The sequence below is a fragment of the Nocardia sp. NPDC046763 genome, from assembly GCF_040645495.1.
GTDB lineage: Bacteria > Actinomycetota > Actinomycetes > Mycobacteriales > Mycobacteriaceae > Nocardia.
This window is the reverse complement of sequence record NZ_JBEYYI010000032.1, coordinates 1-56554: the sequence shown is the minus strand read 5'-3', so window position 1 is coordinate 56554 and position 56554 is coordinate 1. Positions and strand designations below refer to the sequence as shown.

The 56554-nt window shown below is 67.1% G+C and carries 61 protein-coding genes (1 of these 61 cut by a window edge); 40 read left to right on the top strand and 21 right to left on the bottom strand.

Annotated elements, in window-relative coordinates; genetic code table 11:
* Both ABZ909_RS36585 and ABZ909_RS36580 read right to left on the bottom strand, forming a co-directional pair.
* A protein-coding gene (locus ABZ909_RS36585; RefSeq protein WP_357009527.1) for a response regulator transcription factor crosses the window boundary here: on the bottom strand, positions 1-455 show its 5' portion. The gene continues 262 nt to the left of window position 1, outside the view; only the first 455 of its 717 coding nucleotides appear in the window; it begins with the start codon at positions 453-455; its stop codon lies beyond the left edge, outside the window.
* A 74-nt stretch (positions 456-529) separates the two neighbouring features.
* Complete coding sequence (locus ABZ909_RS36580) at positions 530-2155, bottom strand: HAMP domain-containing sensor histidine kinase (RefSeq protein ID WP_357009380.1); 1626 nt, start codon at positions 2153-2155, stop codon at positions 530-532.
* A gap of 404 nt (positions 2156-2559) precedes the next feature.
* Between ABZ909_RS36580 and ABZ909_RS36575 the strand changes: the two genes are divergently transcribed.
* A complete protein-coding gene (locus ABZ909_RS36575; RefSeq protein WP_357009377.1) occupies positions 2560-4665 on the top strand; it encodes a glycosyltransferase family 39 protein in 2106 nt (701 codons plus the stop codon).
* A complete protein-coding gene (locus ABZ909_RS36570; protein ID WP_357009375.1) occupies positions 4662-5291 on the top strand; it encodes a hypothetical protein in 630 nt (209 codons plus the stop codon). The genes ABZ909_RS36575 and ABZ909_RS36570 overlap by 4 nt, the downstream gene beginning before the upstream one ends.
* Before the next feature lie 101 nt (positions 5292-5392).
* Here ABZ909_RS36570 and ABZ909_RS36565 read toward each other — a convergent pair whose 3' ends face one another.
* Complete coding sequence (locus ABZ909_RS36565; RefSeq protein ID WP_357009373.1) at positions 5393-6397, bottom strand: oxygenase MpaB family protein; 1005 nt, start codon at positions 6395-6397, stop codon at positions 5393-5395.
* Between the two features lie 395 nt (positions 6398-6792).
* On the opposite strand from ABZ909_RS36565, the gene ABZ909_RS36560 reads away from it, so the two are divergent.
* From ABZ909_RS36560 to ABZ909_RS36505, 12 genes are read left to right on the top strand one after another with little or no spacing between them, the layout of a single operon-like run.
* The gene (locus tag ABZ909_RS36560; RefSeq protein WP_354845474.1) at positions 6793-7017 is read left to right on the top strand and encodes a hypothetical protein; all 225 of its coding nucleotides are present in this window, start codon (positions 6793-6795) and stop codon (positions 7015-7017) included.
* A complete protein-coding gene (locus ABZ909_RS36555; protein WP_357009370.1) occupies positions 7018-7206 on the top strand; it encodes a hypothetical protein in 189 nt (62 codons plus the stop codon).
* Positions 7206-8075 (top strand): ABC transporter permease, encoded by an 870-nt coding sequence (locus tag ABZ909_RS36550; protein ID WP_357009367.1) that lies wholly within the window; start codon positions 7206-7208, stop codon positions 8073-8075. Before ABZ909_RS36555 ends, ABZ909_RS36550 begins: the two co-directional genes overlap by 1 nt.
* Before the next feature lies 1 nt (position 8076).
* On the top strand, positions 8077-8940 hold the full coding sequence (locus ABZ909_RS36545) for an ABC transporter permease (protein ID WP_357009364.1): 864 nt from the start codon (positions 8077-8079) through the stop codon (positions 8938-8940).
* A gap of 8 nt (positions 8941-8948) precedes the next feature.
* Entirely contained in the window at positions 8949-10352 is a 1404-nt protein-coding gene (locus ABZ909_RS36540; RefSeq protein WP_357009361.1) for an MCE family protein, read from the top strand.
* Positions 10349-11371 carry an MlaD family protein gene (locus tag ABZ909_RS36535; RefSeq protein WP_357009358.1) on the top strand — a complete coding sequence of 341 codons (1023 nt, stop codon included), beginning with the start codon at positions 10349-10351 and terminating at the stop codon, positions 11369-11371. The genes ABZ909_RS36540 and ABZ909_RS36535 overlap by 4 nt, the downstream gene beginning before the upstream one ends.
* The gene (locus ABZ909_RS36530) at positions 11368-12408 is read left to right on the top strand and encodes an MCE family protein (RefSeq protein WP_357009355.1); all 1041 of its coding nucleotides are present in this window, start codon (positions 11368-11370) and stop codon (positions 12406-12408) included. The genes ABZ909_RS36535 and ABZ909_RS36530 overlap by 4 nt, the downstream gene beginning before the upstream one ends.
* On the top strand, positions 12408-13514 hold the full coding sequence (locus ABZ909_RS36525; RefSeq protein ID WP_357009352.1) for an MCE family protein: 1107 nt from the start codon (positions 12408-12410) through the stop codon (positions 13512-13514). Before ABZ909_RS36530 ends, ABZ909_RS36525 begins: the two co-directional genes overlap by 1 nt.
* On the top strand, positions 13511-14641 hold the full coding sequence (locus ABZ909_RS36520; protein WP_357009349.1) for an MCE family protein: 1131 nt from the start codon (positions 13511-13513) through the stop codon (positions 14639-14641). Before ABZ909_RS36525 ends, ABZ909_RS36520 begins: the two co-directional genes overlap by 4 nt.
* Positions 14638-15813, top strand: a complete 1176-nt coding sequence (locus ABZ909_RS36515) for an MlaD family protein (RefSeq protein ID WP_357009346.1) — start codon at positions 14638-14640, stop codon at positions 15811-15813. The genes ABZ909_RS36520 and ABZ909_RS36515 overlap by 4 nt, the downstream gene beginning before the upstream one ends.
* 9 nt (positions 15814-15822) lie before the next feature.
* Positions 15823-16599: a hypothetical protein gene (locus ABZ909_RS36510; RefSeq protein WP_357009343.1), complete on the top strand. Its 777-nt coding sequence runs from the start codon at positions 15823-15825 to the stop codon at positions 16597-16599.
* The gene (locus ABZ909_RS36505; protein ID WP_357009340.1) at positions 16596-17825 is read left to right on the top strand and encodes a helix-turn-helix domain-containing protein; all 1230 of its coding nucleotides are present in this window, start codon (positions 16596-16598) and stop codon (positions 17823-17825) included. The genes ABZ909_RS36510 and ABZ909_RS36505 overlap by 4 nt, the downstream gene beginning before the upstream one ends.
* A 51-nt stretch (positions 17826-17876) precedes the next feature.
* Here the strand turns inward: ABZ909_RS36505 and ABZ909_RS36500 are convergent, their stop codons facing one another.
* Positions 17877-18389 carry a DUF2231 domain-containing protein gene (locus ABZ909_RS36500; protein ID WP_357009338.1) on the bottom strand — a complete coding sequence of 171 codons (513 nt, stop codon included), beginning with the start codon at positions 18387-18389 and terminating at the stop codon, positions 17877-17879.
* 115 nt (positions 18390-18504) lie between these two features.
* A complete protein-coding gene (locus ABZ909_RS36495; RefSeq protein ID WP_357009335.1) occupies positions 18505-19278 on the bottom strand; it encodes a sigma 54 modulation/S30EA ribosomal C-terminal domain-containing protein in 774 nt (257 codons plus the stop codon).
* 252 nt (positions 19279-19530) lie between these two features.
* On the opposite strand from ABZ909_RS36495, the gene ABZ909_RS36490 reads away from it, so the two are divergent.
* Entirely contained in the window at positions 19531-20490 is a 960-nt protein-coding gene (locus ABZ909_RS36490) for an acyl-ACP desaturase (protein ID WP_357009332.1), read from the top strand.
* Between the two features lie 9 nt (positions 20491-20499).
* Here ABZ909_RS36490 and ABZ909_RS36485 read toward each other — a convergent pair whose 3' ends face one another.
* The 4 genes from ABZ909_RS36485 to ABZ909_RS36470 all read right to left on the bottom strand — a co-directional run bounded on the left by ABZ909_RS36485 (position 20500) and on the right by ABZ909_RS36470 (position 22856).
* On the bottom strand, positions 20500-20889 hold the full coding sequence (locus ABZ909_RS36485) for a VOC family protein (protein ID WP_357009330.1): 390 nt from the start codon (positions 20887-20889) through the stop codon (positions 20500-20502).
* A gap of 212 nt (positions 20890-21101) precedes the next feature.
* Positions 21102-22025 carry a universal stress protein gene (locus ABZ909_RS36480; protein ID WP_357009328.1) on the bottom strand — a complete coding sequence of 308 codons (924 nt, stop codon included), beginning with the start codon at positions 22023-22025 and terminating at the stop codon, positions 21102-21104.
* 156 nt (positions 22026-22181) lie between these two features.
* On the bottom strand, positions 22182-22313 hold the full coding sequence (locus tag ABZ909_RS36475) for a hypothetical protein (protein WP_357009325.1): 132 nt from the start codon (positions 22311-22313) through the stop codon (positions 22182-22184).
* Between the two features lie 96 nt (positions 22314-22409).
* Entirely contained in the window at positions 22410-22856 is a 447-nt protein-coding gene (locus ABZ909_RS36470) for a pyridoxamine 5'-phosphate oxidase family protein (RefSeq protein ID WP_357009524.1), read from the bottom strand.
* A 252-nt stretch (positions 22857-23108) separates the two neighbouring features.
* On the opposite strand from ABZ909_RS36470, the gene ABZ909_RS36465 reads away from it, so the two are divergent.
* A complete protein-coding gene (locus ABZ909_RS36465) occupies positions 23109-23987 on the top strand; it encodes a DUF302 domain-containing protein (protein ID WP_357009321.1) in 879 nt (292 codons plus the stop codon).
* Positions 23988-24101: 114 nt separating this feature from the next.
* Positions 24102-25817: a GAF domain-containing protein gene (locus ABZ909_RS36460; protein ID WP_357009318.1), complete on the top strand. Its 1716-nt coding sequence runs from the start codon at positions 24102-24104 to the stop codon at positions 25815-25817.
* A 9-nt stretch (positions 25818-25826) separates the two neighbouring features.
* Here the strand turns inward: ABZ909_RS36460 and ABZ909_RS36455 are convergent, their stop codons facing one another.
* Entirely contained in the window at positions 25827-26291 is a 465-nt protein-coding gene (locus tag ABZ909_RS36455; RefSeq protein WP_357009315.1) for an SLATT domain-containing protein, read from the bottom strand.
* A gap of 344 nt (positions 26292-26635) precedes the next feature.
* Here ABZ909_RS36455 and ABZ909_RS36450 point away from each other — a divergent pair, with 344 nt between their 5' ends.
* Complete coding sequence (locus tag ABZ909_RS36450; protein WP_357009313.1) at positions 26636-27031, top strand: carboxymuconolactone decarboxylase family protein; 396 nt, start codon at positions 26636-26638, stop codon at positions 27029-27031.
* Between the two features lie 270 nt (positions 27032-27301).
* Here ABZ909_RS36450 and ABZ909_RS36445 read toward each other — a convergent pair whose 3' ends face one another.
* On the bottom strand, positions 27302-27514 hold the full coding sequence (locus ABZ909_RS36445) for a nucleoside monophosphate kinase (RefSeq protein ID WP_357009521.1): 213 nt from the start codon (positions 27512-27514) through the stop codon (positions 27302-27304).
* A gap of 177 nt (positions 27515-27691) precedes the next feature.
* Here ABZ909_RS36445 and ABZ909_RS36440 point away from each other — a divergent pair, with 177 nt between their 5' ends.
* On the top strand, positions 27692-28165 hold the full coding sequence (locus tag ABZ909_RS36440; protein ID WP_357009310.1) for a MarR family transcriptional regulator: 474 nt from the start codon (positions 27692-27694) through the stop codon (positions 28163-28165).
* Between the two features lie 39 nt (positions 28166-28204).
* Positions 28205-28867, top strand: coding sequence for an SDR family NAD(P)-dependent oxidoreductase (locus ABZ909_RS36435; protein ID WP_357009307.1), 663 nt, complete (start codon positions 28205-28207; stop codon positions 28865-28867).
* A 108-nt stretch (positions 28868-28975) separates the two neighbouring features.
* Here the strand turns inward: ABZ909_RS36435 and ABZ909_RS36430 are convergent, their stop codons facing one another.
* The gene (locus ABZ909_RS36430; RefSeq protein WP_357009304.1) at positions 28976-29971 is read right to left on the bottom strand and encodes an alpha/beta hydrolase; all 996 of its coding nucleotides are present in this window, start codon (positions 29969-29971) and stop codon (positions 28976-28978) included.
* A 95-nt stretch (positions 29972-30066) separates the two neighbouring features.
* Between ABZ909_RS36430 and ABZ909_RS36425 the strand changes: the two genes are divergently transcribed.
* The 4 genes from ABZ909_RS36425 (at position 30067) to ABZ909_RS36410 (ending at position 33819) form a co-directional block, all read left to right on the top strand.
* Positions 30067-30657, top strand: coding sequence for a TetR family transcriptional regulator (locus ABZ909_RS36425; RefSeq protein WP_357009301.1), 591 nt, complete (start codon positions 30067-30069; stop codon positions 30655-30657).
* 275 nt (positions 30658-30932) lie between these two features.
* Complete coding sequence (locus ABZ909_RS36420) at positions 30933-32285, top strand: cytochrome P450 (RefSeq protein ID WP_357009298.1); 1353 nt, start codon at positions 30933-30935, stop codon at positions 32283-32285.
* A 44-nt stretch (positions 32286-32329) separates the two neighbouring features.
* Positions 32330-33574 carry a cytochrome P450 gene (locus ABZ909_RS36415; protein WP_357009295.1) on the top strand — a complete coding sequence of 415 codons (1245 nt, stop codon included), beginning with the start codon at positions 32330-32332 and terminating at the stop codon, positions 33572-33574.
* Between the two features lie 98 nt (positions 33575-33672).
* Positions 33673-33819, top strand: a complete 147-nt coding sequence (locus ABZ909_RS36410) for a DUF1059 domain-containing protein (protein ID WP_354845559.1) — start codon at positions 33673-33675, stop codon at positions 33817-33819.
* A 118-nt stretch (positions 33820-33937) separates the two neighbouring features.
* Here the strand turns inward: ABZ909_RS36410 and ABZ909_RS36405 are convergent, their stop codons facing one another.
* From ABZ909_RS36405 to ABZ909_RS36395, 3 genes are all read right to left on the bottom strand, one after another.
* Positions 33938-35047 carry a serine hydrolase domain-containing protein gene (locus tag ABZ909_RS36405; RefSeq protein WP_357009292.1) on the bottom strand — a complete coding sequence of 370 codons (1110 nt, stop codon included), beginning with the start codon at positions 35045-35047 and terminating at the stop codon, positions 33938-33940.
* 50 nt (positions 35048-35097) lie between these two features.
* A complete protein-coding gene (locus ABZ909_RS36400; protein WP_357009289.1) occupies positions 35098-35958 on the bottom strand; it encodes an AraC family transcriptional regulator in 861 nt (286 codons plus the stop codon).
* Between the two features lie 91 nt (positions 35959-36049).
* On the bottom strand, positions 36050-37006 hold the full coding sequence (locus ABZ909_RS36395; RefSeq protein WP_357009286.1) for an acyl-CoA thioesterase domain-containing protein: 957 nt from the start codon (positions 37004-37006) through the stop codon (positions 36050-36052).
* Between the two features lie 526 nt (positions 37007-37532).
* Here ABZ909_RS36395 and ABZ909_RS36390 point away from each other — a divergent pair.
* Complete coding sequence (locus ABZ909_RS36390) at positions 37533-38594, top strand: alginate lyase family protein (protein WP_357009284.1); 1062 nt, start codon at positions 37533-37535, stop codon at positions 38592-38594.
* Between the two features lie 432 nt (positions 38595-39026).
* Positions 39027-39386: a hypothetical protein gene (locus ABZ909_RS36385; RefSeq protein WP_357009282.1), complete on the top strand. Its 360-nt coding sequence runs from the start codon at positions 39027-39029 to the stop codon at positions 39384-39386.
* A 304-nt stretch (positions 39387-39690) separates the two neighbouring features.
* Here ABZ909_RS36385 and ABZ909_RS36380 read toward each other — a convergent pair whose 3' ends face one another.
* Both ABZ909_RS36380 and ABZ909_RS36375 read right to left on the bottom strand, forming a co-directional pair.
* Entirely contained in the window at positions 39691-40248 is a 558-nt protein-coding gene (locus ABZ909_RS36380; RefSeq protein WP_357009279.1) for an ester cyclase, read from the bottom strand.
* Positions 40245-41063 carry an SDR family oxidoreductase gene (locus tag ABZ909_RS36375; protein ID WP_357009276.1) on the bottom strand — a complete coding sequence of 273 codons (819 nt, stop codon included), beginning with the start codon at positions 41061-41063 and terminating at the stop codon, positions 40245-40247. Before ABZ909_RS36375 ends, ABZ909_RS36380 begins: the two co-directional genes overlap by 4 nt.
* On the opposite strand from ABZ909_RS36375, the gene ABZ909_RS36370 reads away from it, so the two are divergent.
* The 4 genes from ABZ909_RS36370 to ABZ909_RS36355 all read left to right on the top strand — a co-directional run bounded on the left by ABZ909_RS36370 (position 40981) and on the right by ABZ909_RS36355 (position 44842).
* Positions 40981-41883 (top strand): LysR family transcriptional regulator, encoded by a 903-nt coding sequence (locus ABZ909_RS36370; protein WP_357009273.1) that lies wholly within the window; start codon positions 40981-40983, stop codon positions 41881-41883. The two genes, ABZ909_RS36375 and ABZ909_RS36370, sit on opposite strands and share 83 nt — an antisense overlap.
* 408 nt (positions 41884-42291) lie before the next feature.
* Positions 42292-42663, top strand: a complete 372-nt coding sequence (locus ABZ909_RS36365) for a nuclear transport factor 2 family protein (RefSeq protein WP_357009271.1) — start codon at positions 42292-42294, stop codon at positions 42661-42663.
* 373 nt (positions 42664-43036) lie between these two features.
* Entirely contained in the window at positions 43037-43861 is an 825-nt protein-coding gene (locus tag ABZ909_RS36360; RefSeq protein WP_357009518.1) for a MerR family transcriptional regulator, read from the top strand.
* A gap of 126 nt (positions 43862-43987) precedes the next feature.
* A complete protein-coding gene (locus ABZ909_RS36355; protein WP_357009268.1) occupies positions 43988-44842 on the top strand; it encodes a TIGR03620 family F420-dependent LLM class oxidoreductase in 855 nt (284 codons plus the stop codon).
* A 334-nt stretch (positions 44843-45176) separates the two neighbouring features.
* On the opposite strand, the gene ABZ909_RS36350 is transcribed toward ABZ909_RS36355, so the two are convergent.
* Positions 45177-45827, bottom strand: a complete 651-nt coding sequence (locus ABZ909_RS36350) for a TetR/AcrR family transcriptional regulator (protein WP_357009265.1) — start codon at positions 45825-45827, stop codon at positions 45177-45179.
* Between the two features lie 84 nt (positions 45828-45911).
* Here ABZ909_RS36350 and ABZ909_RS36345 point away from each other — a divergent pair, with 84 nt between their 5' ends.
* On the top strand, positions 45912-46532 hold the full coding sequence (locus ABZ909_RS36345) for a hypothetical protein (RefSeq protein WP_357009263.1): 621 nt from the start codon (positions 45912-45914) through the stop codon (positions 46530-46532).
* A gap of 295 nt (positions 46533-46827) precedes the next feature.
* Here the strand turns inward: ABZ909_RS36345 and ABZ909_RS36340 are convergent, their stop codons facing one another.
* Positions 46828-47418, bottom strand: coding sequence for a TetR/AcrR family transcriptional regulator (locus ABZ909_RS36340; protein WP_357009260.1), 591 nt, complete (start codon positions 47416-47418; stop codon positions 46828-46830).
* 30 nt (positions 47419-47448) lie between these two features.
* Between ABZ909_RS36340 and ABZ909_RS36335 the strand changes: the two genes are divergently transcribed.
* Entirely contained in the window at positions 47449-47910 is a 462-nt protein-coding gene (locus ABZ909_RS36335; protein ID WP_357009257.1) for a nuclear transport factor 2 family protein, read from the top strand.
* 508 nt (positions 47911-48418) lie between these two features.
* Positions 48419-49309: a class I SAM-dependent methyltransferase gene (locus ABZ909_RS36330; RefSeq protein WP_357009254.1), complete on the top strand. Its 891-nt coding sequence runs from the start codon at positions 48419-48421 to the stop codon at positions 49307-49309.
* Positions 49310-49605: 296 nt separating this feature from the next.
* Here the strand turns inward: ABZ909_RS36330 and ABZ909_RS36325 are convergent, their stop codons facing one another.
* A complete protein-coding gene (locus ABZ909_RS36325) occupies positions 49606-50172 on the bottom strand; it encodes a MarR family transcriptional regulator (RefSeq protein ID WP_357009251.1) in 567 nt (188 codons plus the stop codon).
* A gap of 80 nt (positions 50173-50252) precedes the next feature.
* On the opposite strand from ABZ909_RS36325, the gene ABZ909_RS36320 reads away from it, so the two are divergent.
* The 6 genes from ABZ909_RS36320 (at position 50253) to ABZ909_RS36295 (ending at position 54931) form a co-directional block, all read left to right on the top strand.
* Complete coding sequence (locus tag ABZ909_RS36320; RefSeq protein WP_357009250.1) at positions 50253-50690, top strand: carboxymuconolactone decarboxylase family protein; 438 nt, start codon at positions 50253-50255, stop codon at positions 50688-50690.
* 55 nt (positions 50691-50745) lie between these two features.
* Complete coding sequence (locus tag ABZ909_RS36315; RefSeq protein ID WP_357009247.1) at positions 50746-51153, top strand: RidA family protein; 408 nt, start codon at positions 50746-50748, stop codon at positions 51151-51153.
* A gap of 350 nt (positions 51154-51503) precedes the next feature.
* Entirely contained in the window at positions 51504-51980 is a 477-nt protein-coding gene (locus ABZ909_RS36310; protein ID WP_357009244.1) for a transposase, read from the top strand.
* An 861-nt stretch (positions 51981-52841) separates the two neighbouring features.
* On the top strand, positions 52842-53657 hold the full coding sequence (locus tag ABZ909_RS36305) for an alpha/beta hydrolase (protein ID WP_357009242.1): 816 nt from the start codon (positions 52842-52844) through the stop codon (positions 53655-53657).
* Positions 53654-54298, top strand: a complete 645-nt coding sequence (locus tag ABZ909_RS36300) for a TetR/AcrR family transcriptional regulator C-terminal domain-containing protein (protein WP_357009240.1) — start codon at positions 53654-53656, stop codon at positions 54296-54298. Before ABZ909_RS36305 ends, ABZ909_RS36300 begins: the two co-directional genes overlap by 4 nt.
* 210 nt (positions 54299-54508) lie before the next feature.
* Complete coding sequence (locus ABZ909_RS36295; protein WP_357009237.1) at positions 54509-54931, top strand: hypothetical protein; 423 nt, start codon at positions 54509-54511, stop codon at positions 54929-54931.
* A gap of 211 nt (positions 54932-55142) precedes the next feature.
* Here the strand turns inward: ABZ909_RS36295 and ABZ909_RS36290 are convergent, their stop codons facing one another.
* Positions 55143-55367, bottom strand: coding sequence for a hypothetical protein (locus ABZ909_RS36290; RefSeq protein WP_357009234.1), 225 nt, complete (start codon positions 55365-55367; stop codon positions 55143-55145).
* A 399-nt stretch (positions 55368-55766) separates the two neighbouring features.
* On the opposite strand from ABZ909_RS36290, the gene ABZ909_RS36285 reads away from it, so the two are divergent.
* Entirely contained in the window at positions 55767-56465 is a 699-nt protein-coding gene (locus ABZ909_RS36285; protein WP_357009231.1) for an Ig-like domain-containing protein, read from the top strand.
* The last annotated feature ends 89 nt before the right edge of the window (positions 56466-56554 follow it).

Here is a 56554-nt window from a genome sequence, read left to right as displayed (position 1 = left end):
CCGGCGTCGAGTTCCAGATCGGCGAAGCGCAGCCGGCCGGGTCCATCCTCGCCGCCGGACCGGGTCCGGCGCAGGATCGCGTGCAACCGCAGGACCACCTCTTCGAGGCTGAACGGCTTGCTCACATAGTCGTCGCCGCCGGCGCTGAGTCCGGCGATGCGGTCCTCGACCGCGTCGCGGGCGGTCAGGAAGAGCACCGGCACCTCGCTGCCCGCCGCGCGCAGCCGCCGGGCGACGGCGAATCCGTCCAGGTCCGGCAGCATGACGTCGAGCACCATGACATCGGGTCGCCGCCGAGTCGCCGCCTCCAGCGCGCCGCGCCCGGTGTCGGCCGAGTACACCTCGAACCCGCTCAGCCGCAGCGCGGAACAGAGCAGGTCCAGAATGTAGGGCTCATCGTCGACGACCAGCACGGTCGCCGCCCCCGCGGGGGCGCGATCGCTCACGCTCGCCACCCTATGCGCACCCACGTCCCATCCCGATTCATACCGGTCATCCTGGTTGCGGCCACCACCGCTACAGCTCGGCGTCAGCTGGGCGTTTCCTGTGAACCCCGGCCGGTGGCGCCGGGCGTGTCCGATATCGGGAACACGATCCGGAATGTCGTGCCGGAGCCCGCGCCCGTGAGCAGCTGGATCCGGGCGCCGTGCGCGGTCAGCACGGCCGCGACGATCGCCAGGCCGAGGCCGGAACCACCTGCGCGCGAACGGGATTCGTCCACCCGGTAGAAGCGGTCGAACACGTGCTCGGCCTTCTCCAGCGGGATTCCGGGCCCGGTGTCCGACACCTCGGCGATCACGGCCGCAGCGCCCGCGGGCAGTTCCGCCCCGGCCGCCGCGACCACCCGGGCGCCGACCGGCTCGACATCGGCCGGCCCGGTCCGGGGCAACTCCCCGCGGCCGCCCACGGTTTCGGCGGGCACCGCGCCCCACCCGATCCGGACATCGATCTCCGCCGCGGCGGGTGTGTGCACGAGCGCATTGCCGACCAGGTTGGTCAGCACCTGGCGGAGCCGGTGCTCGTCGCCGACGACATGGGCGGGTTCATCCGGAAGATGCAGCCGCACAACCCGTTCCGGCTGCCGAACCCGCGCGTCCCGCACCACCTCGTCGGCGAGGGTGGGCAGGTTCACATCGGTCAGATCCAGGGGGCGCTGTTCGTCGAGCCGGGCGAGCAGCAGCAGATCGTCGACGAGCACGCCCATGCGCGCGGCCTCGTCCTCGATGCGCCGCATCATGGTGGCGACCTGGGCCGGGTCCGCGCCGCCGCCCATCCGGTACAGCTCGGCGTAGCCGCGGATCGAGGTCAGCGGGGTGCGCAGTTCGTGCGAGGCGTCGGCGACGAAGAGCCGCATGCGCGACTCGGATTCCTCGAGCCGCCGCATGGTGGTGGACAGCCGCTCGAGCATCACATTGAACGCGGTCCCCAGGCGCCCGACCTCGGTATGGGTGTCCGCGTGTTCGACTCGGCGATCCAGGTCACCGGCGGCGATGGCCTCGGCCGTGTGCTCGATGCGTGACAGTGGCCGCAAGCCGACGCGCACCAGCCAGGCCGCCACGCCGCCCAGCGCCAGGATGAGTCCCGCACCCGCGATCAGTTCGATGGTCCGCAGTTCACGAGCCGTCGCGTAATAACCGTCCAGTGGCATGACGACCGCCGCCGTCCCGCCGTCCGGCTGGTCTTCGTTGGGCGGTTGCGCGACTGTGCGCACCCGCCACGGTGCCCCGTGCGAGTCGTCGATCTCGAAAATCCTGCTTCCGCGCGCTTCGACCGCGGATCTGTCCATCGCGGGTAGGGCCAGATCGTTCGCACCGACCCCGATCTGCCCGACCGGCTGCCCCGCATTGTCGAAGAACTGGATCTGGAACGTCGACGGCAATCCCTGCACCGCCGAGGTGGACCGCGGCGGTGGCGGGGGCGGATGGCTCTGCGCGGCCATATCCACCGCCACCGAATTCAACTGCCCATCGATCCGCGCGAGTTCCGACCGTCCCAGCGCCGCCACGCTCAGCACCCCGAACGCCGTCAGCCCCGCCACCGCGATCGCCACGACCGCCACCAGCAGCCGCGTCCGCAGGGTCCACCGCCGCAGACCCCGAGCCCGCCGCACCGCATCGCCCCCGACGGCCGCCGCGCCTCCCGGTAGATCGCTCACGCCACCCACCTGAACACAGCCCAGCCCCGCGGACCCCCGCACCGGCGCGCGCCCGCCGGCACCGCGCCCTCCGGCTCCCTGACCACCCCGAACTCCTTCCTCGCCCCGCAACACCGAACCGACCCGACCGTAGCCGCCCAACCTCTGGCCAACTCGAGAACCACCGCTCGGCCCGCGGCCGGGACTTGGCGAATGCCCGGACACCGGGCAGATCGCCGTCGACGAATATCTCGCGCATGGCCACTCACACCGGGTTCGGGGCACAGCGGGTGTGCAGGGTGCTCACGCGGCATTGCCAGCTGGTTCCCAGGTTCGCGCCACATTCCCCCGAGGGCGGTCGATCAGGATCGGCTTCGAGAACCGTGCCGGAGCAACGGCACCGCGGTGAACGAAGGGACGTGGATATGACATCGACGACGCAGCGGCCGGGGGTGGCCGGGGCGGATCGGCTGACCGAGCGCGGCGGTTGGGATCGCGAGACATGGTTCAGGCGAGCGCTTTTCGGGCCGGTGGGACAACCGCGGTGGGCCCGACCCGGCCTGCTCGGGCTGCTGGCGTTGACCGCGGTGCTCTACCTGTGGGATCTCACGAATTCGGGATGGGCCAACGAGTACTACTCGGCGGCCGCGCAGGCGGGGTCGCAGAGTTGGAAGGCGTTGCTGTTCGGGTCGTTCGACGCGGGCAATGCCATCACCGTGGACAAGCCGCCCGCGGCGTTGTGGGTCTTGGGACTGTCCGGCAGGCTGCTCGGATTCGGGCAGTGGGCGGTGCTGGCGCCGCAGGCACTCATGGGAGTCGCCTCGACGGGACTGCTGGTCGCGACCGTGCGCCGACTCAGTGGACCGGGAGCAGGACTACTGGCCGGAGCCATCGCGGCGCTGACTCCGGTCGCCGTGCTGATCTTCCGGTTCAACAACCCGGATGCTCTGCTGGTGCTGGTACTGGTCACGGCGGCCTACTGCACGGTGCGCGCGATTCAGGCCACCGGGGATCGGCTGCTATCCGCGCCCACGCTGTGGCTCGTATTCGCCGGAGCGGCTGTTGGTTTCGGCTTCCTCACCAAGATGATGCAGGCATTCCTGATCCTGCCGGGTCTCGGCCTGGCGTATCTGATCGCGGCCAATTCGTCACTGTGGCACCGCATCCGGGGCCTGATCGCGGCTGCCGTCGCCGTCGTGGTCTCGGCGGGCTGGTACCTTGTGCTGGTCGCACTGTGGCCCGCCGACTCTCGCCCATACATCGGCGGCTCCACCGCCAACAGCCTCTGGCAGCTGGCGGTGGACTACAACGGGCTGGGCCGGATCTTCGGCGGCCACGGCAATCCCGGGTCCGGCAGCGGCGGGGGCGGGGGCGACATGCCCGAGGGCATGCACGGTTTCCCCGGATTCAGTGGGTCGCCCGGCATCACCCGTTTGTTCAATTCCCAGATGGGCGGCGAGATCTCGTGGCTGCTGCCCGCAGCGCTGATCGGGCTGGTCGCCGGGCTCTGGCTGACTCGCCGCGCCCCGCGCACGGACCGGACGCGCACGGCCTTCATGTTGTGGGGCGGTTGGCTGATTGTCACCGGCCTGACCTTCTCCTATATGAGCGGCACCGTGCACCCGTACTACACCGTCGCCTTGGCCCCGGCCATCGGCGCCGTGGTCGCCCTGTCGGTGCGTGAATTGTGGTCCCGTGCAGCGCATCCCGTGGCACGGCTGACGCTCGCGGCCATGGCCGTCGTGACCGGCGGCTGGTCGTTCGTCCTGCTCGACCGGTCTCCCGAGTGGCTGCCGTGGCTGCGCTGGACGATCCTGGTGGGTTCGATCCTGGTCGCCGTCGGGTTGATCGTGGTGTCCAGGCAGTCCCGCCGCTTCGTTGTGGCCCTCGCGACGGCAGGCCTGCTGTTCGGGCTCGGCGGTACGGGAGCCTGGGCCGTCGCCACGGCGGGCCACTCCCACAGCGGCGGCAATCCCAACTCCGGACCCACCAGTCAGATGTTCGGGCCGCCCTCGGGTAACGCGAGCGGCGGTCCCGGATCCGGCGGTGGCATACCGGGCGGTGCGTCAGGCCAGCAGCCCGGTGGCGAGTCTGCGCAGCAGCCTGATAGCACGTCCGGCCAACGGCCCGAAGGCTTTCCGAATGGTGACGGCGGACCGACCTCGCCGGGCGGCAACGGCCCCGGTGGCGACTCGTCGAACAACACCGAACTGGTTACGCTGCTCGAACACACCGACGGCCGCTGGGCCGCCGCGACCGTGGGTTCGGGTTCCGCGGCCACGCTGGCGCTGGAGTCCGGCCGCTCGGTCATGGCGATCGGCGGCTTCACCGGCAGCGACGACTCCCCCACCCTGCAGCAGTTCCAGTCCTATGTGGCCGCAGGTCAGGTCCGCTACTTCCTGGCGGGCTTCTCGATGGGCGGCGAGAACTCCACCGGAACCCAGATCTCCGACTGGGTGAAGTCCCACTTCGCCACGATCACCGTGGGCGGCGCCACCGTCTACGACCTGTCGCAGCCGGTGAGCGCGTGACGCCGGACCTGCGACGCTCGCGGCCGGGCGCGGCGGTCGAGCTCTACTTCGCCTCCGCGGCAAACAATCTCGTCGCCGCGGCCCACACCCTCGAGGAGATCCGCCTCGGCGCGGCCGATCCGCGCGGCGTCCGGGTCCGGCTCTCGGCGTTCGAGCGGGTCAGCCACCAGCTGACCGAACAGCTGGTGCGCCTGCTGGTGGCGGAACGGTTCGAGGTCCCCGACCGCACCGAGCTCTACCGGGTCGGCAGCAAACTCGACTACGCGATCGACCACCTCGAATCGGTGGGCCGAATGATCGAGATCCATGCGCTGGCCACCTTCCCCGACGAGGTCCTGACCCTTATTCGCCTGACCGCCGACGCGGCGTGGAGCACCGCCCAGGGCATCGCCCTGGTCCGCTCACCCCACGTCATGCCCCCGTATTGGCTGGAGCTGCATCGGATTTCCGGCGAGGCGGACCGCACCATTCGCGCCCGATATGCGCACAACGTCGGCCCGGCCTGTCCCACCGAGACCTCCGCACTGCGCGAGGTGAGCACCGAGATCGCCGACCTGATCCGGCTGCTGGCTGCCTCGTCCCACACTATGCAGGGCATGGTCGGCCGCTGGACCCGGCTCACCTGATGACTCGCACCGGGAGGCATGGCGCTGCCTCCCGGTGCGGGTTTACAGAGGGGCCCTTTATTCGGCGCGGAATCCGTTCGGGTGCAACCGAACCGCAGCGGTCAGATCAGTGCCCGGTGCCGGTGTATGCGTCGGCGCACGTCGGCCATCATGGTGCGGGTTCCCATGGTGCGCAGGAACTTCGGGATGAAGCGGTTCACGAAGCCGACGAACAGGAACAGGTGCTCGAAGCGCCGCTGGTCGGCGGCCGTCCACTCCACGCCGAGCTGCTCGCGGAAGTATGGCGGCAGGTAGCCGACGGTCAGGAAGCGCAGCAGTCCGCCGAAGATGACCCGGAGGTACCAGTGGATCATCCGCAGGTGCAGTAGATCCTCGATGAAGCGGCGGATCTTCTCGTCGGCGGCCACCTGCCGGCACGCCTCGACCCAGTATTCGTCGAACTCGGCGCGGGTCCCCGGCCACATCTCCTCGGTGACCTGCAGCGTGGTGCCCAGCGGCGCGGCGGTGGCGTAGAACGCCTCCGCCTGTTCGGGACTCATCCGGCCGTTGAGGAGCTGGTAGGAGTCCTCGAACCCGATGTAGAGGCAGGCCGCGACCCACATCTGCAGATCGCGGTCGAAGGCGTTGTACTTCACCGCGGCACCGGGTTCCGACTTCACCTGGCGGTGCGCCACATTGACCGCTTCCCGGAAGGCGATCTTCTCCTCGGGCGTGCCCAGGATGGCCACCGCCAGATAGGAGGCCGTGGTGCGCAGGCGCTTCCAGGGATGCACCATGAGCGCGCCGGATTCCACCTTGCTGTCGGCCACCCCGTGGCCGACGCCGGGCCGAGCCATCTGCATGGCGACATTCGCGGCGGCCCCCGAGAACTGCCAGAAGTCCATCGCGTCTTCGAGTTTCGGCGGCCGCTTGGTGTCCGGGCGGTGCACGCCGGGGATGCGGATGCGCGTCTGCTCCAGAGTCAGGGTCGTCGCGCCCCCGGCCGCCGGTGCGGACGTCACCGAGATCCGCCGGACCCGGGGTCTGGCCGGATCCGCTGCCCGGTCCGGATTCGCCTGTGTCTCATCATCGTTCCAGCCGGACGGCTGCGCTGCCCCGGTCGTCATGGGTTACCTCTCTCCGTGGTGATCACGGCGTACCCGGCCGCTGCCCGCATCGAGCACCCCTCGCCCTCGTCGAACCTGCGCCGAGCACACCGGCACGGCCGCTATGTTACCGATTATTCTCATCTCGAGACAGCCATCAACTGGAGGAATTGCAGATTACTTACACATCTGGCCTCGCCAGTAACGAGCCGACATCTGAGTTACTACAACGGATATTGGCTAAGAAGGATCATCGGAATCGCTTCCGCTTTTGAGAATCATGAGTAACATACGCTGCTGCGGGCAGCTCTCGTGAAGCGGCCGGGGGGCGCACCAGCATCGGGGATAGCGCGGCACCGGCAATGAGGCACGCATCGCGCCCGAGGCCGGCAGGGAAGTGAAAGGACATACGCGACATGCTGAAACGATTGGATCGACTACTCAGCTACGAGATGAAGGTGTCGGAGTTCCTGGGGACCCTCATCATTCTCGGCATCCCCTACGGGCTGGTCGGGGTGATCTGGACCCTGACTCACACCTCGCATCTGAAGCAGCTGCACGGCATCGATGTGATCATCTCGTTCCTGGGATCCATCGTGTGCTGGCCGGTGCTCACCTTCTCGAATGTGTGCATGACGTAGATGATGGCGCTGGTCTGGCTCATCGACATCCTGGTGATCGGCATCAAGATCCTCGGTGGGCGTATGGAAGTCAATCCCGTGCTGCGCTTCGGGCTCTGGGTGGCCGTGCTGTGCGCCGTGGCCGCGGGCCTCTCGGTGGCCGGGTATCTGCTGGTCCTGTTGCAGCGCTATCTCGAGGACATGGCCTGATGACGACACTCGAAAAGCCCTCCGCCACAGTGGATGCCGAACCCACCGAGCTCGAGAAGATCGGTGAGAGCGTGCGCGGGCTGTGGCGGCGGCATCCGCAGCGCTCGCTGGAAACCCTTGGACGACAGGTCGATCTGGGCCGCGACGCCCTGCGGCAACTGGTCGTGTCGATCCTGCGCCGGCGATTCCCGTATCAGGAGTTCATCAAGCAGTGCGCGTTCATGACGAGCGTGTCGGCCGCGCCGACGGTGCTGGTGGCCATTCCGATCTCGGTGGTGGTGTCGATTCAGCTGGGCGCGCTGGTCGATCAGGTCGGCGCGACCACGTTCATCGGCGCGGTGGCCGGGCTGGGCATCATCCGCCAGGGCGCGCCGCTGGTCACCTCGCTCATGATCGCGGGCGCGGTCGGGTCGGCCATCACCGCCGACCTGGGCTCGCGGACCATTCGCGAGGAGATCGACGCCATGATGGTCATGGGCGTGGACCCGGTCCGGCGGCTGGTCGCGCCGCGCATCGCGGCCGCGGTGCTGGTGAGCATGCTGCTGTGCGGGTTCATCGTCTTCGTCGGCTTCGCCACCGCCTACATGTTCAATGTCTATGCTCAGTCGGGGACGCCGGGTTCGTTCATCGGCTCGTTCGCGTCCTTCGCGGTGGCCGATGACCTTGTCGTCGCGGTGCTGAAGGCGGCCGTCTTCGGCCTGCTGACGGCCGTGATCGCCTGCGATATCGGCCTGCACGCGCACGGCGGTCCGGGCGGGGTGGCCAATGCGGTGAACTCGGCGGTGGTGAGTTCGGCGCTCATGCTCTTCGCCACCAATATCGTGCTCACCCAGCTCTACAACACGCTACTGCCGTCGAAGGTGGTGTGAGGTGGGCACGACCTACACTCCCCCGGCGCTCGAGCCGGTGCGGATGGCCACAAATGTGGTGTCCGTCCCGGTGCGGGCCAATCAGCGCCTCGGCCACCAGGTCATCACCTTCTTCCGGGCCCTGTTCGCGATTCCGTTCGCGCTCAGGCACTATCGCCAGGAGGTGCTGCGCCTGACCGCGGACATCGGCTGGGGCAACGGCTCGCTGGTGGTGGGCGGCGGCACCATCGGCGTGGTGGTGGCGCTGTGCGGCTTCGGCGGCATCACCGTGGGCATGGAGTCGTTCACGGCGCTGAACCTGCTCACCATGTCGCCGCTCACCGGCGCCATCTCCGGTTTCGCCACTACCCGCGAGATCGCGCCGGTCATCGCCACGCTGGCCTTCGCCATTCAGGCCGGGTGCCGGTTCACCGCGCAGCTGGGCGCCATGCGTATCTCCGAGGAGATCGACGCGCTGGAATCCCTTGCCATCCGGCCGCTTCCGTACCTGATCAGCACTCGCATGATCGCCTCGACGCTGACCATCATCCCGCTCTACAGCGTGGGCCTGGCGGTGGCTTACCTGGCGACCAAGCTGTCGGTGCTGATCCTGGGCGGCACCACGGCCGGCACCTACGACCACTACTTCTTCCAGTTCCTGCTGGGACCGGACGTGTTCTGGTCGCTGCTCAAGGTCATGGTCTTCGTGATGATCTCGACGTTCATCCAGTGCTACTACGGCTTCGTCGCCACCGGCGGGCCCGAGGGCGTCGGGGTGGCGGCCGGGCAGGCCATCAAGATGGTCATCGTCGTCATGGTCTTCGTCAATCTGTTTCTGACCCTTGCGATCTGGGGTGTCGACCCCGGCTTCCGCATCTCGGGATAGGTGTTTCGATGATTCTCGATCCCAGCGGGCGGGGCCCCACGGCCCGGCAGCTCACGCTGGCCGGACTCGCCCTGATCGCCACCGTATCGCTGCTGCTGTATCTGCTGGCCATGCGCTACAACGGCCGCTTCGAGGACAACGTGGCGGTCACCGCCGAGCTCACCAGCACCGGCGACGGGCTGCCCGACCACGCCGACGTGAAGTTCCGCGGCATGGTCGTCGGCCGCGTCGAGGACGTGTCGGTGGTGGCCAGGGGCGAGCGGCAGCGGGCCGCGCTGGCGCTGAAACCACAAGTGGCGGGCACGATTCCGTCGACTGTGGCGGCGCGGGTGATTCCCGACAATCTGTTCGGGGTGACCGCCATCGAACTGGTCGACACCGCGCCCACCCGGGACACGCTCAGGGCAGGCGCGACCATTCCGGAGGACACCAGCAGCGCCACCGTGCAGTTGCAGACCACACTCAATGTGCTGCGCACCGTGCTGAACAACATTCAGCCCGAGAAGCTGGGGCGGGTGCTGTCCACGCTGTCAGCGGCACTGGACCCGTCGGCGCGCGTACCGGGTTCGACCGTCGAGCGCCTCGACCACTGGATCACCGAGGTGCGCAGCATCGAGGGCATCGGGGATCTGCTAGGCAATCTCGGTCGCGCGGCCAGCGCGCTGAGCGAGTCGGCCCCGGATCTGGTAGGGACACTGGCGAAGTCGGTGACCACCGCCCGCACCCTCACCGAGCAACGCGCGGCCCTGTTGGACCTGCTGACCAGCGGCGGCACCGCGGTGGACACGGTGAACGGACTCTTCGCCCGCAATCCCGACTCCGGCAAGTTCCTGGTCTCGGGCCTCGATCAGCTGTTCGGCAGTCTGGCCCAGGACCCGCAGGCGATTCCGACCGCCATCGCCAATCTCAACACCGCGCTGCAGCGGCTGCAGGGCACCTTCACCTTCGGCCCCAAGAAGCAGATGGTCTGGAAGATGGACGTGACCTTCACACCGTTCCAGCAGTACACGGCCGCGGACTGCCCGCACTACGGCGACCTCTCCGGACCTCGGTGTGGCGGCTCGACGGTGCCGGAAACCGCTCCGGCGCAGGAGTTTCCGCAGCAGCTGATGCCAAAGCGACTCGACGCCGCCGGACCGGCGCCCGTCGAGACCACCCAGCCCGCGGCGCCCGGCGCCCCCGCCGTTCCCGGTCTGCCGGCGATTCCCGGTCTGCCGGCGATCCCGGGTCTCACCGCACCGGCGTCGGCGACCGAGACGAATCCGGCCGCGGCCCAGCCCGCCGGGCTGCGCGGCACCGACGCCATCGCGGCCCTGGTCGGCGGCAAGCCCAATGCGGCGCAGGTCCTGCTGCTGACGCCCATCCTGGCCGGCGGATCGCTGGTTCCCGCCGAGACCGGAGGCGTCTCGTGAAATCCGGAAAAGCCTTGGCGGGCTTCAGCCTTTTCGCCGTGGTGGCCGTCATCCTGACCTACACCATGTGGTCGACGCTCCAGCGCTCGGTGCCCGGCCGCACGCACGACTACTCCGCGGTCTTCTCCGATGTCCTCGGGTTGCGGGTCGGCGACGACATCCGCATGGCGGGCGTGCGGGTCGGCCGGGTCGACGAGATCGAATTCACCGACGGCTACCGCGCCCGGGTGGACTTCCGCATCGAGGACGATCAGCACCCCACCACCTCGACCAAGGCGCTGGTGCGGTACCAGAACCTGATCGGGCAGCGCTATATCGCGCTCATGCCCGGCAAGGACGCCGGTACTCCGATGGCGCCGGGCGGGCAGATCCCGATCGAGCGGACCGAACCATCCTTCGATGTGTCGTCGCTGCTGTCCGGGTTCGAGCCGCTGTTCAGCGTGCTGCAGCCGGATCAGGTGAATTCGCTGTCGGAGACGCTGATCCAGGCGCTGCAGGGCAATGGCGTCTCGCTGAGCGCGCTGGTGACCCAGTCCGCGCAGCTGGCCGCCACGTTCGGTCAGCACGACGAGATTCTCGGACAGGTGATCGGCAATCTCAGCAGCGTCATCTCCGGTCTGGCCAATCGCAGCAATGAGCTGGAGACGCTGATCACCCAGGCGCGGGCGCTCACCGAGGCGCTGTACACGCAGGGCTCCACGCTGAAGTCGTCGGTGGAACGCGTTGCGACGGCGACGAATTCACTGGTGAACGTGCTCGCCCGGGTGAAGCCCGGCGCGGCCGAGGCGCAGACCGACGCCTCCGCCGGCGTGGCCCTGCTGCTGCTCAACGGCGCCTCGCTGGACAAGGCCGCGGTCGAGTTGCCCGACATGCTCAATGGCGTCGCACGATTCAGCAGCTACGGCGCGTACGGCAATGCCTACCTGTGCAGCCTCGACGTCTCGCTGTGGGGCGTGCTGCTCCCGCCCGGTCTGTTCAACCAGATCGGCGGCCAATCCCATTCGGAGGTGTGCCGATGAGGCGGCCACGCGTTCCGGCGCTGCGCCGGCCCTCGATCCGCTACCCGGGCTTCCTGCGCAACCGCTATCTGCGGCTGGGCCTGATCGCCTCGGGGTTCGTGGTGCTGCTGTTGGTCGGATCCACCCTGATCGAGCAGGCGCAGCTGGGCGACAAGACGATTCACGCCGAGTTCGCGCAGGCCGCCGGGCTGCGGCCGGGCGCGACGGTGGACGTGTCGGGCATCGAGGTCGGCCAGGTCAGCGCGGTGAAGCTGGACAACGGCAAGGTGCTGGTCGACATGCGGGTGCACCGCGACATCACGCTCGGGGACGAGGCGCGCGCGGCCATCAAGATGTCGACCATCCTGGGCCGGCTGCACGTGGACCTGACGCCCGGCGCGGGCCCCGCGCTGCGCGGCGACCGGATCAAGCTGGACCACACCGAGGTTCCGTACAACCTGGGCAAGGTCATCCAGGATCCGCAGTACAAGAACAGCTTCGAGCGGGTCGAGAAGCTGGATCCGCAGCAGCTGCGGCAGGCGCTGGACCTGGTCGATCAGCAGATGGGCAACTCCCCCGAGCTGACCGTGCAGGCCCTCGACAGTGTGGGCGCGCTCGCGAAGGTGATCAATGACCGCCGCGACGAGGTCGACACCCTGCTCGAGAGCATGGACACCGTCTCGCAGCTGACCGCCGACAACCAGAACAGCGTGCTGTTGCTGCTGACCCGCGGCGAGGCCATCGGCAATGCGGTGCAGCAGCGCCAGACGCTGCTGAAGCAGCTGCTCGACAATGTGGCGTCGCTGTCGAAGCTGTTGCAGCAGATGGGGTTGGAGAACAACAACCAGCTCGGCCCGCTCATCACCGACCTGAACACCATGTCGGAGGGCCTGGAGAAGAACAAGGGCAACCTGGACCGGCTGTACCAGATCATGCCGGTGACCTTGCGACAGTTCAACAATGTGCTCGGCGACGGGCCGTACGGAAATGTGTACGCGCCGTGGCTGTTCCCGGACAACTGGCTGTGCTTCGCGCAGGCCGTGCAGGGGTGCAAATGATGACACTTCGCAGACGAATGAAGCTGGCCGCGGCCTGCGGCGCGCTCCTGCTCGCCTCGGCGTGCGGCATGCTGCCCGATTCGGTGTCCTCGCTGTCGAAGGAGTATCTCGGCGGGCAGATGAAGGTCACCGCAGACTTCGAGAACGTGGCGGGCCTGTATGCGGGCAATGATGTCGCGGTGCTCGGGGTTCCGGTCGGCACCGTCGAAACCGTCACGCCCAAGGGCAGTTACGTCCAGGTCACCATGTCGCTGGACCGGAATGTCAGGATTCCCGCCGATGCCATTGCGGCACTGGTGAATCCGCAACTGATCACGAATCGTCACGTGGAGCTGGCCCCGGCGTACACCGGCGACGGACCCACCCTGACCGACGGCGCCTACATTCCTTTGCAGCGCACCAGGGTTCCGGTCGAACTGGATCGCATCCTGGCGACCTTCTCCCAGCTCGGCGAGGCGCTCGAGGGCGACAACACCACCGGCCCGATGGCCAGCCGGGTGCTGTTCCCACTGCTCAACGGCAATGGCGACAAGCTGCGCGAGACTCTCGACCAGCTGTCCGCGGCCTTCGAGGTGACCTTCGCCAACAAGGACCAGATCTCCAACACCATCATCAAACTCAATGACATCACCCAGGTCATCGCCTCCAACGACCAGACGGTGCGGGACTTCAGCGAGCGGCTCACCGAGCTGGTGAACCTCATGGGCGACCAGGCCCCCGGCATCGACGCGGTGCTACGGCAGCTCGACGACTTCGTCACCAATACCTCGACCCTGGTGGGACAGAACAGGGATCAGTTGGCCGGGGCGCTCACCCACTTCGTGGCCATCACCGATCAGATGCGCGCCAATGCCCGCGGCCTCACCGAGATCGTGGACGTCGGTCCGCTGCTGTTCCAGAACATCGCCAATGCCACCAGCAAGGAGGATCAGGCGCTGCGGCTGCACGGCCTGCTCGACAAGTCGCTGCTCGACGGCGAGATCCTGTCGACCTTCTGCGAGCGCATCCAGATGCGCCTCGATGGCTGCCGCACCGGCAAGGTCCAGGACTTCGGCCCCGACTTCGGCCTCACCGCCGCACTACTGGGAATCGCGAACCTGAAATGAGACTACGCACAACAGCTCTCGGCGGGCTGCTCACCGCCACCGCCCTGCTCGCCGGCTCCGGGTGTGCGGTCACGGTGGACACGCTCCCCATGCCCAAGCCCGGCCTCGGCGCACCCGGGTACACCATTCACGCGGCCTTCGCCGATGCGCTGAATCTGCCCGACCACGCGCACGTCAAGATCGGCGGCACCGATATCGGCGTGGTCACCAGGATCAAGACCACGAACTTCATCGCCGACGTGCAGATGCTCATACGCGACGACATCCGGCTCCCGAAGGGCACCACGGTCGAACTGCGGCAGGCGACCCCGCTCGGTGACATGTTCGTGGCCATGACGCTGCCCTCCGCGCAGGAGGCCGGGGATCCGCTGCGCGACGGCGACACCATCGGCACCGATCACACCGCGGCGGGCGCGTCCGTGGAACAGCTCATGATGTCGATCTCGCTGCTGCTCAACGGCGGCGGCATCAATCAGGCCGCCAAGATCACCGGCGAGATGAACTCCATGTTCGCGGGCCGGGCGCCGGAGCTGTCGCATCTGATCGCCGAGATGACCGCCGCCATCGGCGCGCTCAATGCCCGCACCGGCGATATCGACCAGGTGCTGGGCGGGATGAACGCGCTCTCGGGCGAATTGGCACGGCGCAAGGCGCAACTCGGCGCCGCCGCCGACACCTTTCCCGCGCTGATCGCCCTGCTGACCGAGAACAATCAGCAGATCGTGGACCTGCTGTCGAAGGTGGCCACCACCACCGACGCGCTCGGCGACTTCGCCGACACCAGCGGCGGGGATTTCGTGAGCCTGTTCAACAGCATTCAGGCGCTCATGTCCGGATTCGCGCAGAGCGATCAGCTGACCGGGGCGCTGGACGGGCTGCACACCATCTACCCGTCGCTCATGGCCAGCCTGCGCGGACCCGCGCTGGCGGTCGCGGCGACCGTGTCGTATCTGAGCGTCGGCGCGCTCACCGATCCCAGCGGCAGCCGCTGGCCCGAACTCGGCGACGCCGGGCAGTTCATCGGCAGCCTCGCGCAGGTGCTGGAGAAGGTGTTCGGCCGGCTCACCAGCCCGCCCCGGCAGCCGGACGCGCAGCCCGGCCCGTCGCAACAGGGAGGGGATCGATGAATCCGCCACTGTGGCACTGGGTGGTGCGGCACCGCATCGCCATCGCGAATATCGGGCTCATCGTGGTGCTGGTGCTCGGGTCGGGCTATATCGGCGGGTATGTGCTGCGGTTCGATCCGATTCCGCACACCTACTCGGTGACCGTCGAACTGGCGTCCTCGGGGGGACTGCTGCCCGGCAACGATGTCACCTTCCGGGGCAGCCGGATCGGCAAGGTCACCGACGTGCACGTCGCCGGGGACGGGGTGGCCGCGGTCGCCGAGATCGACGACAGCGCACATATTCCCATCGGCGGCACCGTCGCGGTGGGACGGCTGTCGGCGGCCGGCGAGCAGTATCTGGACTTCCGGCCCGACTCCGATACCGGGCCGTATCTGCGCGACGGGGCAGTGGTCGAGCGGGCGCGCACCAGTGTGCCGGTGCCGATCCAGTCGGTGTTCACCAATCTCAGCGACCTGATCGGCGGCATGAACCCGGACCGGCTCGATGTCATCATCGACGAGCTGGACAAGGCGCTCACCGGCGGCCCGGATCGCCTGCGCAACATGATCTCCGGCATCAGCCGGGCCATGAACGGACTCGACGACCTGCTCCCCCAGACCCGCCAGCTCATCGAGAATCTCGAGGTCATCGCGGGCACCACCCAGTACGCCCAGCCCGACCTGGGCACGCTGACCAAGGCGGGCAGCGTGCTGTTCGACCAGTTCGCCTCCGCCGACCAGGAATTGCGGACACTGCTCCAGCAGGGGCCCGGCCGGCTGGCCACCCTCAACGGGTTCATCACCGAAACCCAGGACCCCATCACCAATCTGGTGACGAACTTCGTGGCCGTCACCAAGGCCGCCAAACTGCGCGCGCCGGCCATCGCCGCGCTCTTCCCGGCGCTGCGAGTGGGCACGGAGGCGCTCGGAGTGCCCGCGCACGACGGCGCCTACAACACCCTGGTCGATCCCTGGCCCCGGCCCAGCTGCGACTACGACACCATCCCGGTGGTACCGACCGATGTCCAGGCCGATACCCGGGTCCGGCTCTACAACTACTGCGTCACCTCGAATCCGGCACTGCAGATCCGCGGCTCGGCCGACGCGCCACGGCCCGACGTACCCGACAACGGCGTTTCCGAACCGTCGGGGGCCACCGGCAACGAAATGTCCCAGCCCGTCCCCCGATAGGAGAATCCCATGAGCGAGAACATGATTCAGCAGGATAGGACTGCGGAGGCGGACCGGGCGAGCGTCGAGACCGGCGAAATGAGCACCGACGCCGCGCAAACGTGCAGTGCGACCATCGAACCGGACACCGACGTCAGCGATGCCGCAGACAAGGCCGCCGTAGCAGCGGAACAGGCGGGGCCTGCGCAGACCGAGGCGGCAGAGCAGTCGAGCGGCGCTCCGAAAACTGCTGCGCGCGTGAAGGAGTCGCGGCTGCGGCGGGTATCCGTACCCGCACCGGGTAAGCGCGGCCGCATCGTGGCCCGGGCCGCGGTCGTGCTCGCGTTCGCGGGGGCGATCGGCTCGAGCATCGTCTTCCACCAGCAGGACGCGCACCACCGGGAACTGCTCACCGCCCAGGAGCAGGCCCGCGCCGCGGCCTGCAAGTATGCGCCGGTGCTGGCCACCTATGACGCCAAGAATCTCGACGCCTACTTCACTTCCGTCCTGGATGGCGCGGCCGGCGACTGGCGCAAGCAATTCGATTCCACCAGCAAGGATCTGCGAGACGTGCTCACCCAGGGCCAGGTGGTGTCCAAGGCCACCGATGTGCAGTGCGCGGTCCGCACTGCCGACCGCGATTCCGCCGAGGCCATCGTGGTGATCGGGCAGACCATCACCAGCCTCGGCACCCAGGGCAAACCCGCGCCCGGGCAGCTGTCCATGGTCATGCGGCTGGAGCGGTCCGGCGACCGGTGGCTGGTGAACAAGGTGAATTCGCCGCTGGCACAGCAGCCGCAGTCGTGAACCGCGCCACCACGCCCGCCTCCGACCCGGGAGCGCGGGCGGTGCGACGACGCCCCAAGAACCGGCGAGCCCAGATCGCCGCGGTGTCGGCGGCCGAGTTCGCCGCCCTCGGGTATCACCGGGTGAGCATGGAGGACATCGCGGCCCGGCTCGGGATCACCTCCACCGCGCTGTACCGGCACTACCCGAGCAAGTACGCGTTGTTCGCCAGCGAACTGTTACGGCTGGGCGCACTGACCGTCTCCGCGGTGCGCCTGCCGGAGGAGGCCGCGGCCTGGCCCGCCCGGCGACGGCTCGGGCACGCGATCGACGGGATCATCGCGGGCACCATCGCCAACCGGACCACGGTCGGGCTCGCGCGCTGGGAGTTCCGCTACCTCGACGACGCCGACAAGCGCACGGTGGACGGGCAATTCGCGACCGCTCTCGCCGCCCTGGGCGGTCTGATGGGTGAGGTGCGGCCCGAACTGTCCGACCACGAGCGGCGGGTCCGGGCGGTGGGCGTCTTCAGCACGGCGAGCGGCCTGGGCGATCACCGCATCACCGTCGGCGCGAAAGCCACGGCCGCCCTGCTGAATTCGGCCTGCTGGGCGCTGGTCGAGGCCGATCTGCCCGCGCCCGGGCTCCCGGCGGCCGCGCCGCGCGCGATGGAGGTGCCGCCAACCCTCGAGCATGAACTGCTCCTGCATCGGGCGGTCCGGCTGTTCTACGAACGCGGCTACCCGAATGTCAGTGTCGAGGACATCGCCACCGCCGCGGGCCTGCCCTCGCCTTCGGCGGTGTACCGCTACTACCGCGGCAAGGGCGACCTGCTCAATGCCGTGTTCCGACAGGCCGCCGACCGCATGTCGGCGGTCATCGGCCCGACCCTGGCCGAATCCTCCGGTCCCGCCGACGCACTGACCAAACTCGTCGATATGTACGTGGCCGGGGCGTTCGACGAACGCGAGCTGATCTTCGTCTACTTCGCCGAATTCGGCCACGTCCCCGACGATGAACGCGCGACATTGCGTGTCGTGCAACGCCTCGTCGTCGCCGAATGGGCGACCCTGCTGGCCAGGGTCCGCCCCGAGCTCACCCCCGCCGCGGGGCACATCCTTGTCCACGCCGCCCTCGGGCTGGTCGTCGACTACGGCCGGGTCTTCGGCGACGACGAGCGAATCTACCCGCGCCAGTGGGTGATCCGACTGATGGAGTCCGTCCTCTTCGGCCGCGTCGCACCCTGACATCGCCTCGATCCACCCAGTAGTCGTCATGATCGGCCGGGCCGTCGGAGATCACCCGGCTTGGACGGCGGCTCGATCGTGCCAGGCGGCCTTTGCCCCGCTGTCCCCGATGCGATAGACCTGCACCACGGATCCGACCGCCACGGCGAGAGCCGCCACCGCGACAATGACCGCGACCGCCCGGCGACCCGAGACAGCATCGACCCGAGGAACTCGCCGCCGCAGGAGGTCCCGCGCGCGTTCACTGTGTATCGCCCACCACACGGTGGCGAACACGAACGTCGCCGCCGACCACGCGAGCAGATCGTCACCGAGGTGAGTATGGATCCGCACCAGCGGATCTCGCGACGTGTGGTGCTCGAGCCATTCCCCGGAGTGAGTGGTCAGCGGCACGAACACCAGGGTGACGAAGGCGACCACCGGCAGCAGCACGCCGATCCGCCGCCGCGCCGCGGGCCACGCGACGGCGAGCGCAACCAGCAATGCCGTCAGCGGCACCAGCACCACCACAGCGTGAACGAGCAGGACATGGGCAGGCAGCCCATTGATGGTATTGGGTCCCATGGTGATCGGTAACTCTCCTGTCCGAGCGTCGGTCTGCGGCCCGCGCAGCCTACGAGCCGATGCTCAAGAAATAGCCGATCATCGCTGAGAAAACGCTGTGACCGGGTAGGAGGGCTCACGCGGAGGGGCTGAGCGGACCCATCGGGGCGGCGATCACCAGGCCGAGATCGCCGTCGTAGCGGCGGTAGAGCAGGCGGCCGCGGTCGTCGTCGGCGTCGGTGAAGAAGAGGAAGGGTAGGCCGTGGCCGCACAGGCGGAGGGCGGCGGCCGACTCGGTGAGGATGCGGGTCGGGTGGGGGTTCATGGTCAGCGGGAGGTGCTCGAAATCGCGGGGCGGGCATAGGCGGCGCTGGCGAGCCATCCGGACGCCCAGGGGTCCGGCCCAATACACGATGGCGTCCTCGCCGGTGTCGAGGTCGGTGAAGAGGTGGGCGTCGTAATCCAGAGCGTCCATGGTCGCGACGGCGGTCGCCGGGTCGCACCGGTGTGGCACGCAGTGCTTGCGGCGGACGATGGGGCGTTCCTCGCCGATGGTGACCAGTGGCGCGCGGGCGGGGTCGGGCGCCCAGCGCGGGGGTGCCTGCGCCAGTTGGCGATTCAGCGAGCAGTCGAGGCGTTCGGCGGCGAGGCGGAGGGCGCGAGTGCCGGGGCCGTCGATCTGGCAGCGCACCGGAGTCCCGGCGATGCACAGGTCGATCTGCGCGACCGATGCGCCGGCGGCGCCTGCGCCGCGAGTGAGCCGCACATTCGCGCTGCCGGCCAGGCCGTGGCGGCGCAACACCTCCGTGATCTCAGCGCGAGCCCGGTGCACTTCCTGCGCGGAGATCGTGCCGTCCACGATCACCTCGACGACCGGTCCCGGCATGGTGGCGACCTCGTTCGCATGCACGCTGCACGACCTCCTGGTGGTGATCGACCCTGATGTCGACGCGTCCATGTCAGCACCGGTCACTGCGGCGCAAACAGGGCCGAAGGTCCCGGGATCGGGTGGCGAGGCGCACCTTTCGGTGGGTTCCCGATTTCGAGATCGAAGTCCCGGTCCGGTGGGGACTTTCGGCTCTGTCGCCACACGGGGCGGCACGGAACGGTGGGCGATGGCCGCACGGCCCCCACTCATCGGACAGGAAGGCGGACAGTACTCGTGGCGCGTGAGTTGACCCAGCGTGAGATTCTCGTCGAACTGGAGCCGGTCGCCGGGCAGGCGCTGGACCGGCATCTATCGGTGTTCAAGGATTGGCACCCGCACGATTACGTGCCCTGGGACGACGGCCGCAATTACGCGCAGCTCGGCGGAATCGATTGGGATCCCGAACAATCCCGGCTCTCCGAGGTGGCGAAGGCCGCGCTCATCACCAATCTGCTCACCGAGGACAACCTGCCCTCCTATCACCGCGAGATCGCCGAGAACTTCTCCCGCGACGGGGCGTGGGGCACGTGGGTGGGCCGCTGGACAGCGGAGGAGAACCGGCACAGCGTGGTCCTGCGCGACTATCTCGTGGTCACCCGCGGCGTCGATCCGGTCGCGCTGGAGAACGACCGGATGACCCACATGACCAATGGTTTCGCCGCGCCGATCGATCCGGGCACCGCGGCCGCGCACGCCGGTTTCCTCTACTCGGTGGCCTACGTCAGCTTTCAGGAGCTGGCCACCCGGATCAGCCACCGCAATACCGCCGAGGTCTGCGCGGACCCGGTTGCCGACCGCATCATGCAGCGGCTGGCCCTGGACGAGAACCTGCACATGATCTTCTATCGCACCCTGTGCGGCGCCGCCCTGGACCTCGTGCCAGACCAGGCCATGACGGCCATCGACCTGATCGTCGAGAACTTCCGTATGCCCGGCACCGGCATGCCCAACTTCCGCCGCCACGGCGTTCTCATGGCCAAGCACGGGATCTACGATCTGCGCCAGCACTACGAGGACGTGCTGATGCCGGTGCTGCGGCACTGGAATGTCTTCGGCCGCACCGACTTCGGACCGCAGGGCGAACAGGCGAGGGCGCGGCTGGCGTGCTACCTCGAGAACCTGAACCAGGTGCAGATTCCGCGTTTCGAGGAGCAGCGCGACCGCTCCCTCGCCCGTGAGCGCGCCCGCGTCTGAGCGGACGGGTCAGACCGGGGTGACGATCTGGATCAGATTCCCGCAGGTGTCGTCGAATACGGCGGTGGTGACGGGTCCCGCTTCCAGCGGCTGTTGCGTGAACGTCACCCCGAGGCCGCTGAGCCGCACGAATTCGGCCTGTACATCCTTCACCTGGAACGAGGCTGCTGGAATGCCGTCGCCGACGAGGGCGTCCTTGTATGGCCTGACCGCCGGATGCCCATCCGGCTCGAGCAGCAGCTCCGCACCCTCCGGGTCCTCGGGCGACACCACGGTCAGCCAGCGGGCCCCCGAGCCCAGTGGCACATCATGCTTCTCGGTGAAACCCAACACCCCGGTATAGAAGTCGAGCGCTTTCTGCTGGTCGTCGACGAACACGCTGGTGATGTAAATCCGCACGGCCCTTACCCTTTCCTGTGCACCGGCCACCGCTCCAGAACGGCGGCCAGCGGCGTCGTATCGAGGTAGTGGAACTAGTACCTGCCCTGCTTCTGCGTCTCGATCAGCCCGGCCTCCTCCACCCAGTTGCCGGTCGGAGCGCCCCACGCTCGGGTAGCCGAACGGGTTTCACACTAGCGCGGGCCGCCCGAGGGTTATCACCGGTGCGGGCGTCAGTCGGCCGCGTGGACGACCATGACCGGGCACTGAGCGTGCTGCACCAGCGAATGCGCGGTCGAGCCGAGCAGCATGCCCAGGAATCCGCCGCGGCCGCGATTGCCGACCACGACCAACTGCGCGTGCTTCGACCACTCCTGCAGGTATGCCGCCGGGGCGGAGAAGTGGACGCGGCGGACCACGGTCACGTCCGGGTACTTCTCCTGCCACCCGGCGAGCCGCTCGGCCAGGACCGACTCCTCGACGGCTTCGACGTCGTCGAGCATCGGAGTTGGATGATCGCCGGCGAACACCCCAGCGCTCCAGTCACTCCAGACGTGCACGGCCACCAGGTCCGCGCCCCGCTCGGACGCCTCGGCGAACGCGGCGGCGATGGCGGGCTCGCTCACCGGGCCGCAATCGATGCCGACCACCACCGGACCGGAATCACGAACGGTGTTGTCCGCCTCGGGATCCGGGCGCACCACGAATACATTGCCCGCCGCGTGCGAGGTGACCGACAGCAGCGTCGAGCCCAGATGTGCGAAGGTTCCGGCGGTCCCGGTCGCGCCGAGCACGACGGCGTAGGCGCGGGCGCTGAAGTCGATCAGCAATCCCGCGGCGGAATCGTTGAACAGGTGCGCCGTCACCTCCAGACCGGGGTGCGCGGCCCGCGCGGTTTCGACCGCATGCCGAACCACCGCCCGGCCCTTGGCCTGTGCGGTATCGATCACCTCGGGTGTCACCACCGCGTACGGGCCCACCACGGCACTGGTACCCACCAGGTCCAGCCCGTGGACGACCTGCAGCGTGCGGCCCCGACGCGCCGCGAGGTCGGCCGCCCAGTGCAGCGCGATGTCCGATCCCGGCGACCCGTCCACGCCGACAACCACTCCCGCGGAGACCAGTCGGTGCGGATCGTCGAATTCCTGCTCAGTCATTGCCATCTCCCGGCGGTGCGGTTACCGGGCGGCGGATCGCCGCCCACCCTCACGGTATGAATCACCGGGGTGCCGGCACTGCGGCCGATGGTCATGGGACCCGAGGCCCAAAGACCGCCCCGCCGCGGGCCCATGGTCGCGGGAGGCGATCGGCGGCTACCTGCCGGCGGTCTCGTGCTCGCCGTCGCACCACTGCTCGGCGGGGACGGCGACCTTGACCTGGTCGATGTGCTCGCCGCAGCCGGCCCAGGTGATCTTGCCGCAGTCGCAGGGGGTCGGTTGACACATGATGGTGGTCCTCTCGGGATCGGTCGGGTCGGACGGCGTCGCCGGATCGGCACACCATCCGAGACGCGGCAGCGTGGATGGTATCCGCAGGGTCGCTCACCGGAGCGGCTCGGCCCCGATCGATCCCCGCTCGACCAGCCGGATACCGGTCACCAGCGTCGGCTCGATGGCCACGATGGTGTCCATGACCCCGTCCACCCACGGGCGCACCAGAGCGTCGTAGCGGGCTACGCGGTCCGGGTCGGTAATGGTCCGCGCGAGGCCGGTCACCACGACCGACCAGCCCAATCGGGTCACCCGATCGATATCGTCGGCCTCGTAGGCGACCACCACGTCGGAGGCGGCCCGCACGGTCGAGGTCAGTCGCGACGTCAGCCGGGTCCGCACCACGAGGGTCTCTCCGTCGAGGATGTGATTCACCGGCCGGATGGCGGGCAGCGCGTCGCGGGTGAAGACCACCCGGCCGAACGGGACACTGGCCAGCAGGCGCATCGACTCGGCCCGGGAGAGGTTCACCACGCTGCGCGCGGCCTCCTCGACCATGCTCCGCGCGGCCTCCTCGGCCCGGAAACGGTTCATGCCGTCGTCTCCCGTCATGGTTCATCGATTCGATGGGCATTCGATCTCCATATGACCATTGAATTCTCCTGCCCGGCAGGGCCTAAGGTCCTCGACGAGATTCCTGGTCCCCGGCGGCACTGCGCTTCTGCCTCGGTCGCGGGGACATTCGCCTCTGTGGCGTACCCGGCCCCGAGCCGGAGTCTGAAGGGACACCCGTCGAACAGGAGGCACGTGATGAACTATCGAATCGGTCTGTGCAAGACGGCGCCGCAGACCGTTGTGCAGGTTCCTCTCGAGATCCCGCCCGATCGACTCGGCGACGCCATTGTCGCGGGCGTCGAGCGCTTGGCGGAGGTGGCCGACCGTGCCGGTCTGACGGCTTCCGGCGCACCCACCATTACGTTTCATCACGAGTCGTCTGCCGGGGATTCCATCAAGGTCGATTTCGGATTGCCCATCGAGCCCGCGCCCAATCTCGGGCCCGCGTCCGGGGCGGAGCTGGTGGTGCTGCCGCCGACACTGGTCGCGCGCACCTGCCACCGGGGCGACTACGGCGGATTGGACGCCGCCTATCGCGCGCTGGGCGAGTGGGTACGGGAGGCGGGCTGCACACCGATCGGGCCGCCGACCGAGGCATATCTGGTCGGCCCCGACGAGGTCAGCGATCCGCGGCAGTTGATCACCGAAATCCGGGTCCCGGTCGCACCCGCACCCGCGATCGCCGTACATCTCGACGGCAACCTCACCGACGCCGCCGCCCGGACCCGAGAGGCATTGCACCGGCAGGGGTTCGGCGTCGTCGCCGAGATCGATATGCAGGCGATACTGCGGGAGAAGGCAGGTGAACACATCGGGGACCACCTGATTCTCGAGGTGTGCCATCCGCGACTGGCCGCGCGAGCGCTGGAGGCCGACCAGCGCGCCGGTCTGCTGCTGCCCACCCGGATCGTGCTGCGCGAGGACGAGACCGGAGTGCTGATCGAGGCGGCCGATCCCGAGGTTCAGGTGCGCACGCTCGCGCAACCCGCACTCAGCGGTATTGCCGCCGAAGCACGCCGGCTGCTCGGTGCGGCGCTGGCCGTGCTCCACCACCCGGCCGCGGTGGCGGGATGAGTTGATCCGGGCCCCGGCATCTGCGGCTCCGGAGGCGGCATCCGGCACAGCGCCAATACACTGTGGGCGAGCGAAAGCTCGGATTCGCCCGCAACAGCCCCAGGATGCCTTCAGATGACTTCCCCCTCCGATGCCGAGCCCTCGGTGCGAAGCACGTTGTCGCAGTTGCGACTGCGCGAACTGCTGACCGAGGTCAAGGATCGGGTCGATCAGATCATCGACGCGCGCGACCGGATGGACGGACTCGTCGAGGCCATGCTGTCGGTGACCGCCGGGCTGGATCTCGACCAGACACTGCGCACCATCGTGCGCACCGCCATCAGCCTGGTCGACGCCCGCTACGGCGCACTCGGCGTGCGCGGCGCGGACGCGAACCTCACCCAGTTCGTGCACGAGGGCATCGATGACGAGACCGCCGATGCCATCGGCGATCTCCCGGCCGGGCGCGGTGTGCTGGGGGTGCTGTTCCAACAGCCCGAGCCGATCCGGCTCGACGACATCGCCAGTCATCCTGCGTCGGTAGGGTTTCCGGCCAACCACCCGCCCATGCACACCTTCCTCGGGGTGCCGGTGCGGATCCGGGACGAGATTTTCGGCAACCTGTATCTGACCGAGAAGAAGAACGGGCTGCCCTTCAACGAGGACGACGAGGTGATCGTCCAGGCGCTGGCCGCGGCGGCCGGCATCGCCATCGACAATGCGCGGCTGTACGAATCGGCCCGCGCCCGGCAGGCGTGGATCGAGGCCACCCGCGACACCGCCACCGCGTTCCTGGCCGGGACCGCCGCCGACGAGGTGCTCGCGCACGTGGTCGAGCATGTCCGCACGCTGACCCAGGCCGAACGCGCGTGGCTGGCCATCGAGGACGATCCGGATATTCCGGCGGAGGAGACCAGGGAGCTGCGGATCGCGCGCTGGGCTGGGCCCGGCGCCGGGCCCAGCAGCCTGGCCGTCCGGACCACCGGCACCACGATCGGCCGGGCGATCGCCGAGGGCACGCCGCTGAGCTTCGACGACGCGAGCGATATCGATCTCGGCAAGCCGATCGCAGACCCCGGCCCGACGCTGATCCTCCCGCTGCACGCCCAGGGCGCCACCTTCGGCGTGCTGGTCATCGTCCGACCGATCTCCGCTCCCCCGTTCTCGGCCGAAACCCTGGAATTGGCAACGGCCTTCACCGAGCAGGCGGCGCTGGCCATCCAGCTGGCCGAGGCCCAGCAGCGTGTGCGCGAACTCGACATTCTCAGCGACCGCGACCGCATCGCGCGCGACCTGCACGACCACGTGATCCAGCGCCTGTTCGCCGCGGGACTGAGCCTGCAGGGCACCGTCGCCCGCACCCGCGCCCCCGAAATCCGGCAGCGCCTGTCGGATGTGGTCAACGACCTCCAGGACGTGGTGCAGGAGATCCGCACCTCGATCTTCGACCTGCACGGCACCAACGGCCAATCCCCGGGCCTACGTCAACGCCTCGAACAGGTCATCGCCCAGCACACCACCGACATCGGCCTGCGCACCTCCCTGCGCGCCTCCGGCCCCCTCTCCGTCGTGGCCCCCGTGCTGGCCGACCACGCCGAAGCCGTTGTCCGGGAAGCGGTTTCCAACGCCGTCCGGCACGCCAACGCCCACTCCCTCTCCGTCACCCTCGACGTGGCCGACGACCTCACCATCACCGTCTCCGACGACGGCACCGGCATCCCCGACAACATCACCCCCAGCGGCCTCTCCAACCTCGCCCGCCGAGCCCAGGAACTGGGCGGCACCTTCACCATCCTCCCCAACCCCGACGACACCGGCACCCGCCTCCGCTGGTCGGCCCCGCTCCACTGACCCCGAAACCTACCGATCCCCGGTATCCCGGAAGCTGAGCCACCGTGTGCTCAGCTTCTGCCAGATCGTCTGGTATTCATCGAAAATAGCGCGGATGCGGTCGTTATCCAGTTCGTCCGGGGCAGTGGCAGCGACATAGAACTCGAGTTCGTCACCGATACGGTGGAAGCGATACGAAGCCTCCTCCATCACCACCCACAGTTGCCGCCACGCGAAGAACGGCTCCAACGCTGTCAGCGCGGTCACCACTGCGGCCAGAGCGAAAGCCGTTCCCGCCCAAGTCGGATCCAGGCGCCGCAACCCGAGGATGATCGTCGAAGTCGCCGAGAACACCAAGAGCGTCACGCGCAACGCCGCGGAACGCCACCTGAACCCTCGCTTGCGCCGTCGAGTGTAGGCATTGGCGGCGGAAATCTGCGCGCGAACATAGGTCGCCAGCTCCAATTGCGTTAGCCCAGAAGGCAAGTCACTCACGCGTCGACTGTAGGCGATCCGGTCGACTACTCCTGTGCGCATTCGTGGGCGAGCTGATCATGAGCGCCGGCCAGGGAGGCAACACCTACAACACCGCCACCACCGGCGATCACGATGGCAACGCGGTAGCCCTCGGATTGAACTGACCGTCAGCGCCCGGATTCGGAAGCGATCCGAAGCCAGGCGACCGCAGTCGGGACACCTCGCTCGGGACGGCAGGTGTGAGGCACGTCGCGACATATACCCCAGGGGGTATGCTACCGTGGGTCCATACCCCATGGGGTATCCGCGACGCGGCCGGTCCGACGATGCCGCGCTTCGCCGAAGCAGCCGAAGGAGTAGCCATGTCCGCACCGACCGATGTCATCCACGCCTCGCCGCACGGCAAGGCCGTCCTGAGCGAGTTGTCTCCGCTGCACCGAGAGCTGCGGCGTGCGATCCCCGAGGTGTACAAGGGTTTCGGCGAGCTGAGCAAGGCGGCCTTCGCGCCGGGCGCGCTGGATCGCAAGACCAAGGAGTTGATCGCGCTGGCCATCGGTGTGGTCGAAGGCTGCGACGGCTGCATCGCCTCGCACGGTCAGGCCGCGGCGCGCGCCGGTGCGACCAAGCAGGAGGCCGCCGAGGCCATCGGCGTCACCTTCCTCATGCACGGCGGCCCCGCCACCATTCACGGCGCCCGCGCCTACGAGGCGTTCTGCGAATTCGCCGACGCCGTCGAATCCGGCGACTCCCCCGCCTGACCACCCCGGAGGAACCACCCATGTGCCATCCCGCCCGATGCCGGACCTGCGGCAAGACCACCTGGTCCGGCTGCGGAGCCCACGTCGCCCAGGTCCGCGCCACCGTTCCGGCGAACCAGTGGTGCGCGGGCCATCAGGACACCGACCGCGACAGCTGGTTTCGGCGAATCCTCAACCGCTGATCCACCGCAGACAGCTCAACGCGTCATCGGGACAGTGCCACATGGCGGCGCTCGAAAACCACCGCCACGTCGCCGACACCGTCGACCGTCACGATGACGCCACGAGCCCGGTAATGGGCCGCGATGGACGGAATAGCGACTCAACCAAGGCCTTCACTTCACGACCGGGCCCGATTCCCACCCGCACGGCCTCCCGGAGCAATTCCCCGGTCGAGATGTGCGGCAACCCGAGATGGGCGCTCAGCAGCCAGGCCCGCATACCCTTCCCAGAACCTTTGGGCCCCAGCAGAACCGAGCGCATCGCGTCCAATCCCCCTGCCGAATCCGATACGGCGAGTTCACCGGCAGCCGTCACGCCAACCCCGCACGAGCCGCGAATCCGCGGTCGGCAGGTGAGCGTCCGACGACCCCTCAGAAACTTCAACTTTGTAGTAAACATCACTTCCAATAGCTTCAAGTTTGAATCTATTGTGGAGCCATGGGAGAGCAGAGCGAACCGCACTGGCTGGATGCCGACGAGCAGCAGATCTGGCATGCCTTCGCCTATCTGCTGATCCGGCTGCCCGCCGCACTGGACACCCAGATCCAGCGGGATGCCGATATCAGCCATTTCGACTACCTGGTGCTGTCGGCGCTGTCCTCGGATTCCGAGGGCGCGTTGCGGATGAGCCGGCTCTCGCACTTCACGGGCGGTTCGCTGTCGCGGCTGTCCAATGTGGTGGCCAAGATGGAGAAGCGGGGCTGGGTGCGGCGTGAACCGGATCCGGACGACGGCCGCGCCACGCGCGCGGTCCTCACCCGGGACGGGTGGGCCAAGGTCGTCGCCAGCGCGCCCGCGCATGTCGACGAGGTGCGCCGCCTCGTCTTCGATGCCCTGACCAAGTCCCAGCAGCGGCAGCTCGGCGTCATCTCCGAGCGCCTCCTGGCCGCCATCGACCCCGAGCGTTCCTGACTCGGCGGCCGTTCCCACCGATCATCGAGGAGTACCCGTATGCCCACCATCGCCCTCGTCGGAGCCGGACCCGGCCTCGGACTGTCCATCGCGAAAGTCTTCGGCGGCAATGGATTCGACGTCGCACTGATCGCCCGCAACAAGGATTCGCTCGACGACCTGGTCGCTGAGCTGGCCGAATCCGGCATCACCGCAGCCGGATTCGCCGCCGGCACCGGTGACCACGCCGCTCTCACCGCCGCCCTGACCGACGCCGCGGCGCGTTTCGGCGCCATCGACGTCCTGGAGTTCTCGCCGCACGCCGGCCTGGTCCTGGTCGAGCCGAAGGACGTCACCATCGACAACCTGCGTCCGCAGGTCGACCAGTACCTCTACGGCGCGGTCGCCGCCACCCAGGCGGTACTGCCCGCCATGCTCGCCGCGGGCGCGGGCACGCTGCTGTTCACCACCGGCGGCGGCGCGATCTCACCGTATCCGCAGCTGGCCACCCTGAACATCGCCCAGTCGGGACTGCGCAACTGGGCGCTCAACCTGCACAACTCGCTCGCCGGCACCGGCGTCTACGCCGCGAACACCGCGATCAATCTCATGATCGCGGCGACCGCCCCCGATGGGATTCCCCACCTCTCCCCCGACGAGATCGCGAAGACCTACTGGACCCTCTACACCGAACGGAAAAGGGCCGAACAGGTCATCGCCTGACGGCGACGTGTCGCGGTCAGCCCACGACCGGCCGCGGGCTGGGCTGGAGTGCCTGCGGCAGAGCGGATTTGATGGGATCGCGGGTCGTGGCGATCAGGGCGGAGGCCCTCAGGCGCGGTCCCGATCCGCTCCGGGTTGCGGTGCGAAATAGGTGTCCAGCGCGTGCCGCAGCCACCGTTCCCGCGAGCGGAAGGCCCGCTTGCTCACCTCGGCGCGCGGGACGAGACGGTCGAAGCCGTGCCAGCAGCCGGGGTAGATCTCGAAGTCCACCGGTACGCCGCAGGATCGCAGTGCGTCCACGTAGGCGACCGTCTCGTCCCGGAACGGCTCGATGCCCCCGACGTAGGTGAAGGTCGGCGGCAGCCCACGCAGATCACCGGCCCGCGCGGGCGCGGCATACACCGGAACCCGCTGCGTCCCATACAGATTCCGCAGATACAGCTGCCACGCCGAGGTCAGCGTGTCCGAATCCAGCAGGGGTGCGTCATTGTCGCCGGCCGATTCGGTGGACTGCCGGTCGTCGATCATGGGGTAGATCGGCATCTGGAAGGCGATGTTCACCTCTTCCCGGTCGCGCGCCAGCAGAGCGAGCGCGGCGGTCAGTCCCCCGCCCGCGCTCTCCCCCGCGACCGCCAGCTGATCCTCGCGGATGCCGAGCCGGATCGCGTTGTCGCGCATCCAGATCAAAGCCGCGTAGCAGTCGTCGAGCGCCGCGGGGTACGGGTGGGCGACGCTGAGCCGATAGTCGGGCGCGACGACCACGCATCCGGTCCGCTCGGCCAGGAGCCGGTAGATCCGCAGATCCTGTTCCGGTCGCCCGAGGAAGTATCCGCCGCCGTGCAGCCACAGCAGTCCGGCCGCCGCGGTGGTGGGCCCGAGCGGTGAATAGACGACCACCCGCAGCCGTGTTCCGTCGCCGCGATCGATTCCGAACTCCCCGACCCGCAGGGTCTTCGGGCGCCGAGCCCGCGCGAGCCACAGCAGTCCGTCGATCACGCCGCTGATGACCCGCAAACGCCTTTCACTGTGCCGAGACCCCATGCGCCGCAACCACACACCGGTCGTACGCAGCTGGCCGTCCATCATCGCGTCGCTGATCTGCATGCCGGCCCTCTCGCAGGTGCAGCGACGCTATCACAGACTTGGAAGCCAATACGGACACTAGTCCAGGTTTGCGGGCACCCGTATCATCTGGACACATGTCCGAACTCGCATCCACCGGTATCGAGGCAACTCGGCGACGTCTCACCGAGAAGCAGGCCGACACCGTTGACCGCCTCACCACGGCGGCAGTCGCGGTGTTGTCCCGGGAAGGCTTCTCCGGCACGACGATTCGGCTGGTCGCTGCGGCCGCGGGAGTCGGCACCGCCACCGCCTACACATACTTCTCGTCCAAGGAGCACCTGATCTCGGAGGTGTTCTGGCGGCGACTGGTCGCGGCCCCGAAACTGGACACCGGCGCACAGGACCCGGCGACCCGGGTGGTCGCCGTGCTGCGTCAGGTATCCCTGCTGGTGGCCAATGACCCGGTCCTCGCCGGTGCGGTCAGCAACGCACTGCTGGGCGATGACCCCGATGTCCGGCATCTGCGGGTGCGCATCGGCCGGGAGATCCGCGGCCGGCTCACCGAGGCGCTGGGATCCGATGACCCCGAACGGGTTTCGATGCTGGAGCTGCTCTACGCGGGCGCACTGCTCCAGGCCGGGATGGGCCTGCTCTCCTACGAGCAGGTCGCCGATCTCCTGGAAGCGTCCGCACGGCGACTGCTGACAGATCCCGCAGCCGACTGATCGACGGGCGGCGAACCGTCACACCGCGATCCCGATGAATACCACGAGCCCCGCCGGTCGCCGACCGCGACGAGGGGGCTCGCCACCTCCGCGCGCAGCCGATGACCAAGCGGCCCTTGGCCATCGGCCCGCGCGCACGCCGCAGCAGCATGCGTCCGTCGATCCGATTCAACGTCCGAAGCCGTCGGCAGACCTTGTCGCACGCCACTAACCGTAGTACCGTCCGGACACATGTCCATCACGTGTCTGGACGGATATTCCTGGAAGGATTTCCAATGACGTTGGCCAAGCCGCAGCGAGTCTCCGGAGGCGAGGACGAGCACGGACACCTGGAGGAGTTCCGCACCGATCCCATCGCGCTGATGCGGCGGGTGCGCACCGAATGCGGCAATGTCGGCGCCTTCGACCTCGCGGGCCGCGATGTGATCCTGCTGTCGGGAGCCGAGGCCAACGAGTTCTTCTTCCGCGCCAGCGACGAGGACCTCGATCAGGGTGCGGCCTACCCGTTCATGAAGCCGATCTTCGGCGAGGGCGTGGTCTTCGACGCACCGCCCGAACGCCGCAAGGAGATGCTGCACAATTCGGCGCTGCGCGCCGACCACATGCGCGGGCACGCGGCCACCATCGCCCGCGAGGTGGATCGGATGCTGGCCGGCTGGTCCGATGAGGGCGAGATCGATCTGCTCGAGTTCTTCGCCGAGCTGACCATCTACACATCCTCCGCCTGCCTGATCGGCCGCAAGTTCCGTGACCAGCTGGACTCCCGGTTCGCGCATCTCTATCACGAACTCGAGCAGGGCACCGACGCGCTGGCCTACGTCGATCCCTACGCGCCGATCGAGAGTTTCCGCCGCCGCGACGCGGCCCGGGTCGCGCTGGTCGAGCTCGTGCAGGCGATCATGGATCAGCGCGAGGTGAATCCGCCCACCGGCCAGGACGATCGCGACATGCTCGATGTCCTGATCTCGGTCAAGGACGAGAACGGCGTCTCGCGCTTCTCGGCCAGCGAGATCACCGGCATCTTCATCTCCATGATGTTCGCCGGGCACCACACCACCTCCGGCACCGCGGCCTGGACCATCATCGAACTGCTGCGCCACCCCGACACGCTGGCCACGGCGGTCACCGAGCTCGACGAGCTGTACGCCGACGGGGCGGAGGTGAGTCACCATGCGCTGCGCCAGATTCCGAATCTGGAGGCCGCGCTCAAGGAGGCGCTGCGCCTGCACCCGCCGCTGATCATCCTCATGCGTATCGCACGCGCCCGGTTCGAGGTGTGCGGGCAACGGATCGAGGCGGGCGACATGGTGGCCGCCACGCCGGCCATCTCCAACCGGATACCGGAGGACTTCCCGGACCCCGACACCTTCGACCCGGGGCGCTATCTGGATCCGCGGCAGGAGGATCTGGTCAATCGCTGGACCTGGATTCCCTTCGGCGCGGGCCGTCACCGCTGTGTGGGCGCGCCGTTCGCGCTCATGCAGCTCAAGGCGATCTTCTCGATCCTGTTGCGGGACTGGGAATTCGAGCTGGCGCAGCCGTCGGGTACCTACCGCAACGACCACTCCAAGATGGTGGTGCAGTTGCAGCAGCCGTGCCGCGTCCGCTACCGGCGCCGCCGCCGCTGAGTCCGTCCCGGTCCACACCGATGTCGGCCCGTCAGGAGGCAGCCGTGTCCGCGCCGTCCATTCCCCCCGGATTCGATTTCACCGATCCCGCGCTGTGGGAGACCCGAAACCCCGTCGAAGAATTCGCCCGGCTGCGCCGCACCGCCCCGGTGTGGTGGAACCCCCAGACCGACGCCCAGTCCGGCGGATTCCGCGACGGCGGCTACTGGGTGGTCACCAAACACGAGGACATCAAGGAGATCTCACGCAACGCGGAGCTGTTCTCCGCCCAGCGCAAGGGCGCGGTGATCCGCTTACCCGGGGAGATCACGCCCGAACAGATCGAGCTCACCGGCGCGCTGCTGCTGAACATGGATCCGCCCAAGCACACCAAGATCCGGCGCATCATCTCGAAAGGCTTCAGCCCGCGCGCGATCGAGGGATTGCGCGGCGCACTGACCGAGCGGGCGGCCGCGATCGTGCACGCGGCACGGGAAACCGGCGGCGGCGACTTCGTCGAGCAGGTGGCGTGCGAGCTGCCGTTGCAGGCGATCGCCGAATTGCTGGGCGTGCCACAGGAGGATCGGCGCAAACTGTTCGACTGGTCCAATCAGATGCTCAACTACGACGACCCGGAATACGGGGACAACACCAGCACGACCTCGTCGACCAGTGCGTCGATGGAGATCCTCGGCTACGCCTGGACCATGGCCGAACAGCGGCGCGCCGACCCGCTCGACGATATCGTCAGCCGGCTCGTGCACGCCGATCTCGACGGGGAATCCCTGGGCTCGGACGAATTCGGCTTCTTCGTCATCCTTTTGGCGGTGGCGGGCAACGAGACCACCCGCAATGCCATCACTCACGGGATGAAGGCGTTCATCGATCACCCCGAGCAGTGGGAGCTCTACCGGCGCCAGCGCCCGCGCACCGCGCCCGACGAGATCGTGCGCTGGGCGACCCCGGTGACGGCGTTCCAGCGCACCTCCACCGCGGACATCGAACTGGGCGGGCAGCCGATCCGGCGGGGCCAGCGGCTCGGATTGTTCTACAGCTCCGCGAATTTCGACGAGGACGCCTTCGACGACCCGTTCCGGTTCGACATTCTCCGCGACCCCAATCCGCACCTGGCCTTCGGCGGCACCGGCGCGCACTACTGTGTCGGCGCGAATCTCGCCCGGCTGGAGATCGATCTGATGTTCAATGCCATCGCCGACGCGATGCCGGACCTGTCCGAGGTCGCCGCGCCCGAGCGGCTGCGGTCGGGGTGGATCAACGGCATCAAGCACTGGCGGGTCCGGTACGGGTAGCCGGGCCACCGTATCGCCGGGCGGATCCCCCGGTGCATACTCGATCGGGCGCGGATCGGACGAGAAGCCGTCCCCCGCAATCACATTGGGAGTAGATGATGAAGACCCGCCTGAGCTGCCCGTGCGGCGAATACATTCGCGGCGAGAACGAGGACGACCTGGTCGAGAAGACCCAGGCCCACCTCGCCGAGCGGCACCCCGATCACGACTATTCCCGCGACGAGATCCTGTTCCTCGCGTACTGATCCGGTTCGAGCGGGCGCGTCTGCGCCGAGCTTCCCGCGCGGGAGGTGCGCCCGGCTCCGAACGAGCCGGGCGCCCCCGCGGCCGTGTCCCCCGCTACTTCGATGGCGGGACACGCTGCTACGCGAGCGCCTGGTGGATAAAAGCTTGCAGGGCAGCGTCGATGGGATGGGGCCGCGGTGCGATGGCGGGACGGTTCCAGCGTTGGAGGTTCACGGCGGCGGAGAGTTGGCGGGTGCCGTCGACGCTGGTCATCGAGATCGCGCCGCCGCCCCAGACGGAGCCGTCGTTGCCCCAGAAGGCGGCGGGGCCGGGAGCCGGGAGCCTTTTGAGGCCGAGACCGTAGTCGAGGGTCTTTCCCTCGAACGAGATGACCGGAACGGTGCGCTGCATCTCCGCCAGGGCTGGGCGGCTGATGATTTCGCCGGCCAGCAGTAGGCCGAAGAAGCGGTTCAGGTCCGCGACGGTGGAGATCAGTGACGCCGCCGGTCCGACCCATGACATGTCGAAAACGCTGTAGTCGCACGGCGGTTCGATCATGCCGAACCACGACTCGTAGTGCAGGGAGTGCGGCCCGTCGATGTGCGATCCGGCCGGGAGCTCGGTGTCCCGCAGCCCGGCGCGCTCGATGATGTCGCCGGTGATGCACTTCTCGGCCGAGACGCCGGACACCGATGCCAGAAGTTCGCACAGCAGAAGGTAATTGGTGTTCGAGTAGATCCCGGGAGTGCCACCCGCGGCCCCGGTGGCGGGCGCCGAGACACCCATCTCGATCAGCTCGGTCGGATGGAAGCGGGTGAATCGGTTGTCGTCCAGGCTGTCCGGCGTCGTCCTCGCCAGGTCCGGAAAGGCCGCGAGCGACGGGTAGACATAGGGCAGGTATTCGGCGAGGCCGCTGGTGTGGTTGAGCAACATCCGGACCGTGATCGACGCACCCCGATCCCCGGGAACCTGGCGGGGCAGGTAGCGGCCGATCGGTGCGTCGAGCTCTATCTCACCGTTGTCGACCTGCCGCAATACGGCGGCGGCGGTGAACGTCTTGGTGATGCTGCCGACGCGGTGGCGCATATCGCTGGAGACGGGTCGGCCGGTTGCTACGTTGGCGACTCCGGCTGCGCCACACCAGATCTGGTCCCCGGCGCGGACTTCCGCGAAGATTCCCGGCATGCCCGCACGGTGGACGGCATCCAGGGCGGCGCGCAGCTGCGTGGAATCGAGGGTGGTGGTCACGACATGTGTCCTCTCGTTGTCGATGTCGGAGGCCACCACTATCGACCGGGCTACCCGGCCCGGTATTGGAAAAATTCTCCCCAGGCCCGGTACCGGTGCCGGGCAATGGCGGGCAGATGGTGTGCGGTCAGAGCCCTCGGGGTGCCATTCGTGAAGATCGATACATCCCGGCACAGGTGAGCCTGATCGGTGTACCCGCACTCCACCGCAACATCGGCGGCGGACCGGCCCGCCACCAGTTTGTCGACGGCATACCGGAATCGGGCCAGCATCGCCGCCCGCTTGGGAGTGAGTCCGATCTGGGACTCGAAACGCGACCCGAGCCGCTTATGACTCCAGCCGAGCGATCGGGCGAGTTCGCCGATCCGCAACCGGCCGTGGGCGGACTCGATTCGAAACCAGGCCTCCAGCACCTCGGGGTCCGGCGAGCGATTCGGGGTATCGCACTGTGCCAGAAACGATTTCGTCAGTGCGAAACGCTCACCCCAGGCCGGCGCGGAGGCGAGCTGCTCGCGCAGTACCCGAACCCGCGGTCCCCAGAGATCCTCCAGGGCGACTGCGCCGCAGCCCAGATCGACTGGGGGAACACCCAACAGGGAGTACGCCTGTATCGGCGACAGACGAATCTCGATACACGCGGCTCGTTCGCTGCGTACGCGCATGGCCGAAAGGGCAAGCCCTGCAGCGAACCCGTCGAGAGTTCGCCGCCCGAAGACGTCGTCGACCAGCACTGCGCCGGCACCGAAGCCGATCACCATGGTGACTGCCGTCGTCCCGGCAACCCGGAGGTCCAGTCCGGCCCCGCCCATATCGCGGTAACCGATCAGCGCGCCGTCCGGCCGTCCGGCATCGTCCGGACCCGCGAAATCCCACGCCGCACCGGGTTCGTCACCGAAGTCCACAGCATCCACCCCGTCCAGGCTACAAACCCGGCGGCCTCACCTCGGTCGGCCAGGGTGGGCCCGGGTCGCGGCCGCCGGTGCGGGCGCTCGAGGCGGCTGGTCAGCCGGCCTGGCGCATCAGGCCCTGGGCGGAGACGGACGCCACCAGATCACCGGCCTGGGTGAAAATCTGGATGCGGCCGTACATCCGGCTGCCACCGGCGAAGGGGCTCTCGCAGTGCAGCAACAGCCAGTCGTGCATCGTGAACGGCCGATGGAAGGTGACGGTCTGGGCGAGCATGGTGGCCGTGCCGCGACCGCCGCGGCGCGCGATCTCGGTTTGCGGGTACGGGCGCATCGCGACCGGGCCCAGGAAGCCCTCGCTGCCGTGCGCCAGCAACGCGCGACCAAGGCCGGGCAGATCCGGCGCCTTGTCACAGCGCATCCACACATCCAGTGCCGGTGGTCCCGACAGTTCGGCCGCGAGCGCGTCCGCTCCGCCGAATGTCCGTACCTCCCAAGGCAACAGCGCACACGGCAGTTCTTCGCACTCCTCCGGCCCCGGCACCCCCTCGGGCAGGTGCGCACCGTGGCCGAGGAAGTCCGGCTCCTCCGCACTGAGCATCGTCAGCACCCGCGCGTGCTCGCGCCCCTCCTGGGAGAACGAAACCTGGACCGTCGCGAGCGCCCGCCCCGACTGCACCACCTCGACCGCCACATCGACGTCCCGGTCGGCATACCCACCCCGCGGAAAGACACCGTGCAGCGACTGCACGGCCAGCTGCGGCACCGTGCGCTCCGCGGCAACCACGGCCTGCGCGAGCGTCTGACTGCCGAGCGTCGTCGGCAGCGTCGAGGTGACATTGCGAGCACGGAACCGACCCGCCCCGACCTCCGTCAGATCGAGGACGTCGAGCAGATCTGCCAGGTCGACCACCGGCCACATATGCGTTCCACCAGCCATTGCGAAATATTTGCACACGCCGGAAAGCGCGCGGTCGGCGATTCCCGATGAGCGGCACGACGAAGTGTTCGACCCGTGGATCGCGTCGTAACAAATACTCGGCTCGATCCACACGCGCTGATGCTCCCGACTCATTATCGCGGATTCGCCTGGAGCCAACCGGGTTGGACTGCCCAGGACCGGAAGCAACCCGTTGCCGAGGGTGGCGAAGGTGTCCACCAAGAATCGCTGCCTCCGCGCCCACGACACCGAAGGGCCGACCTCGTCGCTGACACGCCAGCCCAGTCAGCCCGAGCCCCTGAGCGATCCGCACCGAGCCGGTGGCGATCGCCACCCGCGGGGCGCGAGGGCCGGGCTCGGTCGTTCACCGTGGGTCGGAGGCGACCGGGTGTACTGTCTCCGTGGTCGATCCAGGCGTGCCCATCGGGACCCGAACGGCCGAATTGTCGTCGAATGCTGCCTGATTGGGGATGAGGTGAGGTCGTCTCGTGTCAATCGTCGGGTCCGGACCCTCCGGCTGGCTCTGACTGTCGTTGTGATCGTCGGCTCGCTCATCGGATGCGGATCACCCTCGGGGACATCACATTCGGCGGAGACGTCGACCGTTGTCGCCGACGCCGCGGGGTTCGTGCATCCGGGAGTGTTGGAGTCGCGGGGGCAATTGGATTTCGTGCGGCAGCAGGTACGGGCGCAGGCGCAGCCGTGGAAGGGGACCTTCGACGCGATGATGGCGAGCCAGTACGCGAGCCTCGGGTATGTGGCGAAGCCGCGGGCCGTCGTTGATTGCGGACCCTACGACCATCCCGACAACGGGTGCAGTGATGAGCGGCGCGACGCCGACGCCGCCTACACCAGCGCGCTGGCGTGGTATCTGACCGGTGACGAGCGCTATGCGCGGAAGTCGATTCAGGTCATGGATGCGTGGTCGGCGACGCTCACCGATCACACCGGCAGCAACGCCCCACTACAGAGTGGATGGGCGGCCTCGGTGTGGACCCGCGCGGCCGAGATCGTCCGCTACACCTATTCCGGCAGCTGGCCGGATCTGGCTCGATTCCAGGACCTGCTGCGAAACGTGTACCTGCCCAAGGTAATCACCGGCTCCACCTCGAACGGCAACTGGGAATTGTCGATGATCGAGGCCGCCCAGGGCATCGGCGTCTTCCTCGAAGATCGCCACGCCTACGACACGGCGGCAACGATGTACCTCGATCGCGTCCCCGCGTATATCTACCTCACCTCGGATGGTCCGCAACCGCGGATCTCGGTCCGCACCCACGCCTCCACCCCGGATCAGATCACCAAATACTGGTGGGGCCAATCGACGCTCGTCGACGGTGTCGCACAGGAAACCTGCCGCGACTTCGCGCACACCGGATACGGCCTGTCGGCCATCGCCCACATCGCCGAAACCAGCCGCATCCAACAACACGACCTCTACCCCCAAGTGGCCGACCGCCTCCGCGTCGCCCTCGAACTGCATTCGAAATACCAACTCGGCCAACCGATGCCGACCTGGCTCTGCGGAGGGCAGTTACAACGCGAACTCGGCCCGATCACCGAAGTCGCTTACAACGCCCTGCACAACCGCATGCACCTGGACCTCCCCGATACCGAGCGCCTCACCGACAAGCAACGCCCAGCCGGGCTGGACATGTTCTCCATGTGGGAAACCCTCACCCACGCCGACAATCCGGGCTGAAATGCCAGAGCCGACCACACGGCGAGGGTCGATCGTTCGACGGCGTTCGCTCGATATGTGTCCGGAGATCCCGTCCAGGAGTGCGATTCTGGTGTCCACGTGAGGTCCAGGATTCGGGAACGGACCTGACGCACGGCCCGCGGCTCATCGACCAACAGGCGTAGATGGAGTTCGGCCGCCATCCGGAATCCAGGCGCACACGATGGCCTTTCTCGCGCGCTCACGCCTCCCCATACCCGCTACGACGGCGACGGATTCATCGCCGCCGCAACCGGAGAGGCCGACGCAGACGTCGACATCGTCAGACTAATGGCCGTGGCCGTCGTTACCGAGGCCATCAGACCGGTCGGACCCCGCACACATCCGGCGCCGGCTGAACGCGTCGCCACTCAGAGAAGAGGGCGATCATCGTGGGCGTCCTACGCTGAAGACGTGATCGAGTTCGGTTCGCGGGCGCGCAAGCTGCCACCACCCCCGTCCGTCGTTTGGCAGTCGCTTACCGAGCCGCGAAGGCCGACCGCTCGCCCCTGGCTCATGCTGCTGCCCGACGAAGTCGAGCCCGCGGTCCTCGCCGCGACGGAACCTCACCACGTCGTGTGGTCATCGCCGTGGCCGAGTAGGCCCAATGATCAGATCCACTTCGAGCTGACCGCCGTTCCAGACGGAGAGACCTTACTGAAGTTCACGTTGCTCACCCCGGACGAAGCCCCTGACCAGAGCAAGATTGGGCACCTTCGGCGCAGGCTCAACCAACTGCTCTTCGCGGATCTTCGGTTTTCTTACGGCCAGTGACCACGGCAACCATCGGTGAGCTATGACGTCGATCAGCCAGCCTGGGATCCGCTGGTATCGGCGAAATCTGATGTCACCATGCAGCATGCCTGGCTCCCTGGGCGTGCCTGCCGAACGCACTCTTCCCTTGCCGCGAGGCGGGCGGTTGGAAGCGGCCACGCGGCACGGCGGAAGATCAACGCGCCGAGATCATCTCGACCTCGGCAACGCACTGATCTGCCGAGTCGCGCGCCTTCTGATCGCGACCCATCCGAACTGTCGAGCGTGCTTCTTGACATATGAATGTCGAAGCATCTCAGGAGGGTTATGGCGATTGCCCGATCTGGTGCAGGAAGGTGAGGTAATCCTCGATGTGCCAGTCCTCGGTGATCAGGGTGTGGTCGCCGCCGAGATGTTGCAGGTCGATGGCGTTGAATTCGACAGGCTGGCCAGAACCTCGAGCACCGTTGTAGACGCCGGTGAAGTGGCCGCGGAAGACCAACCGCGCAGTGAGAGTATCGCCGGTGAGGTACAGATCCGACAGCTCGCACGTGAGGTCGGGGACAGCGGTGCGGAAGGCCTTCGATGCCACTGCGGGGCCGGTCGGTCCCTGCGGTCGGCCCGGCGGCAGGGTGTTGTCCCGGAATGACGGTGTAATCGCCCGGACGAGGTAGTCGACGTTCCCGGTATTCCAGAACGTGTACAGCAGCTGCGCCACATGGACTTCCTGTACGGCCTGATCGGCGCCGAGTCCGTCATCGATGTGCACCGCCCGAGGCACGACCAGGTCGCCGGAACGGTCGACGGGGTCGACCGGGCGCGGCGCGTTCGTCGAGCAGGCGGCGAGAATCAATGTGGCCCAAACGAAAAGGGCAATCTTCACGCTAGTCTCCCGCCGCCGTCGACATGCAGGGTGGCGCCGGTGAGGAACGGGTTGGTCAGCGCCAGCAGGGCCGCAGAGGAGATGTCGGCCGGCGTCCCGACCCGGCGTGCCGGATTGCGATCGGCGACGGTCTGGAAGAACGCCTCCTTGCCGGGACCATCCCATACACCCGAGTCGACGATGCCGGGTGAGATCGTGTTGACGCGCACCGGCGCCAGCTCGACCGCCAGAGCCTCGGCTAGAGCGGCGGCAGCGGCGTTGGTGGTGGCCATCACCGCCCGACCCGGTGTCGGCCGCCAGGCCGCGACGCCGGAGAACAGCAGGATCGCACCACCCGCGCGGAATCGAGGAGCGAAGTGTTTGGCGAGCAGGATCGGTCCGATCACCTTGGCGTCGAAGGCACGGTGCACGGCGTCGTGGTCCAATTCGGTGACCGGGCCGTTGGCGTGGTCGGCGGCAAGCGACACCAAGTAGTCCAACTCGCCGACGCGCTCCGCCAAGGCGTGCACGGTTCCCTCATCGGCCAGGTCGACCTCGGGGCGTCCTACCGAAATCACTCGAGCGCCCAGGGCTGTCGCGTCGTCGGCGATACGGCGGCCGATGCCCGATCCGGCGCCGATGATGACCATCGTTTTGTCTTGCAGTGTTGTCATGCTCGGTTCAGCATCCCGGCGGAAACTGATAATCCCTTCGCGAACTGAATGTTTTCGATCAATGCCATAGGATTTGCGAATGCCAACGTTGCGGGCCCTGGAATGCCTGATCGCCGTCCTGGACGCAGGGTCGATCACCGACGCCGCCGCGGTGCTGCACATGTCTCAACCGGCACTGTCGCATCAACTCGCGGCGCTCGAACGCGAGATCGGCGCACCGGTCCTCGAACGACTTCCGCGCGGGGTGCGCGCCACCGTCATCGGCCGCGCCGTCGAGGCCGACGCCCGTGCAGCGTTGACTGCCGCCGCTCGCGTCGTCGATGGCGGTCGAGCCGTGGCCCGAGGCGAAGGCGGCCAGTTGCGGCTGGCATGCGCGGAAAGCCTGACCGCGAGTCTGCTGGCCCCGGTGCTTCGTACCTGGTTCCGCCGCAAGCCCGCAGTACAGATGGTGCTCACCGAAGTCACGAGCGCCGACGACCTCGTCCACCACATCGAATCCGGAACGGCCGACCTGGCCCTCGGTCCCCGGCCGACCCGCTGGACCGGCGCGTCCGAACTCATCGGCACCGAGGAGATCGTCGCCGTCCTCCCCGCCGATCACCCTTTGTCCCAGCGTGATCGGCTGAGCTTCGAGGACCTACACGATCAACCACTGGTGCACTACCACCCCGATAACGGCCTTGCCGGCTGGCTCGACGCCCAAGCCGCCGGTCACGGCGTCACGCTCAGCCCCGTCATGCGCACCCGGCAGGCGACCACCGCCGCGCAACTCGCTGCGGCCGGACTCGGGATCGCACTGGTCCCCGCCACCGCCCTCGGCCCCGGCCTGCCGGCCACCCTGAAACACCTGCACCCCATCGTGTCCCGCGATCTCATCTGCTTCATCGGCACCCCCGCCGACCCACTGCTCCGCCGCTTCGTCTCTGACATCGTCGAACGCGGAGTACCCATGAACCCTTCAGTCAGAACAAAACTCACCTGACCCCAGACACCATTCCGCACCCCCGCGAGCTTGTCGGGCTTCCGCACATGCCGCGAGCCGCGCGGTTCGAAGCGGCCAGACGGCCGGCCCCGAAGATCAACGGGCCGACCGTTTTTGGTCTCCGCTCCAACGCGATTGGCCAGGACGAGGGCCGCAACTTCGCCGTCCTCGACGGAATCGACTGGGACCCGCCCGGGCCCGCAGCGGGGGGTGGTTCGGCACGCCATGAGCCGCGGGCATCGCACGGTGAGAACTTTCTGTACTGCTATCGAGCGAGCGCATTCGCCATTCCCTGCCCGATTGCTCGTTGCAACGGGTTGACCTTCCCGTAGGGGAAACATGCACGCTCAATCAGGGGACGACGACCCGACCTCAACCGCGATCACCTCTCATTGAAGGAGAAGATCAATGTCAACTATCACCACCACAGACATGCCTCCGCCAGTGCATCGTTACTTCGAAGCGATGAACCGGCTTGACGGCTCCGGCATGGCGGCGCCGTTTCCTGCCGATGGTCTCGTCAACGACATCCAGCGCGAGTTCTGGGGCCCGGATGCGATCAAGCGGTGGGCCGACAAAGAAAGCGTTGGCGACAACGTGGTCGTCACCAAATACGTTGAGGCCAAGGAACACTACGGCGACTACATCGTCTCCGCCGAGGTCGATGGCGACTACGACAAGACAGGTCTACCCGACCCACTCGTACTCACCTTCTACTTCTCCCTGGCCGGCGACCGGATCAGCCGACTGATCATCCTGGGCAACAAACCTGGCTACTGATCCAGAAATAGTCACCTTCGGCTATACAGACCGCAGACGCACTGATCAGTCCGCGCGTCGTCCGTACCCTGGCCATCGTTCTCGAGGAGACAGTGAACGCGGGTACTCGATGGCCGACGGTACGGGCCAGCGCGAGCGGCGGTGCACGCTTGCCCCGCTGTGCTGACGCCGGACGCACGTGGGAGATCGTGTCCGGGCCGTATGCGGTGGCCGAGGCCGTGCAGCGGGCGGGACAGCAATGATGTTCGTTCTGGGGATTCCCGGGACGGCGCGCCCTCGCCAATCGCACCGTGGCGTTGACATTCCCGTAGGGGGAAGCTGCACGATGGTCTTGCTCGAGCGCGCGGGCGGCAAATCGCAAAGGAAGGAAGCCATGGGCGCACAGGTTTCGATCGGTGACTTCTCGGTGATGACCAGCCTGAGCAGAAAGGCGCTGCGCCACTACCACGACATCGGCATCCTCGAACCCGCCCACATCGACGCCCACACCGGCTACCGGTACTACGACACCAGCCAGGTCGACAACGCGCATATCATCCGACGATTCCGGGCTCTGGACATGTCCATCCCCGACATCAAAGCGTTGCTGAGCACCAACGACGCCCAAACCCGGACCGAGATAATCACCACGCATCTCGAACAGATGGAACAGCAATTGCAGCAGACTCGTGACACCGTGGGCGCGCTACGCGAGTTACTTACGCCAGTACAAACCCCTGCCCGCGTGGAGTTGCGCCACGAACCGGCGGTCGCCGTATGGTCGATCGGCGAAATCATCGACATTGCCGAGATCGACAGCTGGTTCGCCACGAGGCTGGACAAACTGTGCGACGCATTTTCAGCGGCAGGGGTGCATCCGAAGGGGGTGCCCGGTGGCCTGTACGACAGAGACCTGTTCACCGAATCTCGCGGCCACGCCACCCTTTTCATACCTGCACCGCAGGCGGTCGCCGTCCCCGAGAATATCCGTGCTGAGGTGTTACCGCCGTCAGAGGTTGCGGTGCTCACCCATTCCGGCAGCCACGAGGGCATCGACCGCAGCTACGGGGCCCTGGGAACGTATGTTCACGAGCACCTCATCAGCCATCAGGGACCCATCCGCGAACACTACATCGGCGGGTCGGCCTCGGACCTGACCGTGTTCACCGCCACCGAAATCTGCTGGCCAATCTTCAGCACCGCCCCGCCGCCCGAGTAAGTCAGGCCCCGCCACTCCACCGCGGAACCGGTAGCACTGCAGAACAATTCCACCGCGCGAAGCCATGTACCCCGCGCGGTTACCCAGACGTGCGCGCGCACACCTACCAAAGAAGGGACGACGGGGATGTACGAGCAATTCGGCATCTACGGGGCATGGCTCAACCCGGCACTGGGCGATGCACCCCGTATCGAATACGCGGCACAACTCGAAGATCTTGGCTACCAAACGATCTGGGCGGGGATCGGACCAGACCCTGTCGGCGATATGGACCTACTCGAGCCAATGATCGCCGCTACGCGGACTGCGATCATCGCCAGCGCGATCGTCAACATGTGGCAAGACGACCCGCACAGCATCGCCCACCACTACCACCGAATCGTCGACCGCCACGGACCACGCCTGCTGCTGGGAATCGGCCTCGGCCACCCCGAAAGCCGAGACACCTACGAAAAGCCCTACGAGAAAATGGTCGACTATGTCGACGCGCTCCTCGGCCACCGCGTCCCCCCAGAAGCCATCGTGATCGGCGCGCTGGGAACCAAAACGCTCAAACTGGCCAGCGAAAAAACACTGGGCGCACACCCTTACCTCACCGTACCCGCACACACCCGGTACGCCCGAGAAGTACTCGGCGCCAACGTCTTCCTCGCGCCCGAGCATAAGGTGGTGATGATCGAGGACGTGGAGGAGGCGCGCAGGATCGGCCGCCCCGCCGTCCAATATCCCTACCTCGGCCTGCGCAACTACACCACAAACCTGATGCGGCACGGATTCACCGAAGCCGATATCGACGGCTCATGCAGCAACGCACTCATCGACGCCCTTGTCGCCCACGGCTCTCCCGAAACGATCTACAAGCAGATCGACGAGCACCTAGCCGCCGGGGCGGACCACGTCGGAATCCAGGTCTTGGCCGAGGACCACACTGCTTCGCCCGTAGAGGCTTTCCGAATTCTGGCCGAGCACCGACCCCAATGACACCTGAACACACGCCAACTACCCGAAACGTCCGCACAGAGAGAAGATTCCTATGCCCGTGTAGTCATGTTCGACGAAATCGGTGATGCCGACGTCCTGGCGGTATTGGACTGCACCGCAGAAGAATAGAGCCGCGGGTGTAGCGCGCGCGAGTCGTGACGACGAGAACCGTTGTAGAACACAACATCCTGTTCTGTCGCAGGCCGCGCTGACCGAACCGGCCAGCGCGGGGCGGCGGAAGATCAACTGGCCGTGCCGATCCGAGGCCGTCGGAACGTCCGTTACTGCCGAGTTCCGTGCATTCTGGACCGGCTCGGCCGCACCCTCGTCCACCTCATCGAACCGGCCCGCATGCGCCCGCCTTCGGTCGTAGGCCCACCAGACTGGCCAAATGCAACCGCAGCACCGCTCGCATCGCGTTCGGATCGCGTCGAGCCGGATCCACCACCGCCGCCAGCGCCAGCCCGTCCAGCAGCGCGGCGAGCCGATCGCTCTCGAGCTCCAGATCGACCCCGCGCAGGACCCCTGCCTCCGCCATAGCCGACAGGACTCGGTGCACCAGCGAACGCGCACCGGCCACCGGCTGGGCGGCCAGCTCGGCCAGCTCCGGCCGCGACCGCGCGGCGGTGGTGAAGGCCAGCCATACCGCCGACTCCTCGAAGCGCGCCTCGTCCAGCGGCAGCAACTCGACCAGAATCCGCTCGGCATAGCTGCCCGGCACCTCCGGCACCACCATGCTCTCGGGAAGCAACTCGGCCAGATGCCCCAGCACCCGATCGGTGACGCGCCGATTGAGCTCGGCCAGCGTGAAACTCAGCAGTTCGGCATGACTGCCGAAGTAGTGGCGCACCGACCCGACGACCAGTCCGGCCTCCTCGGCCACCCTGCGCAGCGAGGCCTTCTCCACCCCTTCCCGCGCGACCACGCGAAACACCGCGTCAGCCACCGCCTTTCGACGCTCAGTCGGATCCACGATCTTCGGCATGTTGTCTTTATAGCACAATCGAGCTACCTTAAATAGCATGATTGAGCTATATAATAAACGGGCATCATGAGTACGCCACTGGTCGTGGCCGTGGTCGTCGCCGTTGTGCTGCTCGTGATCGTCAGGCGGTTCCGCGGCGAACCCCTCAACGCAAAAGACCTACTGATTCCCCCCATTCCGCTGCTGGTCATCGGCGCGCAGGGCCTTCTGAAGCATCACCCGACGGCGCTGGACTGGGCCTGGACGGGCCTGGCGCTATTCATCGGTTTCGTCCTCGGCGCCTGGCGCGGCACCACGACCCGACTGCTCACCCGGGACGGCGTACTGTGGCAGCGCTACACCGCGTCGACCCTTGGAGTCTGGGCAGCTTCGCTGGCGGTGAGCGCGAGCGTCGGCCTCATCGGCACCGAAATGGGTGCGCACACAGATGTCCGACCGATCCAGCTATCGATCGGCATGAGCCTGCTCGGCGAGGCACTTGCGCTCGGATTGCGCGGCCTGGCAACGGGTTTCCCGTTCGCCCCCGAGCGTGTCCGCAAGACCAGCTCCCCGCTCGAGCCGATCCCTGTCGAACGCCAACGACTCCGCACCGCGATCAGCGAGGACCGAATCCGGTCGGCCGTCACCGAGTGGCAGCGCACGGGCACCGTCGAAGCGGCGGTGGCCGGCTGGCGACGCACCGACCGTTCCGACCACCAAGGCTGAGCGGCCTGATCGTAGGTTGGTTTGCAGGTGTTCAGGCGGTCGAAGGGTGGGGTGACGGCGCGCGCCGGAGCCGAGGATCACCGGGCCGAGACCATCTCAGGCAGCGGCACGGTCACCCGGCAGTGCCGCATACCGCGCTGACCGAACCGGCCAGCGCGGGGCATCGGAAGATCAACTGGCGGTACCGATCCGAGGCCGGCGGAACGTCCGTAACCAGCCGATTCCAGGACGGCGACCATGTGAGTGGTCGCGACCCGGAGCGAGTGCTGAGCCTGCCCTTTCGTTATCGGTAGCGCTATCGAACTGATTGCACCGTGATCAGTTTTCGGGCGCTGTACTGAAATGATGTGATCGCCGCGTCTGCTGTCATGCGGCCTGATGACACCTCGGAGCCTGCGGCATGGCCGAGCACCATGACGGCCGTCAACAGCCATTCGGGTGCACAGTGAGGATCGAATTCGCCGGTGGCCTGGCCACGGTGGATCAGCTGCTCGAGTGGACCCAGTACCGGTGCGTGGGCATCGTGATCGTCGGCCGGACCGGCCGAAGGTAGATGCAGCAGCATCGGATAGCGCTGCATGATGTGCCAGCAGACGTCGAGGAACCGCTGTAGGGCTTCCCCTGCCGAGCCTTCATGGAGGCGGGCTGCGTCGATGTCGGCGACGACTTCCGCTGTGATGCGGGTGACTGCGGCTTCGATCAGCACGTCGCGGGATGGAAAGTGGGCGTAGATCGTTTGCCGGCTGACGCTCGCGGCCGCGGCGATGTGCTCGAGGCTTGCGTCGGGTCTCTCACCGAGTATCTGTATGGCGGCCTCGAGCACCGACTCGGCGCTGCGAAGGCCGTCACTTCTACGGCGGCGGGGCGTACCCGTTTTCTCTGACATCCTTGTCAATTCTAACGGATGGGCATAACCTTGACAGTATTGTATGAGTTATCTGAAAGGTGTACGGACATGGCAACTTCCATCACCCTTCCTGGACGCGACCTAGCGGCATATCTCAGCGCATATGTGGCGGAAATGGCCTTCGGCGCCGAAGCGCCCGAAGTCATCGTGGATCGGTATCACACCCCCGATATCGTCTGGCGCAGCGACGGCCACCCGATGGACCGGAGCCGGTTGGTGGCTCACGCGAAACCGAGCCGCAAGAACGTGGCCCAATGCCGGGTCGACGTCATGGACACCATCGCTTCGGGCGATCGTGTCGCCGCCCGCTACACCGTCACCGCCACGATGCGCACCGGCCGGATGATCGTCACCGAGGTATACATGTTCGGTGATCTCGCCCCGGACGGTCGACTGCACCGGGTCGACGCCATCACGCGCGACCTGCCTCAGCCGAAAGATGCAGCACCAGATGATGTTTCCGATCGCTAACGACGACGGACCGTCATCGTTGTGCCGGAACGTCCGACACACCCGCGATTCGCCCGGACCGCGATCAGAGGCGCAACGAACGCACAATAAGTAGCCGCATACCGCGCTTACCGAACCGGCCAGCGCCGGACATCGGAAGATCAACTGGCCGTACCGATCCGAGGCCGGCGGAACGTCCGCTACTAGCCGAGTACCGGGTACTCCGAGGGGCCTGCACACCGTACGGGCCTGGCTGGCTGGGCCCGTTGCGTTCCACTCTGTCGGGTTGGCGTCGCACCTGGTCCGATTCGACCTTCTCGGTGATCGCGTTCAACGGACGCCCGTGATCGGCAAGGCCGAACATCGTGATGCCCAATGTGATGGCCCAAGCACCGAGATGAAGGATCATCGTCATGGGCGTCGTGGAGGTCCGCCGGTCACGGGGGTGCCACGACCCAACCGGCCCGGGTGTGGCTGATGCGGGTGAATTCATGGGTGCTCGCAAGTGTTCGTGAGTAGCTTCTCGAGTATGGACAATGAGGAACCCAGCCGGACAGCGCTCGTGACTGCTTACGCCCGTGCCTATCATCAAATTGCTGACCGGCCAAGGATTCTTACCGATCCACTGGCGGCACGTCTGCTGGGTGTCACTGTGGATGAGCTGACCGAATTGGGCCGGCCCGCAGAGGATCGTGCCGGTAGCGATGCGGGCTCGGGAATCCTGCGGCTGGGTGTCAGTGATCGGCCACGCCGCCTGTTCTTCGCTGCTCGTGCCCGTTTCGCCGAGGATCGTGTGGCCGAGGCCGTCGCTGCAGGCGTGCGACAGGTCGTGATCCTCGGCGCGGGCCTGGATACCTTCGCCTACCGCAACCCGCACCCTGGCCTGCGTGTATTCGAGGTCGACCATCCCGCTACCCAAGCGTGGAAACACCAACGCCTCGCCGCATCCGGTATCGACCAGCCTGAGCGGTTGACTTTCGTGCCTGTCGACTTCGAAACCGACACACTGGCAACACGATTGGAAGCCGCCGGATTCGGCCGGACCGATCCGGCCGTATTCGTATGGCTCGGTGTTGTCTTCTATCTGACTCCCGACGCCGCCCGCACTACCCTCGAATACATTGCGGGTCAATCGGAGCCGGTCGAGGTGATCTTCGACTACCTGCAGGCGGCAGACACCGACGAGGATCGCGCGAAGCTGCAGGCGCGCGCCCATCGAGCGGCAGCTGTCGGCGAACCCTGGTTCAGCTATTTCGCTCCTGACGACATAGCCGCACGGTTGCGCGCACTCGGCTTCACCGACGTCGAAGACCACTCCGCCACGGACCTCATCGCTGGATACCTCGATGGATCTTCGGAATTCGAGGTCGAACCACCCCAGGCACTGCGCCCAGTCCGCCTACTACGGGCGAGCCGCTGAGGATTCACGCTCTTGCCGCTCACAAGGCTGTTCGGACCGGCCAGCCGAGCCCCGGCCGAACGCACCCATCATGCCGAGTTGAGCACGTGGCGACTGGATCTGAATGACCTCCAGCAGGAAATGAAACATGTTCTAAGCTTGTTCTTCAACCTCGGGTTTCAAACCGCCTGGGTTGCTTGATCGTTCGCCGGAAAGGCAGGCGGCCTTCGTCTCATCATGTGCTCCGAGTCTTGATGTGGTCGAGGACGCGGTAGACGGTGGAGCGTCCGATGGAGAAGACCGTTGCAGCGTTCTTATTACTGGTTGTGAAGTACGTTGTTGACTGGGCAGTTTCCCTCGCTACGGCCGCACGCGGCGAAGTCGCAGAGGCGACACAGCCAAGGCTGTGGACGGTCGGTGGTGCGGGCGGAGCGTTCCTCGGCTCTGGCGAGGGTCACCGTGGTCAACATCGTGTCCAGCGCCGCCGCAAGATTGTCGATCTCGTCCGGGGAGAACGCGGACAGTGCGCTCGCCAATGACTTCTCGCGTGTTTGAAGTATCCGCTCGGCCGTGTGTCTGCCACGTTGGGTCAGGACAACGGAGACAGCCCGTCCGTCCTGTGCTCCGACGCGCTCGACGAGGCCTTCGGCGACGAGGCGGTCGACGAGGCGGACGGTGCCCGAGTGAGTCAGGCCGAGCATAGAGCTCAGCTGCGTGACCGATCCGCCGTCGAGGAACTCGTGCATCGCGGCGAGGGCCGCCGGGGCCGACGGGCCGAGCATCACAGTCGCTTCGACGGCGGTGTTCATCCGGTCGGCGACTACGAGGCTCAGTGCGCCTAGGACGTTGGCGGCGTGTTGACGCCTTGACTCGGTTTGCGGCATGGTCCTAGTTTATATGTATGAGTCATACACAGTCCACAAAGGGACGCGGCAAGTCGACGGCGGAACCCATGGAAGCACGTATGAAGAACCTGGCGAATCCCGACGTGGTCACAGCGATCCAGCATCTCAACAAGGCGATTCACGCCGGTGGCGTCGACCCGCTCGTGCTCGAGCTGGTCCATCTGCGGGCCAGCCAGATCAACGGCTGCAGCCCGTGTGTGTTCGCCGGCGTCCGGTCGGCGAAGAAGCATGGCGAGACCGAGGAGCGGTTGCACAGCGTGGTCGCTTGGCGCGAGACTCCGTTCTTCACCGAGGAGGAGCGGGCAGCGCTCGCGCTGGCCGAGGCCGCCACCCGGATCCAGGACGGCTCGCCGGGCGTGACCGACGAGATCTGGGAGGCTGCTGCCGCCCACTTCGACGAGAAGCAGATGTTCGCGATCATCCTGAACATCGCAATCACCAACTTCTTCAACCGGATCAACCACACGATCCGGGAGCAGGCCGGCAGGACCTGGTGAAGCTGGATCTCCGGCCCACAGACCACCACGGCCTGACACCCCGAGGGAGGCTTCGATGCCAGTGACCACGATCAACCCACCAGGGCTGCCCACCCCAAACGGCTACGCCCACGTCTCAGTGGCGACAGGTTCGCGACTCATCCATATAGCCGGGCAGGTGGCCCACGATCTCGACGGCACTATCGTCGGCTCGGGAGACCTCATCGCTCAAACCGAACGCGCGCTCGGCAACGTGGTGATCGCGCTCGCCGCGGCCGAAGCCACCTTCGATGACGTTGTGAATCTGACATTTTATGTTCCCAACTGGGACGAATCCAAGTACCCGGCTCTGGCCGAAGGCATCCGAGCCGCAGCAGCCACGCTGGGCATCAACCCGATCAAACCCGGTGCCCTGGTCGGTGTCGCCAGCCTCGGCCGTCCCGAATGGCTGATCGAGATATCCGCCACCGCCGTGACTACGTAACCGGTCGCCGAGTTGTGTCGCGATGCGGACCCGCACCGACGAGGACCGGTTGGCCGCGTGGCTGTCGGAGAAGGTATGTCCGGTCGCGTTGCGCTAGGAGCAGCTGCGGGAAGCGGTGCTGATGCGGTCCCGATCAGCTTGTTCTCTATGGCCTGGAGGAACCGAACCGGCTGGGTTGGTTGAGGATTCGCAGGACAGGGAGGCCGTGGGGATGAGTCTGCCGGTTGCTGGCGGGGTGAGGGAAGCGTTCGCCGAACTGTCACGCGTGCGCACGGAGTTTTACGCGTGGCTGACCGCACGCCACGACGTGCTGTTCGAGCTCACCGACGCAGTGTTGGTGCAGCGGGGCGGTGCGGTCGGTGCCGGAGCTGACGTTGACCACCGAACATCGCCGCGGCCACGGGGCGATGTACGAGGGCCTCAACGCCGGACGGATCGATATCGTTCGGTTGCGTAATCTGTTGTGCGGCAGCGGTTTGCCTCGGTTTCCGGATGGCCCGTCGGTGTCGGCGGTGGACGTGCCTGCGTGGCTGCGGTCGGACGCGGCGTGTTCGCCGGGTCGAAATGGTGGGCCGGCTGCGGTCGGATCGGGTGATGCGGCAGCCGAAACCACCCCCGCACCTACGACCCCAAGGGCGGGCGGCCACCCAAACACGGCACGGAATTCCGATTCGCCGATCCTGCCAGCTGGCCACGACCAATGGTTACGACGGCCACCACGACCAGCCGCTACGGCAAAGCCGAGGCACAGGCGGGGGATCGTGTCCACCCCCGGCTCACCCATCGCTCGGCGTGGCTCGACCACGACGGGCCGCTCCCGCTCGTGAGGGCACCTTGGTCCGGCTCGAGGTCGAGCATCTGTCCAAAGACCGTGCCGCACCACCGATCTGGCTGTGGTCTTCAAAAACCGGCGCCACCAGCGTCGATGTCAACCGGATCTGACAGGCGTTCCTGCGGCGCTTCGACCTGGAACACACCTTCCGGCTGTTCGAACAGACCCTCGGCTGGACCCGTCCCAAACTCCGTACACCCCAAGCGACCGACCGCTGGACCTGGCTCATCGTCGCCGCCCACACCCAACTTCGCCTGGCCCGGCCGTTGGCCGCCGACCTGCGCCACCCGGGGAGAAGCCCACGGCCCCAGCGGAACTGACCCCGGCGCGCATGCGGCGCGAGTTTCGGAACCTACGCCCGAACCTGGCCTGCCCGACCAGAGCACCGAAACCATCGCGACCGGGTCCCGGACGACCACCCGGCTCCCGAAACCGCCACCGAGCCACCCGCTACGACGTCGGCAAAACATCAAACGACCGACCAGACTGCCCGACGGCCATGCCCAGGCCAAACCGAACGAGTCACACGACCATAGAAGAACAAGCTAAGCGCATACCGCGCTGACAGAACCGGCCAGCGCGGGGCAGGCCGCCGTACGAGATCGACCGCGGCGCAGGAACGCCCGCGACCGAATGGTGCTCGTCCACTGAATCTGCCGACTACGTCGGAAGCTGTTCCGACCGTCCACTGTGGCGGTGGTCTCGTCACGCTGGCGTCTACGTTGTAGACTAAGTCTACAACGTAGACAGGCGTGTGGAGGTGTGTATGGCACAGGGTCGGTCAGTGCATGCGGTCGAGTCGAATGGCGCTCGGTTGTATGTGGAGTCGGCAGGGTCGGGCCCGGGGTTGGTGTTGGTGTCCGGGGGTGGCGGCGACGCGGCAATGTACGAGCATGTGGTTCCGTTGTTGACCGACCACTTCACGGTGATCACCTTTGATCGGCGCGGCAATTCGCGTAGCGAATTCACCGAACCGGATGCCGACATCGCGGTAGAGACGCAGGCCGAGGACGTCGTAGCGATTCTCGATGCCTACCGGATCGACCGGGCGTTGGTATTCGGCAACAGCAGCGGCGCGATCATCACTGTGGAACTGATCGCCCATCACGGCGAACGGGTGCGGGCGGCGATCGCGCACGAACCGCCACTGGTGCAGCTACTGGCGGCGAATGATCCGGCGCGACAGGAGATCACGCATATCCATCAACTGACCGTCGACAGCGGTCCGATGCGCGGGTTCGCGGCGTTCGGGGCAATGACCGCACCGGATCTACCTGCGGCGCTGCGGTCGCGGGCCGGGCAGGCGGCGCTGGCTGCAGCAAGTTCGGCGGCGCTGGCTGTCGCGCCGGTCCTGCGCGCGGTCACCGGTAGGCCGCCGTCGCCGATGATGCGGATGCTCGGTAACACCGATCTGCTGATGCGGCGGGAAATACCGGGCTTCATCTTCGACTACCAGCCGGATCTTGCCGCGCTGCGAACGACTTCGGTGCCGTGGCGGCCGGCCGTCGGCCACGCCAGCGTCGGCCGCCCATACTTCGTCACCACCGAGGCGCTCGCCACCGCGCTCGAAACCGCCTGTGTCGAGTTCCCTGGCGGGCACACCGCGTATCAGACCCATCCCGGCGAGTTCGCGCAGCAGTTGGTGCAGACCTTCGCGGAGCTGACCCGATGACCGGCAAACGTGCCCCACAGCGGACGGCGCGGGCCACGTTGAATCGCGATTACATTGCAGCGGTGGCCTTGTCGGTGCTCGACGAGACCGGCCTGGGCGGTTTCTCGATGCGCAAACTGGCGACGGCGCTCGGCGCGGATCCGATGGCCGCCTACCGTCACGTCACCGATCAGCAGGACTTGTTCGATGCCGTCGCGGTCCGGTTGTTCGCCGAGATGGACCTCGAAACTCTTGCATGGCAGTCCGATTGGCGCGACCTGATGTCCGGCTACGCCGACCGGCTGCGCAAGACGCTCCAGGATCATCCGCACGCGGTACCGGTGTTCGCCACCCGCCCGGTCCGCGACCGTGCCGCCATCGAGATCGGCGACCAAATGATCGCCCAACTGTGCGCGGCCGGATTCACCCCGGTGCTCGCCTTGCAGCTGGCACGTTGCGTGCGCGAATACGCCATCGGGCACGTCCTGGGCTGGGCGGCTGCGGTGACCGGGCGCAGCCGTAAGCCCGCACCCGATTCTCCCGACTACACCCCGCTCGCCGCCGCCGCGGACGCCGCCGACACCGACCACTTCGACATCGGCCTGGCCGCCATGCTCGACGGCTTCGCCCAGCATCTGGGATCAGCACGCACAGATATTTAGCCCACTCTTCTTGTGTTAGAAGGAGATTGCGAAGCGGCCAGTCTTGTTCGCCCGTCGCTGCGATGCCGTCCACACCGTGGCGGAAATCAAACAGCCCCAACGAAACCGGCTTCGCAAACCACAGCCCACGCCTTCGCAAACCACCGCAGGACCAGCCCACCGACCCGTGGAACCATCCTTCAGATGGCACCTGCAGGGATGTACGAATACATGAGCCCTGAATGGCTCGACGCCGTGAAGTCGATCATCACGGATCTGCTGCAAGGCCACGATCTCGGCTCACTCGACTACTCCATCTGCGAAGACCTCACGAGCCCGCCACCCGGCCGGGCCAACACACCCGCTGGCACACTCAGCTGGTTCATCCGCATCCGCGGCAACAATCTCGAGGTCCACGACGGCTCCATCGACGACGCCGACATCCGCATAGTCGCCGACTATGCGACGCACCATGAGCTCTCGCGGCGCGTCTGGGCAGGCAACCCCGAGGCCATCGCCGCCGCCCAACACCAGCGCCAACTCGCAACGGCCAGCGGCAAACTTCGAATCGACGGCAATCTCACAGCGGCGCCGCCCGCTGTCCTGGAGCTGGTCGCCCAACTCCACGACCCAGTCGCCGCGATCACCGTATAACCGACGCCCCCAAGACCAGACGCCTGGCTACAGCTAGGGCGAGTGAGCTCTCATGCCACACACCCGCGCTGACCGGACCGGCCAGCGCGGGTGTGTGGAAGATCAACGGGCAGGGGTCATCTGAGCCCGCGGACCGAACGTCGTCGGTGCACGGTAATGCCGATGAGCGATTACTTGAACGATGGGCGGATGCCTCCCGGAGAAGTCGACGCTACCGGTCGAACTTGACCGGAATATCCATGCGCCACATCGCCAGCGTGCTGTCGCCGTACACCCACGCCTCCGCGACTAGTTCCGCGGGCGAACCAACTCCGGATCGGCGCAGACCCGCGACCAGCCGGCGAGCGATGCTGTCGCACACATTGGGCACATCCGACAGCGGTATCTCCCACCAGTTGTCGTCCTCCCACTCGTCATCAAAGCGTCCAGCCTTCATCCGCCAGTTCGCACGGATCGTTCTCGGCGAACATCGAGGGCTCCATACCGACCGTCAAGCGCTCGCTGCGTGTCGCGCTCTTCGAGGGTCAGGCCCTGCGGGCTGACCCTCAACACCTCGCCTTCGGCCAACATCGGCCGACCATACCGGAAACTGAAATAGAAGCCTTTGACAATGCGGGTATCGGGTGGTTAGCGTCAGCGGGGCCATACCACTGAAGAATGGGGAGACTTCTTGCAGCGCAAACGAATCCGTCGGGCGAGCATCTGGATTGTGGGGGCCGCAGTAGCCGTGGCGACTTCCGGATTGACCGCACCGACCGCGTCGGCGAATGCGATCGACGTAACCGTGACACCGGGGGCCGGTGGAGATCCGGGTGCGTATACGATCACGGCTACCGTGAGCGATCCCACGATCTCGCAGGTCTTTCTGTACGACATGCTGTTCGTCGGCCCGGGCAATTTGACGCAGGCGGTTGTCATCGGTGGCGGTCCGCAGAAGGTCAGTGGCGGGAAGGTTCAGTTGACCTGGTACCCCACGGCGACCGGAACTCACGGCATCGCGTTCGACGGATGGGACGCGAGCGGCAATTTCGTCAGCCGTGCCGGAACCGGGGCTTCGGTGAGCCAGCTTCCGAAAACACCCGGACCTGCTGGGACAGAGCCTACTGGCGGAAGCCTGACCCAGGCGGGCATCACGATCAACGGACTTGTCCACCACCCGAATATGACCTATACGCTCAGCGTTTCCGCAGCGTCACTTCCCGCCGGAAGCATCGTCTATTTCGATGACAATGGCGGCACGGTCAATCTGGGCCAAGCCACCGTCACCAACGGTGTGGCGACATTATCCTTCACGCCCACCACACTCGGCGCCCACAACCTCACGGCTGTCTACACCAACGCCACCACACCCCCGCCCCCCGACGACTCGGTCACCACGACCCCGTCCGGCGCAGGTCAATTCGCCGGCCAGGCCACCTTCATAGTCACCACCCCGGTAGCGACCGCCACCCCGACCGGCACCGGCAGCGCTAACTCCATCCCGGTCATCGGCCCTCTCCTGAACTCGCTCAGCGCGGGGTCATCGCATTACTGAGGATGAATTCATGGAGTTACCGAGTCGAGGGTGAGTCCGGTTTCGGCGAGGAAGCCGTCGAGGAGGTTGTCGGTGCGGTGTTGCATGGC

Coding starts and splice junctions, on each gene's coding strand:
- ABZ909_RS36430 (WP_357009304.1), bottom strand. CDS start 29,971: ATGCAGATCAGCGACGCGATGATGGACGGCCAGCTGCGTACGACCGGT.
- ABZ909_RS36475 (WP_357009325.1), bottom strand. CDS start 22,313: ATGTGTCAACCGACCCCCTGCGACTGCGGCAAGATCACCTGGGCCGGC.
- ABZ909_RS36520 (WP_357009349.1), top strand. CDS start 13,511: ATGAGACTACGCACAACAGCTCTCGGCGGGCTGCTCACCGCCACCGCC.
- ABZ909_RS36560 (WP_354845474.1), top strand. CDS start 6,793: ATGCTGAAACGATTGGATCGACTACTCAGCTACGAGATGAAGGTGTCG.
- ABZ909_RS36460 (WP_357009318.1), top strand. CDS start 24,102: ATGACTTCCCCCTCCGATGCCGAGCCCTCGGTGCGAAGCACGTTGTCG.
- ABZ909_RS36510 (WP_357009343.1), top strand. CDS start 15,823: ATGAGCGAGAACATGATTCAGCAGGATAGGACTGCGGAGGCGGACCGG.
- ABZ909_RS36575 (WP_357009377.1), top strand. CDS start 2,560: ATGACATCGACGACGCAGCGGCCGGGGGTGGCCGGGGCGGATCGGCTG.
- ABZ909_RS36465 (WP_357009321.1), top strand. CDS start 23,109: ATGAACTATCGAATCGGTCTGTGCAAGACGGCGCCGCAGACCGTTGTG.
- ABZ909_RS36365 (WP_357009271.1), top strand. CDS start 42,292: ATGTCAACTATCACCACCACAGACATGCCTCCGCCAGTGCATCGTTAC.
- ABZ909_RS36540 (WP_357009361.1), top strand. CDS start 8,949: ATGATTCTCGATCCCAGCGGGCGGGGCCCCACGGCCCGGCAGCTCACG.
- ABZ909_RS36295 (WP_357009237.1), top strand. CDS start 54,509: ATGAGCCCTGAATGGCTCGACGCCGTGAAGTCGATCATCACGGATCTG.
- ABZ909_RS36375 (WP_357009276.1), bottom strand. CDS start 41,063: ATGTGCAGCACCGCGGCGGCGTCGGTGATCGACCCTGCGTCCAGGACG.
- ABZ909_RS36350 (WP_357009265.1), bottom strand. CDS start 45,827: ATGCCGAAGATCGTGGATCCGACTGAGCGTCGAAAGGCGGTGGCTGAC.
- ABZ909_RS36315 (WP_357009247.1), top strand. CDS start 50,746: ATGCCAGTGACCACGATCAACCCACCAGGGCTGCCCACCCCAAACGGC.
- ABZ909_RS36445 (WP_357009521.1), bottom strand. CDS start 27,514: ATGCGCTCGGTTCTGCTGGGGCCCAAAGGTTCTGGGAAGGGTATGCGG.
- ABZ909_RS36440 (WP_357009310.1), top strand. CDS start 27,692: ATGGGAGAGCAGAGCGAACCGCACTGGCTGGATGCCGACGAGCAGCAG.
- ABZ909_RS36320 (WP_357009250.1), top strand. CDS start 50,253: ATGAAGAACCTGGCGAATCCCGACGTGGTCACAGCGATCCAGCATCTC.
- ABZ909_RS36565 (WP_357009373.1), bottom strand. CDS start 6,397: ATGACGACCGGGGCAGCGCAGCCGTCCGGCTGGAACGATGATGAGACA.
- ABZ909_RS36360 (WP_357009518.1), top strand. CDS start 43,037: ATGGGCGCACAGGTTTCGATCGGTGACTTCTCGGTGATGACCAGCCTG.
- ABZ909_RS36555 (WP_357009370.1), top strand. CDS start 7,018: ATGATGGCGCTGGTCTGGCTCATCGACATCCTGGTGATCGGCATCAAG.
- ABZ909_RS36480 (WP_357009328.1), bottom strand. CDS start 22,025: ATGACTGAGCAGGAATTCGACGATCCGCACCGACTGGTCTCCGCGGGA.
- ABZ909_RS36525 (WP_357009352.1), top strand. CDS start 12,408: ATGACACTTCGCAGACGAATGAAGCTGGCCGCGGCCTGCGGCGCGCTC.
- ABZ909_RS36340 (WP_357009260.1), bottom strand. CDS start 47,418: ATGTCAGAGAAAACGGGTACGCCCCGCCGCCGTAGAAGTGACGGCCTT.
- ABZ909_RS36370 (WP_357009273.1), top strand. CDS start 40,981: ATGCCAACGTTGCGGGCCCTGGAATGCCTGATCGCCGTCCTGGACGCA.
- ABZ909_RS36330 (WP_357009254.1), top strand. CDS start 48,419: ATGGACAATGAGGAACCCAGCCGGACAGCGCTCGTGACTGCTTACGCC.
- ABZ909_RS36500 (WP_357009338.1), bottom strand. CDS start 18,389: ATGGGACCCAATACCATCAATGGGCTGCCTGCCCATGTCCTGCTCGTT.
- ABZ909_RS36515 (WP_357009346.1), top strand. CDS start 14,638: ATGAATCCGCCACTGTGGCACTGGGTGGTGCGGCACCGCATCGCCATC.
- ABZ909_RS36435 (WP_357009307.1), top strand. CDS start 28,205: ATGCCCACCATCGCCCTCGTCGGAGCCGGACCCGGCCTCGGACTGTCC.
- ABZ909_RS36325 (WP_357009251.1), bottom strand. CDS start 50,172: ATGCCGCAAACCGAGTCAAGGCGTCAACACGCCGCCAACGTCCTAGGC.
- ABZ909_RS36470 (WP_357009524.1), bottom strand. CDS start 22,856: ATGGTCGAGGAGGCCGCGCGCAGCGTGGTGAACCTCTCCCGGGCCGAG.
- ABZ909_RS36300 (WP_357009240.1), top strand. CDS start 53,654: ATGACCGGCAAACGTGCCCCACAGCGGACGGCGCGGGCCACGTTGAAT.
- ABZ909_RS36450 (WP_357009313.1), top strand. CDS start 26,636: ATGTCCGCACCGACCGATGTCATCCACGCCTCGCCGCACGGCAAGGCC.
- ABZ909_RS36355 (WP_357009268.1), top strand. CDS start 43,988: ATGTACGAGCAATTCGGCATCTACGGGGCATGGCTCAACCCGGCACTG.
- ABZ909_RS36290 (WP_357009234.1), bottom strand. CDS start 55,367: ATGAAGGCTGGACGCTTTGATGACGAGTGGGAGGACGACAACTGGTGG.
- ABZ909_RS36530 (WP_357009355.1), top strand. CDS start 11,368: ATGAGGCGGCCACGCGTTCCGGCGCTGCGCCGGCCCTCGATCCGCTAC.
- ABZ909_RS36420 (WP_357009298.1), top strand. CDS start 30,933: ATGACGTTGGCCAAGCCGCAGCGAGTCTCCGGAGGCGAGGACGAGCAC.
- ABZ909_RS36425 (WP_357009301.1), top strand. CDS start 30,067: ATGTCCGAACTCGCATCCACCGGTATCGAGGCAACTCGGCGACGTCTC.
- ABZ909_RS36550 (WP_357009367.1), top strand. CDS start 7,206: ATGACGACACTCGAAAAGCCCTCCGCCACAGTGGATGCCGAACCCACC.
- ABZ909_RS36410 (WP_354845559.1), top strand. CDS start 33,673: ATGAAGACCCGCCTGAGCTGCCCGTGCGGCGAATACATTCGCGGCGAG.